A 57,369-nucleotide genomic window follows, 5' to 3' on the forward strand; every position below is an offset into this window, starting at 1 on the left:
AGCGCGGGGCCGCGAGGTGCCGCCCGCCGCGGCAGCGGCTGATGTCACAGCGGCGTCGGGAGCCCGGCATGATCCACACGACACCCCCTAGTCCGCCAGGCCGGCCAGGTCGCGGATGCGGCGGGCCTGGGCGGCGCGCTCGGCGGCGCGCTGCTCGTCGTACGTACGGTCCGCGGCGCCCCGCAGCAGCGCCTTGGTCTCGACCACCGCGTCCCGGGGGGCGGCGAGCAGGGCCGCGGCCAGGTCCTGGACCGCGCCGTCCAGCTCGGCGGCGGGCACCACGAGGTTGGCGAGGCCGGTGCGCTCGGCCTCCTCGGCGTGGACGAAGCGCCCGGTCGCGCAGATCTCCAGCGCCCGGGCGTACCCCACGAGCCCGACCAGCGGATGGGTGCCGGTCAGGTCGGGCACCAGCCCGAGGCTGGTCTCGCGCATCGCGAACTGCGCGTCCTCCGCGCACACGCGCAGGTCGCAGGCGAGGGCGAGCTGGAAGCCGGCGCCGATGGCATGGCCGTGCACCGCGGCGATGGACACGATGTCGTTGCGCCGCCACCAGGTGAACGCGTCCTGGTAGGCGGCGATGATCGCGTCCAGCTCGGGGTCCGGGCGGCGGGCCATGTCCGGGAAGGACGGCTCACCCTCGAATCCCTCAGGGGTGAACGCCTGCCGGTCGAGACCTGCCGAGAAGGACACGCCTTCGGCGCGCAGCACGACGATCCGCACGCTGCCGGGCAGCAGAGACCCCGCCTCCGCCAGCGCCCGCCACAACGCGGGCGACTGGGCGTTGCGCTTGGCCGGGTTGGTCAGGGTCACCGTGGCGATCGCGTCATCGACGGTGAGCGATACGCCGTCCTTGTCGAGCAGGGTCACAGGAAGCCTCCGGTCGGCCGCAGTCAGTACAAGTGACTGCACAGTAACCACCCGGTCGAACGGACGATCAACCGGGTGGCACTGTCCACACCTGCTGCCGGCGACGAACCACTGACGCGAGACGCGCGATCAGGCCGATGCGGCCTTCTTGCCTCGCGTCGCGCCACCGCGACCACGTAGGGACACTCCTGATTCGCTGAGCATCCGGTGGACGAATCCGTAGGAACGGCCGGTCTCCTCGGCCAGCGCCCGGATGCTCGCACCGGAGTCGTACTTCTTCTTCAGGTCTGCCGCGAGCTTTTCGCGCGCGGCGCCGGTCACCCGGCTGCCCTTCTTCAGAGTCTCGGCCACCCGTGCCTCCTCATGGGAAGTGCGCTCTGGACTCTCATGATCACCCCTACGCGGCTTCCTGGCCACCCATTCGGCAAGACCTGTGGAGGAAGGATTACGGGAAATGACGCCATCCGAGCCTTCGGAATTCAGGATTCCGGCGGCTTACGCCCTGCCACTCTTTCTTGATCCACGAAGAAACGGCAGGTCAGGGCCCATATGCCATAGGTTGGACGGAGAGCGACCGGCGCGCGGCACGTGCCGTGCGCCGGTCGTGGGCGGCGCGCCGCGATACCAGCCGTTCTCACTCAGATGACGGATCACACCTAGGCCGAATGATCTACGGGAAGTGGATCAGGCGGGAGGAAGCGGACCGGACGCCCCGAGCCTCGGTCAGGCCAGCGCGACCAGATCCGCGTAGTCCTCGCCCCACAGGTCCTCGATCCCGTCCGGCAGCAGGATGATCCGCTCCGGCTGGAGGGCGTCCACCGCGCCCTCGTCGTGGGTCACCAGCACCACGGCGCCGGTGAAGGTGCGCAGCGCGCCGAGGATCTCCTCGCGGCTGGCCGGGTCGAGGTTGTTGGTGGGCTCGTCGAGCAGCAGGACGTTGGCCGAGGAGACGACCAGGGTGGCCAGCGCCAGGCGGGTCTTCTCGCCGCCGGAGAGCACTCCGGCGGGCTTGTCGACGTCGTCGCCGGAGAACAGGAACGAGCCGAGCGTCTTGCGGATGTCGACCAGGTCGAGGTCGGGGGCGGAGGAGCGCATGTTCTCCAGGACGGTGCGGTCCGGGTCCAGCGTCTCGTGCTCCTGCGCGTAGTAGCCGAGCTTCAGCCCGTGGCCGGGCGTCACCTGGCCGGTGTCCGGCTTCTCGACCCCGGCCAGCAGCCGCAGCAGGGTGGTCTTGCCCGCGCCGTTGAGGCCCAGGATGACGACCCGGGAGCCCTTGTCGACGGCCAGGTCGACATCGGTGAAGATCTCCAGGGAGCCGTACGACTTGGACAGGCCCTCGGCGGTCAGCGGGGTCTTGCCGCACGGGGCCGGGTCCGGGAAGCGCAGCTTGGCGACCTTGTCGGACTGCCGCACCTCCTCCAGGCCGGACAGCAGCTTCTCGGCGCGGCGGGCCATGTTCTGCGCGGCGACCGTCTTGGTGGCCTTGGCACGCATCTTGTCGGCCTGGGAGTTGAGCGCGGCGGCCTTCTTCTCGGCGTTGGCGCGCTCGCGCTTGCGGCGCTTCTCGTCGGCCTCGCGCTGGGCCTGGTAGAGCTTCCAGCCCATGTTGTAGATGTCGATCTGCGAGCGGTTGGCGTCCAGGTAGAAGACCTTGTTGACGACCGTCTCGACGAGGTCGACGTCGTGGGAGATGACGATGAAGCCGCCGCTGTAGGTCTTCAGGTAGTCCCGCAGCCAGATGATGGAGTCGGCGTCGAGGTGGTTCGTCGGCTCGTCCAGCAGCAGGATGTCGGAGTCCGAGAACAGGATCCGGGCCAGCTCGACGCGGCGCCGCTGACCGCCGGAGAGGGTGTGCAGCGGCTGGCCCAGCACCCGGTCCGGCAGGCCCAGGCTGGCCGCGATGGTCGCGGCCTCCGCCTCGGCCGCGTAGCCGCCCTTGGTCAGGAACTCCGTCTCCAGGCGCTCGTACTTCTTCATCGCGCGCTCGCGGGTGGCGCCCTTGCCGTTGGCCATGCGGTCCTCGTTCTCGCGCATCTTGCGCAGCACGGAGTCGAGGTCGCGGGCGGAGAGGATGCGGTCGCGCGCGAGGACGTCGAGGTCGCCGGTGCGCGGGTCCTGCGGCAGATAGCCGACCTGGCCGGAGCGGGTGATGCTGCCCCCGGCCGGCATGCCCTCGCCCGCCAGGCACTTGGTGAGCGTGGTCTTCCCGGCGCCGTTGCGGCCGACCAGACCGATGCGGTCGCCCTTGGCGATGCGGAACGAGGCGGACTCGATCAGAACACGGGCGCCGGCACGCAGCTCGACGCCGGAGGCGGTGATCACGGGAATTACTCCTGGGCAGGGTGGACGACGGACGGGACGGACCAGCGGGCGGGGCCGACGCCGTCTAATGCACGAGGAGAATTGCCATGCGGCCAGTTTAGCGGTGCGGGCAACCGGTTTTTCCCCTGGGGTCCCGCGCTCCCCCGCCCCCGGCGGCCCCTCCCCCGCCTCCGGCGGGGCCCCTCAGACGCCGCCCGTGTGGACCTGGAAGGCCGCCCGGCGCACCGCCTTGGCGAGGGCCGGGTCGGGATGGGCGGCGGCCAGCGCCACCAGCACCTGCACCGTACGGGGGTGGCCGACGGCCCGTACCTCCTCCAGGAGCGCGGGCACGGTGCCCTGCACCGCCGACTCCAGGTGGCGCACCAGCAGCGGGCTCTCGCCGTGGTCGGAGATGGCCGCGGCGGTGTCCACCCACAGCCAGGTGGCCTCCTCGCGGGTGAGCACGTCCAGCGCGTCCTCGGGGTCGGCGCCCTCGTGCTCGGCGAGCCACAGCAGCGCGTACGGCCGCAGGCACGATTCGTCCACGACGGCCCGCACCGCGGGCTCGGCGGGCGCCCCGGCGACCCGCAGCGCCTCGAACACGAGCCCGCGCAGCAGCGCGTCGTCGCCGCGCGCGGCCTCCAGCAGTTCGGTGATGGCGCTGCCCACCGGGCGCGCGGCGAGCCAGGCCCGGTACTCGGCGCGGGCGGGCCCGGGGGTGAGCCCCGCGCAGCCGCGCAGCATGTCGGCGGCGGGGTGCTCGATGTTCCCGGCGGGGCTCTGGGCGGCCACGCAGATCTGTTCGAGCTTGACCCACACCGCCCAGTTGCCGAGCGCGGTGAGCACGGCGTCGCCTTCGAGGACGGTGAGCGCCCCGACCGAGGCGAGGGCGTCCAGGGCCCAGCCGAGCAGGCCCTCCAGCACCTCGTCGTCGTCCTCCGCGCCGTCCGGGCGCTCCCCGTGGGCGGCCGGGTCCTGGGGCGCGGCGGTCTCGGCGTCGCCCGCCGCGGCCACCCCGTACGGCACCTCGCAGCGCTCCGTGCGCAGCTCCGCGACCCGCTTGCGCAGCATGTCCAGCAGCGTGGAGATCTGCACCGGGCCCGCGGACAGCTGGAGCAGCGGGAGCAGCTGCGGTACGGCCTCGACCACCTCGGCGACGGCGGCGGGCTCGGCGGTCTCCGGCGCGGGGCTGGCCAGCGACCAGGCGTCGAGCAGCGCGACCCAGCCGCGCAGCACCGCGCTGTCGTCGCGGTCCCAGGCCTGGAGCCGCCAGCCGGGGCGGGCGGTGCCGCCGTGCAGATCGACGAGTCCGACGAGCCGGGCCCGGTCCCAGTCGGTGCGCACCTCCTCGGGGTCGCGCCCCAGCGCGGCGGCGGCCCGGGCGGCGGCCTCGTCGGAGAGGGCCCCGAGCGCGTCGTCCTCGGCCGCGGCCCAGCGCGCCACTTCCACGGCCCCCACCAGCCCGGCGCGGGCCTGCCGGGCCAGCTCCGAGCGGGGTGGTGTGCCCTCGGGCGGGCGTGGCGCCGGCCGGGAGCGGTTCGGCGCGGGCCGCGAGGCGGTGGCCATCGGCCGCTGGCGGACGAGTCGGAGCCGGGAGTCGCGCGGAGTACGGGACGTCACAGAAGCAGTCTCGCCGTTGACGGCCCGAAAGCCCAATCGGCACCCGTCCGGCGGTCGCCGCGGCCGGATTCCGGCTGCTGGCCGAAGCCCCCGGACGCCTTATATGAGGGGCGTGAGGAAGCGGCGCAGGACCTCCTCGTAGCCTTGGGGATCGGCGTTCCACATGGCGGCGTGCGGGGCGTGCCGGACCGGGTGAAGGGTGACCAGCTCGGGCCGGGCGTCGGCGAGTTCACGCGAGGCGCCCCAGGGCGCGAGAGTGTCGCCGGGGCCGTGCACGATGAGCGTGGGCACCCGCAGGCTCTCGGGGTCGGCCGCCTCCGCGAGCTTGCCGTCGTGCAGCCCGGTGCGCCCTTCCACGGCCCGGACGGCGAGCGGGAGCAGGGCGGCGGGGGTGCGGTGCGCCGCCGCGAGGGCGCGCACGGTGGCCCGCCAGTCGAGCACCGGGGAGTCCAGGACGATGCCGCTGAGCCGGTGCCGCAGCGCGGAGTTGGCGGCCGCGTGCAGGGCCATGGAGGCGCCGGTGGACCAGCCGTGCAGGACGATGCTCTCCGCCCCGTAGCGGACGGCGTAGCGGATGGCGGCGTCGAGATCGCGCCACTCCGTGTCGCCGAGGTGACCGATGCCGTCGGGCGGGCGCGGGGCGCCGGGGTCGCCGCGGTAGGCGAGGTCGAGCACCGGGATCCGCAGCCGGTTCAGCAGCGGCATGACGACCATGGGGTGTTCCCGGGTGGTGCCCAGGCCATGGGTGGTGATCACCCAGGTGGTGCGCTCGCCGGGCAGGAACCAGGCGGGCAGCGGGCCGAGTTCGCCGGGGATGTCGACATCGGCGTGCTCGATGCCGAGCGCGTCCTTCGGGTCGCCGGCGTGCACCTGCGGGGTGAGCCGGACCCGGGCGCCCGCGTCGGGGGCGCCGTGCGTCACCCGCTCCAGGCGGCGTACGACGCAGTCGGCGGGGTGCGGAACGTCCTCGTCCACCGGGCCGACGACGGCGTGGAGGTCCCGGCCGGCGAGACCGTAGGTGCCGGGGCGCAGCGAGGCGAGCGAACGGGTGAGGGTGATCCGCCCGTCCTCCACGGCGTGCACGGTGAGCGACGGCTCGTTCGGCAGCGGCCGGTCGGGGGCCGGTTTGAGCGCAGCGCCGGTGACGTACCGGCCCGCCGCCACCGCGGCCGCGCCGATACCGAGCAGAGTGGTGGCGCCGGCCACCGCCGTTGTCCGCACACGCATCCCTCCCAGTGTCGGTGGGTACCCACGCGGCGGCCAGCGGAACTGGTTACTTTGGCTGGCCGTAACCGCTGAGCTTGGCCGCGGCGCGGTCCAGCTCGGCGGGCGACAGGAGGGCGGGGCCGCGGCCGGGCACGGACGCGGCGGCCAGCCAGACCTGGCACATCCATTCGAGCTGGGCGGTGCGGTCGTATGCCTGGTCCAGCGTCGCCCCGTGGACGACGGTGCCGTGGTTGCGCAGCAGACAGCCGGAGCGGCCGCGCAGCGCGTGCAACATGTTTTCGGCCAATTCATCGGTGCCGTAGAGCGCGTAGCCGGCGACCCGGACCGGACCGCCGAGGGCGGCGGTCATGTAGTGGATCGCGGGGAGTTCGTCGACCAGCGTGGAGACGGCGGTGGCGTGAACGGCGTGGGTGTGGACGATGGCCCCGGCGTCTTCCGTGTGACGGTAGACGGCGAGGTGCATGGGCAGCTCACTGGTGGGCGCGAGCGTGCCCAGCACCTGTCGGCCGTCGAGGTCGACGCCGACCACGTCGCGGGGGCCGAGCCGGTCGTACGGGACGCCGCTCGGGGTCACCAGGACGGTGTCGCCTACCCGGGCCGACACATTGCCCGAGGTGCCGACGACGAGCCCGTCGGCGGTGGTCCTGCGGGCCGTGCGCACCACATGCGTCCAGGCCTGCCGCAGGGGCTGGGTCAGCCTCGGCCGTGGCCGTCGTGCCGATCGCGGCTCCGTCACGGGCCCTCACCTCCGGGGCGCGATCCTTCCATACGGGCGCCGGCGCGTAAGGGGGGTCCGCGCGGTCCGGTCACACCGGGTCGATGTACGGCCGTCAAACTCCCTGTGACGAACGGGAATACGGTCGATTTCCAGCCGTTTTCAGGCTCCCGCGACCGCGTCACCGTGACGCCCGCCTCAGTTCATCTCCCGTTCACCCAGTTTCCCTACGTTCACCGTGCACTGACCGCCCTCCGAACTGATTGACCGGGTGTATGGAACACATCACGCTTCTCATCGGGATCGTGATCGTCACGGCCTTGGTGTTCGACTTCACCAACGGCTTCCACGACACGGCCAACGCCATGGCCACCACCATCTCCACCGGAGCACTCGGTCCTCGGGTCGCGGTGGCGATGTCGGCAGTCCTCAACCTCGTCGGCGCGTTCCTCTCCGTGGAGGTCGCCAAGACCATCTCCGGCGGAATCATCGACGAGGGCTCAGGAATCCGGCCCGAGGTGATCTTCGCGGGGCTGGTCGGCGCGATCCTCTGGAATCTGGTGACCTGGCTGGCCGGTCTTCCGTCCAGCTCCTCACACGCCCTCTTCGGCGGCCTCATCGGCGCCACCGTGGTCTCCGTCGGCATGGACGGGGTCAACGGCGACGCGGTCGTCATGAAGGTCCTCATCCCGGCCGTGGCCGCGCCGATCGTGGCGGGCATCGCCACGGTGGCCGCCACCCGGCTCACCTACCGGCTGGCGAACGACCGGGCCGCGGAGGACACCGCGAAGGGCTACCGCGCCGGGCAGATCGCCTCGGCCGCACTGGTCTCCCTGGCCCACGGCACCAACGACGCCCAGAAGACCATGGGCGTCATCACCCTCGCGCTGGTCACCGGCGGCGTCATCGCGCCCGACTCCGACCCGCCCATGTGGGTCATCGTCTCCGCCGGACTCGCGATCGCCCTCGGCACCTACCTGGGCGGCTGGCGCATCATCCGCACCATGGGCAAGGGCATCACCGACATCCAGCCGCCGCAGGGCTTCGCCGCCCAGACCGGCGCGGCGACCGTCATCCTGGCCTCCTCGCACATCGGCTTCGCGCTGTCCACCACACAGGTCTGCTCGGGTGCCGTCATGGGCGCGGGCGTCGGCCGCAAGGGCGGTGTGGTGCGCTGGTCGACCGCGGGCCGCATGGTCGTCGCCTGGGCGCTGACCCTCCCGGCCGCCGGCCTGGTGGCCGCCGGGGCGGCGCTCCTGGCCGGCCAGGGCAACGGGGGCATCGCGGCGGTCGCCGTCCTCGCGGTGATCGGCTGCGGCGTCATCTGGGTGCTCTCGCGCCGCAAGCCGGTGGACGCGAGCAACGTCAACGCGCCGGGGGCGGAGTCCGCCGAGCCGGTCGGTGTCGTCACCGCCGCCGTGCGGTCGGTGGCCCCGCCGCCCGCCGGAAAGACCCCGGCCACCGCGTCGGCCGCCGATGGCGCCGCCGGCACGGACACCCCGGACGCCCCGCACGCGGTGTCCGCCGCGCGCGCCTCGTCCGAATCCGCCCCCACCCCCGCCGCCGCGGGGACCCGTTCCTCCAGCTGACAGGGAGCACACACCATGCACATCGACTGGGCGGCCCTCGGCCAGGTCTTCGGCGTCAGCCTCGCGGTGACGGTCGGCGTCGTCGGGGTCTTCACCCTGGGCATCATCGGCACCTCCCGTACGGCGCGGCCGCAGCCCCAGACCACCGCGGGCGGCGCGTCCCCGGTCGCGCGCACCGGCGCGTACGCCTGTTTCGCGCTGTGCGCCGCGGTGGTGGCGTACGGCATCTATCTGATCGTGGCCTGAGGCCACGGAAACGGCCGCGGGGCGGTGGGTGCCGATGGGCGCCCACCGCCCCGCGGCCGTTCCCACCGGCTGTGGGCCTCGGCACACTGCGGCATCGCAGGTCACATGCCAGTTGACGGCCATTCGCGCCCCATGGTGGACTTCCCGAGCCAAACGGCGGCAGGAGAGGAAGCCGGTGAGAATCCGGCGCGGTCCCGCCACTGTCACCGGGGAGCGCTCTTTCCCTCACCGCAAGGGGTCACGGCCGTCCGTACGCGAGGAAGGCTGGAAGACCGGGAGAGCCGCGGATCCGGGAGCCAGGAGACTCTCACCGCCGGTCACGTCGAGCCAGGGCGCGGACCCTGAGTGAGGACATACCGTCATGCCCGGCACCGCCACGCCGTCAGCCCCACCTGTTCCCGTGCTCGGCGGCGGTTCCCGCCGCAGAGGCGTGACGGCGGCCTGAGGATGCGCGCGGACCACGCCTCGTACGCGTGCGGCGCCGCTCTCGGCTTCCTCGGCGACCTCGCCACGGGCGATCCGCGCCGCCGCCATCCGGTGGCCGCGTTCGGGCGCGCCGCCGCGGCCGTCGAGCGGCGGCTGTGGCGCGACCACCGCGGTTCCGGGGCCCTGCACACCGCGCTGTGCGCGGGCGGCGCGGCCGCCGGTGCCGCGCTGCTGGCCCGTACCGTACGCACCCTCGCGGGGCGCCGCCGGGCGGCCGACGCCGCGCTGACCGCCGCCGCCACCTGGGCCGTGCTGGGCGGCACCTCGCTGGTACGGGAGGCCAGGGCCATCGGTGACGCGCTGGCCGCAGGCGACGTCGGCGCCGCGCGGGAGCGGCTGCCGCATCTGTGCGGACGCGATCCGCAGGCGCTGGACGCACAGCAGATCGCGCGGGCGGTCGTCGAGTCGGTGGCCGAGAACACCTCGGACGCGGTGGTGGGCGCGCTGGTGTGGGGGGCCGTGGCCGGGGTGCCGGGGCTCGTCGGCTTCCGGGCCGTCAACACCCTGGACGCCATGGTGGGCCACAGGTCGGCCCGCTACCGCCGGTTCGGCTGGGCGGCGGCCCGGCTGGACGATGCCGCGGGCTGGCCCGGCGCCCGTCTCACCGCCGTCCTGGCCACCCTCGCCGGGCCCGACCCGCGCGGCGCGCGGCGCGCCTGGCGCCACGACGGCGGACGCCACCCGAGCCCCAACGCGGGCCCGGTGGAGGCGTCGTTCGCGGGCGCGCTGGGGGTGCGGCTGGGCGGCACGCTGGCGTACGGGGGCCGGGTCGAGCACCGCCCGGTGCTGAATCCGGGCGGCCGTCCCGTGGCGGTGGCCGACATTCCGCGGGCGATCCGCCTCTCCCGGCGGGTTGCGGCGCTCGCCCTGCTCGCCACTGTCGCGGGCCGTTGCGCAACAGGCAGGAAAGGGGTGACCCGATGACCTCGGGGGGCGGACTGCTCATCGCGGGGACGACCTCGGACGCCGGTAAGAGCGTCGTCACGGCGGGCATCTGCCGCTGGCTGGCGCGCAAGGGGCTCCGGGTCGCGCCGTTCAAGGCGCAGAACATGTCGCTCAACTCCTTCGTCACCCGGGACGGCGCCGAGATCGGGCGGGCCCAGGCCATGCAGGCCGCCGCCGCGCGCGTCGAACCGAGCGCCCTGATGAACCCGGTCCTGCTGAAGCCGGGCAGCGACCGCAGCAGCCAGGTGGTGCTGCTCGGCAAGCCGGTGGGCGAGATGAGCGCGCGGGGGTATTACGGGGGGTCTGGGCCCGCGGCGAAGCCGCTGTCGGGTGCGGTGTCCCCCGGGGAAAAGCTGCACAGTGAACGGCGCGAAGGGCTGCTGGACACCGTCACCGCATGCCTGAGCGAGCTGCGGCGCACCCATGACGCGGTGATCTGCGAGGGCGCGGGCAGCCCCGCCGAGATCAATCTGCGCCGTACCGACATCGTCAACCTGGGGCTCGCCCGGGCCTCCGGGCTGCCCGTCGTCGTGGTCGGGGACATCGACCGCGGCGGCGTCTTCGCGTCGTTCTTCGGCACGACCGCGCTGCTGTCCCGGGAGGACCAGCGCCATGTCGCCGCCTATGTGGTGAACAAGTTCCGCGGCGACGTGACCTTGCTGGAGCCCGGTCTGGACATGCTGCGCGACCTCACCGGCCGGCCGACCGTCGGGGTGCTGCCGTACGCGCACGGCCTCGGCATCGACGAGGAGGACGGGCTACGGGTCTCGCTGCGCGGCGCGGTGCGCGAGAGCGTCGTCGCGCCGCCGCACGGCGCGGACGTGCTGCGGGTCGCGGTGGCCGCCGTACCGCTGATGTCCAACTTCACCGACGTGGACGCGCTGGCCGCCGAGCCGGGCGTCGTCGTGCGCTTCGTGGACCGCCCGGAGGAGCTGGTCGACGCCGATCTGGTGGTGCTGCCCGGCACCCGGGGCACGGTGAAGGCGCTGGAGTGGCTGCGGACACGCGGTCTCGCCGACGCGATCGTGCGGCGGGCCGCCGAGGGTCGGCCGGTGCTCGGCATCTGCGGCGGCTTCCAGGCCCTCGGCCACGCGATCGAGGACGAGGTCGAGTCGAAGGCCGGAACGGTCGCGGGGCTCGGGCTGCTGCCCGTACGGGTCCGCTTCGCCACGGACAAGACCCTGGCCCGGCCGGTGGGCGAGGCGCTGGGCGAGCGGGTGGAGGGCTACGAGATCCACCACGGGGTGGCCGAACTGCTCGCCGGGGGCGACGAACCCTTCCTGGACGGCTGCCGGGTGGGCGCGGTGTGGGGCACGCACTGGCACGGCTCGCTGGAGAGCGACGGCTTCCGCCGTGCCTTCCTGCGGCGCGTCGCGGAGGCGGCGGGCCGGGCGTTCGTGCCCGCCCCCGACACCCGCTTCGGGGAGCTGCGCGAGGAGCAGCTGGACCGGCTGGGAGATCTGATCGAGGAGCACGCGGACACGGACGCGCTGCTGAGGCTCATCGAGGACGGCGTACCGGACGGGCTGCCCTTCGTGCCGCCCGGGGCGCCGGGAGGAACGGCTTGAGCACGAGACGCGAGCCCGCACGCACCGACCGCGCACGCACCGTAGGAGGTACCCGAGCATGACCACCGCTGCCTACCCGTTCACCGCGGTCGTCGGAATGGACGACATGCGGCTCGCCCTGCTCCTCAACGCCGTCTCGCCCGCCGTGGGCGGTGTGCTGGTGCGCGGCGAGAAGGGCACGGCCAAGTCGACGGCCGTGCGCGCCCTGTCCACGCTGCTGCCGCCGGTCGAGGTCGTCCCCGGGTGCCGCTTCTCGTGCGATCCGGCCGCGCCCGACCCGGGCTGCCCGGACGGGCCGCACGAGACGAGCCCGGGGGACGCGCGCCCCGCGCGGATGGTGGAGCTGCCGGTCGGCGCCTCCGAGGACCGCCTCGTGGGGTCGCTCGACATCGAACGGGCGCTGTCGGACGGGGTCAAGGCGTTCGAGCCGGGGCTGCTCGCGGACGCGCACCGCGGCGTGCTGTACGTCGACGAGGTCAACCTGCTGCACGACCACCTGATCGACCTGCTGCTCGACGCGGCGGCCATGGGCGCCTCCTATGTGGAGCGCGAGGGCGTCTCCGTACGGCACGCCGCGCGCTTCCTGCTGGTGGGCACCATGAACCCGGAAGAGGGCGAGCTGCGGCCGCAGCTGCTGGACCGCTTCGGGCTCACCGTCGAGGTCACCGCCTCGCGGGACACCGAGGAGCGGGTCGAGGTGGTGCGCCGGAGGCTGGCGTACGACGAGGACCCGGCCGGGTTCGCCGGGCGCTGGGCGCGCCAGGAGGGCGAACTGCGGGAGCGCATAGCGGCGGCCCGCGCCCTGCTGCCCTCCGTCCTGCTGGGCGACCGCGCGCTGCGGCAGATCGCGGCGGTGTGCGCGGCGTTCGAGGTGGACGGGATGCGCGCGGACATCGTGACGGCGCGTACGGCGACGGCGCTGGCCGCCTGGGCGGGCCGGACGGACGTGAGGACCGAGGACGTACGGCAGGCGGCGCTGCTGTCGCTTCCCCACCGGCGGCGGCGGGCGCCGTTCGACGCGCCGGGGCTGGACGAGGACAAGCTGGACGAGGTGCTGCGGCAGTTCGAGGACGACGAGCCGGACCCCGAACCGGACCACTCCGGTCCGGACGACGATCCCGATAACGGCCCCGACGACCCCGACGGGCCGGGCGGGCCCTCCGGGGGCTCCGGGGAGGGCCCCGACGGTCCCGGCGGCGGCCATCCGCAGGACGGCGGGCGGCAGCAGGCGCCGCCGCCCGGCGCGCCCGGGCCGTCCGGGCCCGAGCAGCGGTCGGCCGAACCCGAGGCGTCCGCCGACGCCGCGCCCGAGGAGCCGGAGCCCCGGGCGGAGGACGGCGGGGCCGGTGGCGGCGGCGCCGAGCGGGCGGCCGTGGGCGCCGGGGAGCCGTTCCGGACCCGGCGGCTGGACGTGCCCGGGCTCGGCGAAGGCGCGGCCGGGCGGCGGTCGCGGGCCCGCACCGCGCACGGCCGCACCGCCGGTGCGCGCCGCCCGAAGGGGACGCTGACCTCGCTTCACCTGGCGGCGACGGTACGGGCCGCCGCCCCGCATCAGCACGTCCGCGGGCGGCGCGGCCCGGGGCTGCTGGTGCGCCGGGACGATCTGCGGGAGGCGGTGCGCGAGGGCCGGGAGGGCAACCTCGTGCTGTTCGTCGTGGACGCGTCGGGCTCGATGGCCGCCCGCAAGCGCATGGGCGCGATCAAGGGCGCGGTGCTGTCGCTGCTGCTGGACGCCTACCAGCGGCGGGACAAGGTCGGTCTGATCACCTTCCGGGGGACGGACGCGGAGCTGGCGCTGCCGCCCACCTCGTCGGTGGACGCGGCCGCCGCCCGGCTGGAACAGCTGCCGACCGGCGGTCGCACCCCGCTCGCGGCGGGGCTGCTGAAGGCCCGCGAGGTGCTGCGGGTGGAGCGGCTGCGGGACCCCTCGCGCCGTCCGCTGCTGGTCGTGGTGACCGACGGGCGGGCCACCGAGTCCAAGAAGGCGGCCGGTTCCGGCGGGTCCACGCCGGTGGCCCGGGCGAGCCGCGCGGCGCGGCTGCTGGCGGGCGACGGGGTCGCCTCGGTGGTCGTCGACTGCGAGTCGGGGCCGGTGCGGCTGGGCCTGGCGGGGGCGCTCGCCCGCGATCTGCGGGGCACGCCGGTCACCCTGGACGAACTGCGCGCGGACAGCGTGACCGCGCTGGTCCGCGATGTACGGACGGTACAGAACACACGGAGGGCAGCCTGATGCCGCAAGGACAACCGACCGTCGTCCCCGACGACGGGCTGACCACCCGCCAGCGCCGCAACCGGCCGCTGGTGCTCGTGCACACGGGCGTGGGGAAGGGCAAGTCGACGGCCGCGTTCGGCCTGGCGCTGCGGGCGTGGAACCAAAGCTGGCCGATCGGTGTATTCCAATTTGTGAAGAGTGCGAAATGGCGGGTCGGCGAGGAGCGCGCGCTGCGCGTCCTGGGCGATTCGGGCGAAGGGGGGACCGTCGCATGGCACAAGATGGGCGAGGGCTGGTCGTGGGTCCAGCGCGACATGGCTTCCAGCGAGGAGGCCGCACGCGAGGGCTGGGAGCAGGTCAAGCGCGATCTCGCGGCGGAGACATACCGGCTGTACGTGCTGGACGAGTTCGCGTATCCCATGCACTGGGGCTGGGTGGATCCTGAGGAAGTGGTGGCGGTCCTGCGCGACCGGCCGGGCACGCAGCACGTCGTCATCACGGGGCGCAACGCACCGGCGCCGCTGGTGGACTTCGCCGATCTGGTCACCGACATGTCCAAGGTCAAGCACCCGATGGACGCCGGTCAGAAGGGCCAGCGGGGCATCGAGTGGTGAGAGTTCCCCGGCTGGTCGTCGCCGCGCCCGCCTCCGGCAGCGGCAAGACGACCGTCACCGCGGGGCTGATGGCGGCCTTCGCGGAGCGCGGCCTGGATGTGTCCCCGCACAAGGTGGGCCCGGACTACATCGATCCTGGCTATCACGCGCTGGCCGTCTCGCCCTCCGGCGGCGGCCTGGCGAGTGGCGGCCGCGTGCCTGGTGGCGGGGTTTCCGGCGGCGGGGCACCTGGTGGCGGGGCCGGGCGGCCGGGCCGGAATCTGGACGCCTATCTGTGCGGTCCGGACCGGATCGCCCCGCTGTTCCTGCACGGCGCGGCGGGCTGCGATCTGGCCCTGGTCGAGGGCGTGATGGGGCTGTTCGACGGGGCCGCCGGGCAGGGCGAGCTGGCGTCGACGGCGCAGGTGTCCAAGCTGCTGCGGGCGCCGGTGGTGCTGGTGGTGGACGCGTCCTCGCAGTCGCGTTCGGTGGCGGCGCTGGTGCACGGCTTCGCCTCCTGGGACCCGGAGGTGCGGGTCGCCGGGGTGATCCTCAACAAGGTCGCCTCGGACCGGCACGAGGCGATGCTGAGGGAGGCGCTGGAAGGCGCCGGAGTGCCGGTGTTCGGCGCGCTGCGCCGGATGCGCGAGATCGGCACGCCGAGCCGTCACCTCGGTCTGGTGCCGGTGGCCGAGCGGCGCGCGGAGGCGTCGGATTCGGTCGCGGCGCTCGCCGCGTGGGTGCGGGAGGGCTGCGATCTCGACGGGCTGATGGCGCTGGCTCGCAGCGCGCCTCCCCTGTCCGGGCCGGTATGGGATCCGGTGGCGGAGCTGGGCCCGGCGGCGCAGGCCGCCGCGGAGCGTCCGCTGCCGGAGGAGCGGCGGCCGGTGGTCGCCGTGGCGGGCGGGGCCGCGTTCACCTTCTCCTACGCGGAGCACACCGAGCTGCTCACCGCGGCGGGCGCCCGGGTCGTGCCGTTCGACCCGCTGCGGGACGAGCGCCTCCCCGAGGGAGCCGGCGGGCTGGTGATCGGTGGCGGCTTCCCGGAGGTGTACGCACCGGAGTTGTCCGCGAACGAGCCGCTGCGCGCCGAGGTCGCCAGGCTGGCGGCGACCGGCGCGCCCATCGCCGCCGAGTGCGCCGGGCTGCTGTATCTGGCGCGCTCGCTGGACGGCCGCCCGATGTGCGCAGTGGTGGACGCCGAGGCACATATGTCGGATCGGCTGACGCTGGGCTACCGTGAGGCCGTGGCCATTTCCGACACCTCCCTCGCCGCCGCGGGGACCCGGGTGCGCGGTCATGAGTTCCACCGCACCACTGTCGAGCCGGGCGCGGGGCAGACGCCCGCCTGGGGCCTCGTCCATCCGCGGCGCCGCGCCGAAGGGTTCGCCCCCGGCGCCGTGCATGCCTCGTATCTGCATGTGCACTGGGCGGCGGCGCCCGGAGTGGCGGCCCGGTTCGTGGCCGGATGTGTGCCCGCCGCCGGGTGACGGAGGCGGTGAGCTGAGGGTGGACCAGCCACGGAAGCCGGATCTGGTCGTCGGCGTCGGTGCGGGGCGAGGGGTGTCCGTGGACGAGGTGACCGGTCTGGTGGCGGCGGCCCTCGCCGGGGCGGGCCTCGCGCCCGGCCGCGTCGCGGAGTTGGCGACCGTCGAGGCCAAGACCGGTGAGCCGGGGCTGCTGGCCGCCGCCGAGCGGTTCGGGGTGCCGCTGCGTGGGTACGGAGCGCGGATGCTGGCCGCCGTCGAGGTAACGAATCCGTCCACGGCGGCGCTCACCGCTATGGGGACACCCAGTGTGGCCGAGGCGGCCGCGCTGCTGGCCGCCGGTCCGGGAGGCGAACTGCTCGTCGCCAAGCGGACGTCGGAGCCGGGCGCCGGCAGGCCGTCGAGGGCCACCTGTGCGATCGCCCGCCGTGGCCCGCGAAACGGCCGAAGACCTGCTGTGGCGTGTCCCGACGGCGCTCAGTAACGTCGCGGGGCGAGAGATGCCACTCGCTCCCGTGAGACCCGCTTCACCTGCACCAAGGAGACCTCGTGACGACCCCGCCCGCGCTGCTCATCGCAGGCATCGGCACCCGAGACGCAAGGCGCGCCGGCGCCTTCCAGGACTTCGTACGGGAGTTGGGCGCGCGCCACCCCGACCTGCCCGTGGCGGGCGGCCTCACCAGGCCGGACGCTCCCCCGCTGGCCGACGCGGTGGCCCGGCTCGTCGGAGAGGGGGTGACGCGCTTCGCCGTCGTGCCGCTCAGCCTGAGCCCGGTGGAGCATCCCAGAGAGGGCGTCGCCGCCGCGCTGGCCCAGGAGGCGGAGCGGCACGCGGACGCCTCGTTCGTCTTCGGCCGCCCGCTGGGCCCGGACCCCCGGCTGCTGCGGGTGCTGGAGCAGCGGCTGGACGAGGCGCTGGGCGGCGGGCGGCGCTCCCCCTCGGACCGGGCGCAGACGACGGTGCTGCTGGTGGGCGACGGGTCGCCGCTGCCGGAGGGCAACGCCGAGGTGCACCGGGCCGCCCGGCTGCTGTGGGAGGGCCGTGGTTTCGCGGGCGTCGAGACGGCCTTCGCCTCGCTCGCCGCGCCGGACGTGCCCTCGGGTCTGGACCGCTGTGTGCGGCTCGGGGCGCAGCGGATCGTCGTGCTGCCCTATTTCCTGTTCGGCGGGGACGCGCTGGAGCGGGTGCGGCAGCAGGCGGAGGGCTGGGCGCTCGCGCATCCGGAGGCCGAGGTGGTGTCCGCCGATGTCATGGGCCCGACCGTGGAGTTGGCGGAGCTGGTCATGGAGCGCTACGAGGAGGTGGCCGGGGTGACCGAGCGGGCGCGGCTCGACGACGAGGCGGCCCATGCCCACGCCCACCCGGACCTCCACGCCGATGTCCGCTGACATAACCGCCGGTGGTGCGGTCCCCGGGTTCGATCTGCGGCATCACGGGGACGCGGAGGTGCGGGGCGCCGAGGCCGGGCTGACGGACCTCGCGGTCAACGTCCGGGCCGGTACGCCGCCGCGTTGGCTCAAGGACCGTATCGCCGCGTCCCTCGACGGGCTGGCCGCCTACCCGGACGGGCGGGCGGCGCGCGCCGCGGTGGCCGCGTGCCATGGGGTGCCGGAGGGGCGGGTGCTGCTGACGGCGGGGGCCGCGGAGGCGTTCGTGCTGATCGCCCGCGCCCTTCCGGCGCGGCGCCCGGTGGTGGTGCATCCGCAGTTCACCGAGCCGGAGGCCGCGCTGCGGGACGCCGGGCATCCGGTGGAGCGGGTGCTGCTCGACGAGCGGGACGGCTTCCGGCTGGATGCGGCGGCGGTGCCGGACGACGCCGATCTGGTGGTCGTCGGCAACCCCACCAACCCCACCTCCGTGCTGCACCCGGCCGCCGCCCTCGCCGAACTGGCCCGGCCCGGGCGGACGCTGGTGGTGGACGAGGCGTTCATGGACGCCGTGCCGGGCGAGCCCGCGTCGCTCGCCTCCCGCACGGATGTGCCGGGGCTGGTCGTGCTGCGCAGCCTCACCAAGACGTGGGGTCTCGCGGGGCTGCGCATCGGATACGTCCTCGCGGACCCCGGGATCGTCGCCGAGTTGGAGCGGGTGCAGCCGCTGTGGCCGGTGTCCGCCCCCGCCCTGGCGGCGGCGGAGGCGTGCTGTGCGCCCGCCGCGCTGGCCGAGGCGGCGCGGGCCGCCGAGCGGACCGCCGCCGACCGCGCCTATCTGGCCGGCCGGCTGGGCGAGTTCGGCGAGGCCGGGCTGCGGGTGTGCGGCCCGGCGGCCGGTCCGTTCCTGCTGGTCCGGCTGCCGGACGCGGCGGCGATACGGGCCCGCCTGCGCGACCTCGGCTTCGCGGTGCGCCGCGGGGACACCTTCCCGGGGCTGGGCCCGGACTGGCTGCGGCTGGCGGTCCGCGACCGCGATACGACCGACCGCCTGGTCATCGCCCTGGCCAAGGCCCTGCGGGACGGCTGAGCCTCGCCACGGGTCCCGGAAGGCCCCTTGGGGGCCTGCCCGGGCGGGGTGAGCCGCGCCGGGCAGGCCCTGGCCGGTGCCGGGGGTCGGGGTGGGTCGACCTCCGGCACCGGCTGCTGGGTGGGGTGGTGCCTACGCATCACCGCGCGTTCCGGCGGCCCGCCGGCGGCGGGCCAGGATCACCGCGCCGCCACCGGCGGCGAGCAGCACGGCGCCGCCTGCCACCAGGTACGGGGTGGCCGAACTGCCGCCGGTCTCGGCGAGGTGCTCCGGCTTGGGCTCCGGCTTGGTCTGGTTGCCGACCTGCGGCTTCTCCTGCTTGGCCGGGGCGCCGGGCGCCTCACAGGTCGCGTGGGCCAGGGTGACCTGGCCCTCGACCTCGGAGACGTTGAGCTTGAGCGGGTTCACCGAGACCTTCAGCGCGAGCGCGGTGGCCGCCGCGGTGCGCGAGGTGGTCGCGGTGCGCGACAGATCCAGGCTCACCTGGCCGAGCGAGGGCACGTCCACCTTGGTGGAGCCGCCCGCGGTCAGGGTGACCTTCTTGCCGAGCACGCTGACCGTGCCCAGCACGTTGGAGTCGGCGGTCGGCTTCTTCCCGGCCGCGCACACGGCCTTCGAGGTGACCTGCTCGACCGTGATGAGCGGCACCGAGAGCAGCCCGGGCACGTTCACCTTGGCGTTGACGAGGTTGGAGTAGCCCTCGGACCGGGACGCGTCCGTGGCGGCGCGGGCCGTGGCCACGTCGGCGCGCAGCACGCTGAAGGGGCGGTCGCCGTTGACGCCCGCCACGGTCGCGCTGAGCGCGGTCTTGCTGGCGGTCCGGGGCGCCTGGACTTCGTTCAGCGAGGTCACCAGCGGTGCGGTGACGGTCTTGTTGAGGAGCGAGACGCTCAGGTCGGTACGGAGCACGGCCGCGCTCGCCTTGCCGGCGGTGTGGCCGGTCCGGGCCTGCGCCGTGGCCGCGGGCAGGACGCCCAGGACGGAGACGGCGCAGACGCCGGAGACCGCCACCAGACGGCGGGCGGGCATGCCGAAGAAGGTATTGCGTGAAAAGGACACGTGAGTTGACCCCCACAGGAGACATGGAGCCGCCGGCGCCTGCCGCGGGGGACTCCACGGGCGCCGACGGCCTCGACGACGCCATATTTGCGCACTGAGGGTAAACAGGCAGACACATGAAGTCCGTTCATCCCAAAGGGTGTTGTTCGCCGAAGCGTTCGACCGCCTCGTACGCCCAGGCCCCCTGGGTCCCGCTCAGAACACTCAGAACACCCGGCCCCGCAGCACCACCCGGCGCGGCGCCGTCAGCACCCGTACGTCGGCCCGCGGATCGGCGTCGTACACCACGAGGTCGGCGGGGGCGCCCTCGGTGATCCCCGGCCGTCCCAGCCAGGCCCGGGCGCCCCAGGTGGCCGCCGACAGCGCGTCCCGCACCGGGATGCCCGCCTTGACCAGCTCGGCGACCTCCTGGCCGACCAGCCCGTGCGCGAGCGAACCGCCCGCGTCGGTGCCGGTGTAGACGGGGATACCCGCGTCCCAGGCGGCGCGCACCGTGTCGTAGCGCCGCGCGTGCAGCCGCCGCATGTGGTCGGCCCAGCGCGGGAACTTGGCCTCGCCGCTGTCCGCGAGCGTCGGGAAGGTGGCGATGTTGACGAGGGTCGGGACGATGGCGACGCCCCGCTCGGCGAACAGCGGAATGGTGTCCTCGGTCAGCCCGGTCGCGTGCTCGACGCAGTCGATCCCGGCCTCGACCAGCGGGGCCAGGGTCTCTTCGGCGAAGCAGTGCGCCGTGACCCGCGCCCCGAGCCGGTGGGCCTCGGCGATGGCCGCCTCGACCGCTCCGCGCGGCCAGCAGGCGGCGAGGTCGCCGCTGTCCCGGTCGATCCAGTCGCCGACGAGCTTGACCCAGCCGTCGCCGCGGCGCGCCTCGGCCGCCACGTAGGCGACCAGGTCCTCCGGTTCGATCTCGTGCGCGTAGTTGCGGATGTAGCGCTTGGTGCGGGCGATGTGGCGGCCCGCCCGGATGATGCGGGGCAGGTCCTCGCGGTCGTCGACCCAGCGGGTGTCGGACGGCGATCCGGCGTCGCGCAGCAGCAGCGCCCCGGCGTCGCGTTCGGTGAGGGCCTGCTTCTCGCTCGTCGCGTCGTCCACCGCGCCGTGGGCGTCCAGGCCGACGTGGCAGTGGGCGTCGACGAGTCCGGGCAGGACCCAGCCGTCCAGCCTCGATACGTCCCGGGCCCCGGCCGGCCGGTCGAAGGTGATCTTTCCGTCGACCACCCACAGTTCGTCCCGGCCGCCCCCGGCGTCCCCGGCGTCCCCGTCCTCCGGGCCGACCAGGATCCGCCCCTTGATGTGCAGCACCGCGCTCTCCCTCATGTCACGCACTGTACGAGACGGCGCCGGGGTGCTGACCGGCCAATTCCCGGGAAGCGAGAGAGCTCCACTCGTACAACACGGGGAGCGCTGCTACGCTCACGCAACCCACCGGACGAGGGACAGTGAGGAGGCCCGCGTGAGCGCTCCTACCGATGGCCCGGCAGACGCGGCCGCCGACTTACCGTCAGCGGACTTACGGACAGCGGACTCGGGGACGGCGGACTTACGGGCGGCCGGGGTGCGGACGGCCGACGCCCAGGCGGAGTTCCGGGAGTTCTTCGAGCGCCACCATGCCGAGCTGGCCCGCCTCGCCCATCTGCTGCTGGGCAGTTCCGACGGGGCGGACGACCTGGCGGCCGACGCGCTGGTCGCGGTCTGGCACCGGTGGGACCGGGTGCGGGTCGCCGAGCATCCGGCCGCGTACGCCCGGGGCGTGGTGGCCAACCTGGCCCGGTCCCGGATCCGCAGCATGGTGCGCGAGCGGCGGCGGGTGGCGCTGTTCTCCTCGGAGCGCTCGGACCGGGTGGACGATCCGGATGTGTCCGCGATGGTGGACGTGCAGGCCGCGCTGGTGAGACTGCCGTTCCGGAAGCGGGCGTGCGTGGTGCTGCGGCACGCCTTCGACCTGTCGGAGCGGGACACCGCCCGCACCCTCGGCATCTCGGTGGGCACGGTCAAGAGCCAGACCTCCCGTGGCATCGCCGAGCTGGAGCGGCTGCTCGGCCCTCCGGACGACGGCCCCGAGCGCCCCGCGGCGGGGACGCGGGCGCAGGCCCAGCCGCCGGCGCCGTCGGCACAGGAGACGGTACGGGGGCTCCGCCCCGGCCGCGTGGGTCACGCCGGGCACCCAGGAGGGAACGGTTGATGATCGACCATCGCGACGACCGGCGCGATGTCGCCGCCGAACTGCGCGAGGCCGCCGAGGCGCACGAGCCGGACCGGGCCCGGATGCTGGCCCGGGTCACCGCGGGCATGGCGGCGGAGAAGCGGCGAGGTGTCCGGCGCGCCCCCGGTCGGCAGTGGGCCCGGGTGGTGGGCCCGGTGGCGGGCCTGGCCGCGGCGGTGGCCGCCGCCGGGATCGCGGTGGTGACCACCGACACCGCCGACGGGCCGCAGACGGTACGGACGTCGAGCGAACCGGCCGGGCCACCCGCGGACCGGGGCGGCGACACGACGAAGCGGCCGGGCGGCGGCGCGGAGGACGAGGCTGGTCGGCACACGCCGAGCGCCTTTCCCACGGCGGTCGGTCCAAACCATCTCGCCGATCCGGCGGTGCGCTCCCGGGGGGCGATCAACCCCCATTCCAACCCGTACTGGGCGCAGAGTGACATCACCCTCACGACGAGCAAGCCGCTGACGTCGCTGACGGTGGAGCTGCGGGTCGCGGAGAACGGCGGGGTGCGCACCACCGGCTCCTTCAGCACCGTGCATACGGGCGACCTGGCCACCTCGGTGCGCTCCGAGGACGGGGTGCTGGTCTACCGCTGGACGCTCCGGAAGGGGGCTACGGTACCGGCGGGCCGCTACGTCTTCGCGGGGCAGTACAACCACGCGGAGGGCAGCCGGGACGCCGGGCGGGACGGTTACTCCGCCACCGGCCATGGCCCGTCCGGGGCATTCGCCGTCCGCGGCGACTTTCGGCGGTAAGTTCCCGAAGCCCCGCCGGAATGAATTCGGGAAGGCCATAAGATAAATTCGGGGCGTTTTTCAAGCACCTCTTCCCATCTCGTCTTCCCCGGCTTCCGATCTCTAAACGCACTTTTTTTAGTGGCCCAGGACACGGTAATTCGGCGGCATCACGACCCCGTTACTCATATGTGACACACTCCACACCCGGTCCGTTTCACCCCACTAACTCCCCCTCAAATCACCGCTTTTCAGCGATCCGCCGCGCGCATGCGCGCCCTCGCGTGTTACCACATCGACCCCCCTCTACGTAACCCCTCTCCTCGATGCATTTTTAGATCGCGCTGGGTAAATTGAATTTGTATGACCGCCGCACAAGCAGACCGAGTAGGCGCCCGTAGCGAATTTGATTTGCCAGAGGGGCTGACCCTCGACACACCACGCGTCGAGGATGGAGCCGCGATCTGGCGAATCGCCCGCGACTCCAAGACTCTGGACCTCAACTCCTCCTACAGCTACCTCCTGTGGTGCCGCGACTTCGCGGCGACCTCCGTGGTGGCGCGCGACGCCGAAGGCGGACCGGTGGGCTTCATCACCGGCTACGTCCGCCCCGAGCTGCCCGAGACCCTGGTGGTCTGGCAGGTCGCCGTCGACCAGGCATGGCGCGGCCGCGGACTGGCCGCCACGCTGCTGGACGGGCTGACCGCCCGCGTCGCCGCGACGGGCATCCGGGGCATCGAGACCACGATCACCCCGGACAACACAGCGTCGAACCGGCTGTTCACGTCCTTCGCGGAGCGGCACGGGGCGCCCGTCGAGCGCGAGGTGCTCTTCGACGGCGGCCTGTTCCCCGACGGAGGACACGAGCCCGAGGTGCTCTACCGCATCGGCCCGCTCGCGGACCGTGGCTGAGCCCCGGATCCCCTGAGGTCATCCCCGATTCCTGCCCCCGACCCCCTGTATCCCCGAGGGCGCACGCCCTTCACCCCCTCACCCCTCGCACTCATCTCCCAGGAGAATGCTGTGACCATCACCCCGCCCGCCCTGAGCGTCTTCGAGGCCCTGGAGTCGGAGGTGCGCAGCTACTGCCGCGGTTGGCCTGCTGTCTTCGACCGCGCGCAGGGCAGCCACATGTACGACGAGGACGGCCACACCTACCTCGACTTCTTCGCCGGAGCCGGGTCGCTCAACTACGGCCACAACAACCCGGTCCTGAAACGGGCGCTGATCGACTACATCGAGCGTGACGGCGTCACGCACGGTCTGGACATGTCGACCACGGCCAAGCGCGCGTTCCTGGAGTCGTTCCAGAACAACATCCTGCGCCCGCGTGACCTGCCGTACAAGGTCATGTTCCCGGGCCCGACGGGCACCAACGCGGTCGAGGCCGCGCTGAAGCTGGCCCGTAAGGTCAAGGGGCGCGAGTCGATCGTCTCGTTCACCAACGCCTTCCACGGCATGTCGCTGGGCTCGCTCGCCGTCACCGGCAACGCCTTCAAGCGGGCCGGCGCGGGCATCCCGCTGGTCCACGGCACCCCGATGCCGTTCGACAACTACTTCGACGGCGCGGTCGAGGACTTCCTGTGGTTCGAGCGACTGCTCGAGGACCAGGGCTCCGGCCTCAACAAGCCCGCCGCCGTGATCGTCGAGACCGTGCAGGGCGAGGGCGGCATCAACGTCGCGCGCGCCGAGTGGCTGCGCGCCCTGGCCGAGCTGTGCGAGCGCCAGGACATGCTGCTGATCGTCGACGACATCCAGATGGGCTGCGGCCGCACCGGTGCCTTCTTCTCCTTCGAGGAGGCGGGCATCACCCCGGACATCGTCACGGTCTCCAAGTCGATCAGCGGTTACGGCCTGCCGCTGGCGCTCACCCTCTTCAAGCCGGAGCTGGACATCTGGGAGCCCGGCGAGCACAACGGCACGTTCCGCGGCAACAACCCCGCGTTCGTGACCGCCGCCGCGACCCTGGACACCTACTGGGCCGACGGCCAGATGGAGAAGCAGACGCTGGCCCGCGGCGAGCAGGTCGAGCAGGGCCTGCGCGCCATCTGCGAGGAGAACTCCGGCGTCTCCTTCCGCGGCCGCGGCCTGGTGTGGGGCATGGAGTTCGAGGACAAGCCGCGCGCCTCGGCCGTCTGCAAGCGCGCCTTCGAGCTGGGCCTGCTGGTCGAGACCTCCGGTCCGGAGAGCGAGGTCGTCAAGCTGCTGCCCGCGCTGACGATGACGCCCGAAGAGCTGGACGAGGGTCTGCGGATCCTCGCCCGGGCGGTTCGCGAAACCGCCTGAACACCCTCCGTAAAGCAATAACAGAAAGGCAGCGACTCACCGTGATCGTCCGATCCTTCAAGGACATCGAGGGCACCGAGAGGCATGTAAAGGCCAAATCGGGTACCTGGGAGAGCAAGCGCATCGTGCTCGCGCGGGAGAAGGTCGGCTTCTCCCTGCACGAGACCACGCTCTACGCGGGCACCGAGACGTCCATGTGGTACGCCAACCACATCGAAGCGGTCCTCTGCGTCGAGGGGGAGGCCGAGCTCACCAACGACGAGAACGGTGAGAAGCACACCATCACGCCCGGCACCATGTATCTGCTGGACGGACACGAGAAGCACACCATGCGCATCAAAAAGGACTTCCGGTGCGTTTGCGTTTTCAACCCGCCGATCACCGGACGGGAGGACCATGATGAGAACGGGGTTTACCCCCTGATCACCGAGACCGAGGAGGCATGATCCGATGACCACGGTCACTGACCTGTACCCGACCCGCGGATCCATCGAGGTGGCCACGCCCCGCGTGGACCCCGTCGTGTGGTCCGAGCCCGGGGCCGAGGGTCCGATGCAGCCGTCCGAGCTGAGCGATTTCGATCGCGATGGCTTTCTGGCGATCGATCAGCTCATCACTCCGGACGAGGTCGCGGTCTACCGCGCCGAGCTGGACCGGCTGATCGTCGACCCGGACGTGCGCGCCGACGAGCGCTCGATCATCGAGCCGAAGTCGAAGGACGTACGGTCGGTGTTCGAGGTGCACCGGATCAGCGAGGTCTTCGCGAACCTGGTGCGCGACCCGCGAGTGGTGGGCCGCGCACGGCAGATCCTCGGTTCGGACGTCTACGTCCACCAGAGCCGGATCAACGTCAAGCCGGGTTTCGGGGCCTCGGGCTTCTACTGGCACTCGGACTTCGAGACCTGGCACGCCGAGGACGGCCTGCCGAACATGCGGACCGTGTCGGTCTCGATCGCGCTCACCGAGAACTACGACACCAACGGCAGCCTCATGATCATGCCGGGGTCGCACCGTACGTTCCTCGGTTGTGCGGGTGAGACGCCGAAGGACAACTACAAGAAGTCGCTGCAGATGCAGGACGCGGGCACTCCGTCCGACGAGGCGCTGGCCGGCTTCGCCGACAAGCACGGCATCAAGCTGTTCACCGGCAAGGCCGGTTCGGCGACCTGGTTCGACTGCAACTGCATGCACGGCTCGGGTGACAACATCACGCCCTACTCGCGCAGCAACGTCTTCATCGTGTTCAACAGCGTGGAGAACACGGCGGTGGAGCCGTTCGCGGCGCCGGTGCGGCGGCCCGAATTCATCGGGGCCCGGGACTTCACCCCGGTGCGGTGAGCCACTGGTCTCCGTGACCGTGGATGGCCAGGGGGAGGGCGGTACGACGCCCTCCCCCTGGCCACCTGCGTTTCCGCGGTGGACCCGGCGCTACGCGTCGCCGCTCAGCGCCGCCTTGAGCCGCCGGGCCTGCTTGATCAGCTGTGACGAGCCCGTGCGCGCCGCCAGCGCGTCGATCTCCGGTATCGCGCCACGGGCGCCGGACCGCTCCGCGCATTCGGTCGCGAGCGTGAGCAGGGCCGCGTTACCGGCCGCCGCCTCACCCGTCAGGAGCCCGGGGAGGGCGCCCGAGAGCACCGTCCACACCGTGGCGTACGCACCGGTGCGCGCCGCCTCCCGCAGCGCCTCCGTGAACCGCTTCGGCTTGAGCCGGCGCAAGTCCGTCAGCTCGGCGAGGTCCCGGCCGAGCCCCTCCCCGTCGAGCTGGCCGCGCGCGGCCAGGACGAGCATCGCGTCCACCGCGAAGAGCTGCTCGTCGAAGCGCCGCGCCCCGAGCCCGTACGCCAGGAGCAGATGGGTCGCGGGCCCGGCCGGACCGCCCGACTCGGCCAGCGCGGGCAGCACGGGCGTCCTCTTGCCGATGTGGTCGAACTCGGCCATGGCACCGAAGGACGGCAGCATCCGCGCCGCGATGATCTCCCGGTGCTGGGGCAGCAGGGCCAGGGCCCGCGGGGAGCACTCCCCGCCATCCCCGCACGCGCACGGACTGCCGATCGGGTCGTGCGCGCCGAGCAGCGAGCGGAACGGCTCGGCGTAGTCCTCGTGCCCGGGGAGGGCCTCGGTGCGCACCAGCACACCGGGGCGGGGAGTCCGGAGCCTCACCGGCTCCGTTTCCCTGGAGATGACGGGATCGGGCAGCCCGCCCGAGGCGAGCCAGGCGGCGAGCCGCCGCCCCGCGGGCGAGGTGAGCCCGTCCGCCGCCGCCCGCGCCTCGGGCGGCACCTGCCGGTCCAGCCGCAGCAGGGCCTGGTCGAGGTCCGCCGGGCCGGGCTCGATGTCCGACCGCTCGTACGCGGCGAGCCGGGCCACCAGCTCCGACGGGTCGATGGTCCCCGTCGGCCACGTGGGCGTGGCCAGCAGGAACGGCAAGGGGTCCCCGAGCTCCAGCCGCGCCCCGATCTCGGCCGCGCGGCTGAGGCAGACGGACCAGATCGCCGTGTGCGGGCACTGGTACTCCTGGAACCGGAAACGGAGGGCTCCCAGGCCGGACTGGATGCGGAGGGTGCGCGTCTTCTCCTCCGCGGCCTCGCCCATGACGAACATGACGACGGCCTCGAGCGCCTGTGCGAAGACGTTTTCGCTCAGCGCGAAGGCAGGCTGCCGGTGCGCTGCGACGACCGGTTCCAGGGCCGCGCGGAGCCCCGCCAAGTCGGCGTGGGCGTGGACCACGAGGCTGTTCAGCGCCCGCTCCTCCTGCGCCGGGGTGCCCTTGCCGCGCAGCAGCGCGACGACCTCCTCGGCGAGCTCGGCAGGGGCGAGCGGTGCGGGGTCCAGCCGCTCGGGGTCCGACGCGGGCGGCAGGACGTCACCCTCCTCGGCGGGCGACTCGGCCGCCTCGGCCGCCAAGGCGCCGCCGAACGCCTCGGCCGCGCGTTTGCGCAGGTCGGAGGGGAGCAGCTCGGCGCTCGCTGCCAGTTCGGCGAGAGCCTCGTCGCCCGCGTGCCTGCGATGGCGGACGGCCAGCGCGAGGGCCTTCTCCTGAAGGCTGTGCTCCTCGTGGCCGAAGGCCTCGGCGGCCACCGGCAGCAGCTCGTCCGTGCGCGCCCGGTCCCGCTTCATCGCCTTGTCCAGCATCGTGAGCTGGGCCCGCACGATCTTCTTCTCCGGCCGGAACAGGGCCGCCCGCGACGCCTCGGCCAGGTGCTCGGTCTCCAGCCGGCCCGCCTCGTCCAGCTCCGCCAGCACCTCCTGGGCGCGGGCCGCCACCAGCGCGTGGCCGTCGGGCAGCATCCGCACCCAGGTGAGGGTGTGGGCCGCCCGCTCGTCCTCGGTAAGGTCCAGGTCGTTCAGCAGGGCGAGGAAGCCCTTCACGACGCCGGGCCGGCCACCGCGCAGCAGCCGCGCCAGACAGCCGTCGATCATCATCCCCCGGCCAAGCAGCCCTTCCTCGGTGAGCCCGGCGAGCGCGGCGGCCCAGCCGGACTCGCCCGGCCAGTGGTCCTGGAAGCCCGAACCGACGTCCGGCACCTCGAAGAGCCGGGGGACGACCGCCGTCAGGAACGGGTCCTCCCGCAGCCTGTCCCTGATCGTCCTGCCCCGGGCCGGGATGCCCCGCAGCCAGCCGCGGACGAAGCCGTCCGTCGTGGGCGGCGCGCAGCCCGCGGCCAGGACCAGCCCCGCGATCACCGGATAGTCCTCCTCCGCCGAGCGGCGGTCGGCCAGCCGCCGCGCCACCTCGGCCAGCCATTCGGGGTCACGGCCGTCCAGCGCTTCGAGGACCAGCGAGATATCGCGGTCCTCCCGCCACAGGACGCTGCCCGCGAGCCACCCGGCCGCGGCCGCCGCGCCCGTGCAGCAGCTGGCCCCGGCGGGCAGCAGCGCCCGGAGCACGGCCAGGTGCCGTTCGCTCCGCCAGGTGAAATTGTCCCGGGTCTCCTTGCGCCACGCCTTGAGCACCGGCAGGCACTTCCGCCGCTCGGCGCCGGTGAGCGCGCCGGCCAGCCCGGGGACGTCCTCGGCACGGCCCTCGCGCACGGCGTGCAGCAGCCCGCGCACGTCCTCGGTGGCCCCGTCGGGGATGTCGTACGCGATCTCGTACGCGTCGTGCGTGGTGGTGTCGCTCATCGGGTGGCTCCGGTGGAGGTCTCGGTCGTGCCGTGCGTGCCGGTCGTATCAGTCGTGCCGTGCGTGTCAGTCATGCCGTGCGTGTCAGTCGTATCGGTCGTGTCCTGGGCGGTGGCCGCCGTACGGTGCGCGGCCGTGCGGCGGACGATGCGGACGGCGAGGGCGTGCTTGCACGGGCCGCGGCCGCCGCGGTATTCGGCCCACCAGCGGCAGGTGCAGGTCAGCCGCCCTTCGGCGGATCTGACCCGGTGGATGTGGTCGTCGACGGTGACGGTGGCCGGCTCGCAGTCGAGGCGCACCGCGCCCGCCGCGACGAGGGCGCGGGCGGCCCGCAGCCGGGGGTTGTCGCGCTCGGCGCGCCCCGTGTCGTAGGGCAGCTCCCGGTGGAAGTACGCGGCCTCCGCCGTGTCGTAGCCGATGCGCCCGGCCGTGCCCAGGCGGGTGAGCGCCGCCCGTACGCGGCCCGGGGTGAGCCCGGACTGTGCGGCCAGGTCGGCGATGTCTACGGCGGGGTCCCAGGCCAGCAGCACCGACACCAGGTCGGCGTCCTCGGCGGACTCCTCCGACGCCAGGGCGTCGAGCACGCCGCCTTCCCCGGAGAAGCCCCGCGCCGCGTCCGGGGACAGGGTGAGGGTCAGGCGCGCCCCCGGCAGCGCCACCTCCCAGGCGCTGGCCACCGGCCCGCTGCCCGCCCTCACGGCCGGGCCGTGGATGCGCAGGCCCGTCGCGAACCGCAGCACCCGTGTCAGCGCGGCGAGCCGCTCCGGCCCCGGCAGACAGACCGCTCCGGGGACCGGCCGGGAGGTGGCGCGAAGCGAACGGCCCGCCGGGACGACCCAGAGCGCTCCGCGCGAGGCGCCCGCGCGGGCTCCGGCACGCGGCAGCGACCGGAGGAAGCGCACGGCCTCGGCGGCGGGGAGTTCGGCGCGCAGGTCGAACCCCGGGGCGACCACCTGCGTCTCGGCGAAACCGCGCAGCCAGCGGTCGGGCAGCGGCACCTTCTTCTCCACCATGTGCCCGTCGAAGGTGGTCACGGCCAGTTCGTCGCGCCCGACCTCCAGCCGCAGCGGATCGGCCGCGCCCACGCGGGTCAGGGCATCCCGGAGCGGGTTGTTCACATCGACGTTGGTCGTGCCGTGCCCGATCTCGCCGCCGTCGAGGCCGTCGCCCAGCAGGTCGAACCGCGCGTACACCCCGCAGCAGCCGGAGAACGACTCGAAGCGCAGCCGGTCCCCGTTCCCGGTGACGACCGGGTCGAGCGAGAACGGGGGCAGCGGCTGGTAGTAGCGGGCGGCGGCGACGTCCGCGACGCACAGCAGCCCGGCGGCGGCCACCTGGGGGTGGGTCAGGAAGCCGCGGAAGAAGCGCGGATGGTCCTCCCGCCCGGCCGGGGTGGTGCCGCCGGAAGTCTCCAGGCCGATGCTGCCGCCCTCCGCTGTGCGGCGCACGGCGGAGGGGCGGAGGTAGGCGTACGTCTGTGCCGTTCGTGTCATGGGCGAAACGCTAGATCCCGCCACTGACAACGCCTCGGAAACGGCGCCTCGGAGGCGTATCCCTCGCCCCGGTCAGGCGCCGGGCAGCAGCTCCAGCAGGCGGTCCACGTCGGCGGGGGTGTTGTAGAGGTGGAAGGCGGCGCGCAGGTTTCCGGCGCGCGCCGACACCTGCACGTCCGCCTTGGCCAGCCGGGGCGCGGCCTCGTCGAGCCCCGGTACGGAGACGATCGCCGAGCCGGGCGCGGGCAGGCAGGTGTGCCCCAGGCCGGTGGCCCCGGCCCGGAAGCGGTCGGCGAGGGCGCTGTTGTGGGCGTGCACGGCTCCGGTGCCCAGTTCGTGGAGCAGGGCGAGCGAATGGTGGGCCGCGACGTACGCGAACAGGGCCGGAGCCTCGTCGTAGCGCCGCGCCGAATGGGCCAGGTCGGCCACCGGCCCGTAGCAGCTGTCCCATGGTTCCTCCCCCGCGACCCAGCCCGCGAAGACCGGGGTGAGGCCGCCCAGGTCGTCGGGCACGGTGAGGAAGGCGGTGCCGTGCGGGCCCATGAGCCACTTGAAGCCGATGGCCACGGTGAAGTCGTCGGCCCCGGCGCTCACCGGCAGCCATCCGGCGGCCTGGCTGAGGTCGACCAGGGTGCGCGCCCCGTGCGCGCGGGCGGCGTCCCGGATGGCGTCGAGGTCGGCGATCCGGCCGTCCGCCGACTGGACGGCGCTCACCGCGACCAGCGCGGTGTCCGGCCGTACCGCGTCCGCCAGCTCCTCCAGCGGCGCGCTGCGCAGCACGAGGTCGCGGCGTACGGCGAAGGGGTTGACCAGGGAGCTGAAGTCGCCCTCGGCGGTGAGGACTTCGGCGCCGGGGGGCAGCGAGGTGGCGATGAGTCCGGCGTATACGGCGACCGAGGCGCCCGTCGCGACCCGCCGCGCCGGTACGCCGACCAGCCGGGCGTAGGCGGCGCGGGTCTCCTCGACCGATGCGAAGGCCGCGTCGGTGACGCGGCCGCCGGCGGCCGCGTCGTCGAGGGCCGCCTTCATGGCGGCCACGGAGCGTGCGGGGATCAGACCGCTGGAGGCGGTGTTGAGGTACGTCGTCTGTGGCGCGAACTCGGCGCCCGCCAGGCTCTCCATGTCCATCCACTATGGGCGGGGCCCGCCCCGGCGTCCATCGCACATCTCTGCAGGGTGCCCCCGAGGGATGCTTATGCGTCCTCGCTGACCTGCGACGATTCCCATGCCTGGGTGAGCGCCCGGGTGAAGACCTCGGCCGGCTGTCCGCCGGAGACCCCGAAGCGGCGGTCGAGGACGAAGAAGGGCACGGCGTTCGCTCCCAGCTCCGCGGCCTCGCGCTCGTCGGCCCGTACGGCGTCGGCGTAACGGCTCTCGTCGGCGAGCACCGCGCGCGCCTCCTCGGCGTCGAGCCCGGCGTCGGTGGCGAGGGCGACCAGCGTGGCGGGGTCGAAGACGGAGCGCTCCTCGGCGAAGTGGGCCGTGAGGAGCAGGTCGAGCAGGCGGCCCTGGCGGCCGCGGTCCTTGGCGAGGTGCAGCAGCCGGTGGAGGTCGAAGGTGTTGCCGTGGTCGCGGCCGGGGTGCCAGCCCAGCCCGGCGTCGGCGGCGGCCCGGGCCACGCGGGCCTCCATGGCCTCGGCCTGCTCGCGCGGGACGCCGTACTTCGAAGCGAGCATGTCGAGGACCGGGGAGGTCTCGCCGCGGGGGCTGTCCGGGGCCAGCTCGAACGAGCGGTGCACCACTTCGACCGCGTCCCGGTGCTCGAAGGCGGCGAGGCCCTGTTCGAAGTGGGCCTTGCCGATGTAGCACCACGGGCAGGCGATGTCGGACCAGATTTCTACGCGCATGCGGGAATCAACCACCGGAGCGGCGGATTCCTTCCCGCCCTGGCTCTCTTCCGGCCCCGGAACGCGCGGCGGCCGCCGGGCGCGCCGACAGGTCCGCGCGCCCGACGGCCGTGCCGTCACCGGAGGGGGTCAGCCCTGCTGTTCCCGGATGCCGTTGACCCGGCGGGGCAGCCCGAGCGGGTTGTCGTCGCGCAGCTCCGGCGGGAGCAGCGCGGGCGGGGTGTCCTGGTAGCTGACCGGCCGCAGCCAGCGCTCGATGGCGGTGCCGCCGACCGAGGTGGAGGTGGAGGTCGTCGCCGGGTACGGGCCGCCGTGGTGCTGGGCGGGGGCGACGGCGACGCCGGTCGGCCAGCCGTTGACCAGGACCCGGCCCGCGAGCGGGGTCAGCTCGGCGATCAGCTCACCGGCCCGGCCCTCGGTGCCCTCGGCCTCGGCGGCGGAGATCTGGACGGTGGCGGTCAGGTTGCCCTGGAGGCGGCCGAGGACGGCGGTGATCTCGGCGTCGTTCTCGTACCGGGCGACGACGGTCACCGGGCCGAAGCACTCCTCCAGCAGCACGTCGTGCGGGCCCTGCTCGGCCAGGCGCGCGGCCGGGACGGTGAGGAAGCCGGGGCTGACGCTGTGCTCGCCGCCGGAGCCCGGGGTCACCGGGGCCTCGACGTCCGCCAGCCCGGCGCGCTCCTTGACCCCGGCGACGAAGTTGTCGCGCATGCGGTGGTCCAGGAGCACCCCGGCGTCGGTGTTGCTGACGGCCTCGGTGAGCGACTTGACCAGCGCGTCACCGGCCGCGCCCGCGGGCGCCAGCACGAAGCCGGGCTTGGTGCAGAACTGGCCCACGCCCATCGTCATCGAACCGCCGAGCCCGGCGCCGATCTGGTCGCCGCGCTCGGCGGCGGCCGCCTCGGTGACCACGACCGGGTTGAGGCTGCCCAGTTCCCCGTGGAAGGGGATCGGTACAGGGCGGGCGGCCGCGGCGTCGTACAGGGCGCGGCCGCCGCGGATCGAGCCGGTGAAGCCCGCGGCGGCGATCAGCGGGTGCTTGATGAGTTCGATACCCGCGTCGAAGCCGTGCACCACGGAGATCACGTCGGCGGGCAGGCCGTGCTGCTCGGCGGCGCGGCGCAGCGCGGAGGCGGCCACCTCGGAGGTCGCGGGGTGGTCGGGGTGCGCCTTGACGACGACCGGGCAGCCCGCGGCCAGCGCGCTGGCGGTGTCGCCGCCGGGCACGGAGAAGGCCAGCGGGAAGTTGCTGGCGGCGTAGACGGCGACGACGCCCAGCGGCAGCTTGTAGCGGCGCAGATCGGGCCACGGCGGGGTCTGGGTGGCGTCGGCGTGGTCCACGTGGACGTCGAGGAAGGCGCCCTCGTCCACGATCTTCGCGAAGGACCGGAGCTGGTAGCTGGTCCGGGCCAGCTCGCCGGTGAGCCGGGCCGGGCCGAGCGCGGTCTCGGCGTCGGCGGCCTCGACGATCGTGTCACGGGCCTCGTCGAGCAGGTCGGCGGCGGTGCGCAGGAAGGCGGCGCGCACCGTACGGTCGGCGAGGGAGCCGCGTGCGGCGTCGGCCGCCCGCACCACCTTGTCGACCTCCTCCGCCGTGGCTTCGACCGCTACCTGCTCACGCTGCTTTCCGGTTCGGGGGTCGACGCTCCACACTGGTGCTGACACCGCGGATTCCTCCTGCTGTGTTACCGCTGCTTGCGTCTCGCACATCGACTGTTGTTCGATATGCTGAACGCTGTCCCGGTTGATGAATTCCATCGGGACTCTATGGCTGGTCGAACAGAGGGGTCAAGGCGATGACAGCTGCCGAGACGGGTGGGGCCCAGGTCAAGTCGGCGGTCCGCACGGTCGAACTGCTGGAGTTCTTCGCCGGACGGCCGGGCATGCACAGTCTGGCATCCGTGCAGGAGGCCGTGGGCTACCCCAAGTCGAGCCTCTACATGCTGCTGCGCACCCTGGTCGAGCTGGGCTGGGTGGAGACGGACGCGACCGGCACCCGGTACGGCATCGGGGTGCGGGCGCTGCTCGTCGGCACGTCGTACATCGACGGCGACGAGGTCGTGGCCGCGGCCCGGCCCACCCTGGACCGGCTCTCGGACGACACCACCGAGACCATCCACCTCGCCCGGCTCGACGGCACCAACGTGGTCTACCTCGCCACCCGCCAGTCCCAGCACTATCTGCGCCCCTTCACCCGCGTCGGCCGCCGCCTCCCGGCCCACTCCACCTCGCTGGGCAAGGCGCTGCTGGCCACGTACACCGACGAGCAGGTGCGCAAGCTGCTCCCGGAGACGCTGAGCCCGCTCACCGAGCACACGCTGACCGACCGCGAGCAGCTGATCGAGGAGCTGCACCTCATCCGCGAGCAGGGGTACGCGGTGGACCGCGAGGAGAACACCCTGGGCCTGCGCTGCTTCGGCATCGCCATCCCGTACCGCACGCCGTCCCGGGACGCCATCAGCTGCTCGGTGCCGGTGGCCCGGCTCACCGCGACCCATGAGCAGATGATCAAGGACGCGCTGTTCGACGCCCGCGACCGCCTCACCCTCGCCACCCGCCGCCTCTGACCCGCCTGCCCCGAGGGGCTGACATCGGGCGTGCGTCAGTGGTCTCCTGTGACCGGCCGAAGCCAGGGCCGAAGCTGTGAGGGCCGGGAGAGGAGACCGCCGTGGAGTACGCGCGACTGGGCATGTCGGGGATCAAGGTGTCGCGGATCTGTCTGGGCATGATGAGCTACGGCGACCCCTCGTACCGGGCGTGGCAGCTGGACCTCGACGCGTCCCGGCCGATCGTGCGGCGGGCGGTGGAGAGCGGGGTGACGTTCTTCGACACCGCCGACATGTACGCGGTCGGCCGCAGCGAGGAGATCACCGGCGAGCTGCTGGCCGAGTGCTTCCCGCGGCGCGACGACTATGTGCTGGCCACCAAGGTCTACAACCCGATGGGCCCGGGCCCCAACGACCGGGGGCTGTCGCGCAAGCACATCCTGGCCGGGATCGACGCCTCGCTGCGGCGTCTTGGCACCGACCACGTGGACCTGTACCAGATCCACCGCTACGACCATGAGACGCCGATCGAGGAGACGATGGAGGCGCTGCACGACGTGGTGCGCGCCGGGAAGGCCCGTTACATCGGCGCGTCCTCGATGTACGCGTGGCAGTTCGCCAAGGCCCAGCACACGGCCGACACGCACGGCTGGACGCGGTTCGTCTCCATGCAGAACCACTACAACCTGCTGTACCGGGAGGAGGAGCGGGAGATGAACCCGCTCTGCCTGGACCAGGGCGTCGGCGTCATCCCGTGGAGCCCGCTCGCGCGCGGCCTGCTGGCCGGGACCCGCGACCGGGACCGCACCGGCTCCACGACCCGGGCCGCCAACGACCCCCTGGTCGAGCGGTGGTACGCGGACGCCGACTTCGACATCGTCGACGCGGTGCGCGCGGTCGCCGGGGAGCGCGGCGTCTCCCCCGCCCAGGTCGCCCTGGCCTGGCTGCTCGGCCGCCCCGCCGTGACGGCGCCGATCGTCGGCGCCACGAAGCTGTCCCATCTGGAGGACGCGGTGGCGGCGGTGGACCTGACCCTCGACGACGAGGAGATCGCCCGCCTGGAGGCCCCCTACCGCCCCCGGGCCATCATGGGCCACTCCTGAACCCCTTTGAGCCGCTTCACGGCCCGCCGGGCCTTCATCGGCCCGGCGGCGGCGCTCAGTTCATGGTCGAGCCGACCTCCGTACCACCGGCGACCACGAGGAAGCTGGTGACGGGCAGCGAGCCGTCCTGCCGCCGGGCGCCGTACGCCGTGCCCGGATCGGTGGTCACGAACGGCGGGGTGATCGAGGCGTCGGGGTTCCAGTTGTTGCCCCGGGAGACCGCCGACTCCCCGGTGTCGGCCTTGCCGCGCTCGTTGGCGACGGCGAGGTTCTGCTGGAGGAGCACGCGGGAGTCGGGGAAGGAGTAGCCCCGGCCCTGGTTGGCGTAGGCGGTGGTGCGCAGCAGCCGCAGGGCGCCGGTGTTGCCGCCCGCCGCGAAGCCGTTCTTGGAGTTCTTCCAGGCGGCGGACGCCCGGACGACATGGGCGGGGGTGGGTGCCGCGTCGGTGTCGGCGCCGAGCTGGAATCCGCTGCCGTCGCCCTCGAAGTCGCGGATGCCCCAGCGGTTGATGCCGTTGCCCCAGGCCCAGGAGTGGTCGATGGCGACGGGGCTCGCCCACATCCACAGGTCGAGGCCGTCGTCGCTGTTGTCGAAGAAGCGCGACCCGGTGATCACGTTCCCGGAGCCGGAGCCATGGGTGATCGCGATGCCGTCGGCCCTCTTGCCGCCGGTGGCGTCGTCGTGGTTGCCGTAGGAGTCCAGGTTCCGGATGAGGTTGCCGTCGGTGTTGTCGCCGCGGAGGGTGAACCCGGTGTCGCCGTTGCCGCGCGTGGTGAGGTTGCTGAAGACTCCGCGCGAACAGGAGGTGCAGACCAGGCCGCTGCCGGGGGCGTTGCGCAGTTCGAGGCCGGAGACGGTCCAGTAATCGCCGCTCAGGGAGAGCAGGGAGGCGCCCTCGCGGAGCCGGGAGCCGTCGATCCTGACCTTCTCGCCCCGGTAGGGCCGCAGCTGGACGCGGTCCCCCGCGGTGCCGCTCACGGAGCTGCGCAGGGTCCGGGTCGGGTAGTACGTACCGCCGCGCACCTCGATGGTGGTGCCGGGCCTGGCCACGGCGAAGGCCTTCTCCAGCGTGCGGTACGGAGCTGCCGGGGTGCCCGCCTGGCTGTCGTCGCCGCCGGGCGCCACGTAGATGGTGGTCGGAACGGCGCTCGCGCCCTCGGGGGAGGCGGTCAGGTACACCCCGGCCACGGCGGAGGCCACGATCACGGCGCTCCCGAGCGACAGGGTGCGGTCCTTGCGACGGCGGTGGCGACCGCGGCTTCGCCTCACTCTCATGGCAACTCCTGTTCTGCGTCGAGAGAGCGGGCCGTGGGATCCTGAACGACCCGCTCCGTGGCGTAGTTGCCGCCGGTCCAGATTAGGTTGCCGCCGTCTGGAGGATTCTCAGATTACGGAATCGCGATCGTCCAGCGATAGGCCATGACCACCCTTGATCATTCTGCGACCTGTGTTGCCCGGCAGTCCAATTGGAGTTGACCAGAACTTCGGGAGGGGAAGGTGAGGCCGGGCGGGGCCAGTTGACGCCCGGCCTCCCCTGCTCAGGGTGCCGGCCCGGCGTCAGAGGCGGCCCGCGCCCGCGTCCTTGCCGACGATGCCGGGCACCGCGCGGGGCGCGTCGACGCGCGTGCGCAAGCTCGGGGTCCAGCCCGCGTCGCCGCCCAGCCGCTCATCGGGGACGCCCGCGTTGTGGAGGGCGAGGAGATCGGCCGGCTTGCCGCCCACCTCGTTGTTCTTGGCGGTCAGCGCCGTGCCCTTCCACTTCTTGATGATCTTCGCGGGATCGACGGACGACGGCACCGTGAAGGCGTTGGCCTCGGCGAAGAGCTGGGATTCGACGCCGACGCCCCAGCTGTACGCGTAGCCGCTCCGGGGCGCGACGAAGTGGTTGTTGTACGCGTCGACCTTGCCGAACCGCACGCGCGGCGCGCGCTCCACGATGTTCTTGAACAGGTTGTGGTGGAGCGTGACGCGGAGCTTGCCCCGGTCCGTGGCGCCCGCGCTGTCGCTGTTGCCGATCATCAGCGTCTTGTCGTGGTCGGCGAACACGTTCCAGGAGGCGGTGACGAGGTCGGCGCCGCGCACCACGTCCAGTTCACCGTCGTGCTGCTGGTAGAGGCGGCCGTAGTAGCTGGGCTGGGCGCTGTCGGGGCGGCGGCCGTCGGTGAACGTGTTGTGGTCGACCCAGACGTGGGTGGAGCCGTAGACGACCAGGTTGTCGTACTCGGAGTTCCAGTTGCCGTCGTCGCCGTCGGTCGGGTCCCAGGCGGGGAAGCAGTCGAAGGCGTCCTCGAAGGTGAGGTTGCGGACGATGACGTTGTCCACGCCCCGGACCTGGAGGCTCGCGCCCAGCAGCCTGGCGTTCCGGCCGACGCCGAGGACGGTCGTGTTCGAGCCCACCTTCAGCTCGACGCGCTCGTACTGCCGGGCGGCGGACGCGGCGCGGGCGTCCTCCTGCGGGCCGGACGGGGCGGCCTTGCCCCAGGTGGCCGGGTCGTACGCGGCCAGGTACGCGTCCAGGGAGTAGCCGTCGGTCGCGTAGTCGGCGCAGGACAGCGGCTTCCCGGCGTCGTCGGTGTTGGCGTCGATCGTTCCCTTGACGTAGATCAGCCTCGGGGTCGAGTCGCCGTCGCCGAGGGCCTTCACCAGCTCGGCCCGGTTGGTGACCGTGAAGGTGTGCGCCTTGTCGGCCTGGGCGCCGCCGGTCGTGCCGCCGTCGGCGGAGGCCCAGCCGTCACCGGCCGGGAGGGCGCCGCTCCGGGGTGTCTGGGCGGCCGCCGACGGGCCCTGGGCCACGCCGAGGGCGAGCGCGGCGCAGCCGAGCACGGCGGCCACGCGGGCATGACGTCTGAACATGATGGCTCCTGGAGACGGGGGACGGGGAAGGTGGTGGCTACCAGGTGATCCAGCTGTCCGGGATCGCGGCGTCGAGCCGCCGGACATCGCGCGGCCGCAGCACCCGCCGGGCCGCCAGCTCGCGCGCGACGAGCCGGGCCACCTCGATCGCGCCGTGCGGCTGGAAGTGGGTGTTGTCCTGGACCCCGGCCGGGTAGTTGGGCGACTCCCCCGGCTGCAGCCAGTTGAAGCAGCCCTGGGTGGCCACGGGTCCCAGCCGCTGCCACAGCGCGATGCTGGACGCCTGGATGTCAAGGAGCGGCACGCCTTCGGCGCGGGCGAGGCGGCGTACGGCGTCGGGGTAGGCGCCGTGGGTGGGCAGGGCGTTGCCCGCCGCGTCGAACTTGCGGCGTTCCACGGAGGTCAGCAGCACGGGGTGCGCGCCGCGCTCGCGCGCGCCGTCGAGGTAGAGCCGCAGATACCGCGGATACGTGGTCTGCGGATCGGTGCCGCGCGCCGGGTCCTCGGTCTTCTCGTCGTTGTGGCCGAACTGGACGAGGAGGAGGTCGCCGGGGCGGAGGGCGGCCAGGATGGGGGTGAGCCGCCCCTCGTCGTAGAAGCTCTTGGAGCTGCGGCCGTTGACGGCGTGGTTGGCGACCGTGAAGCGGTCGTCGGCCAGGAAGAACGGCAGGGCCATGCCCCAGCCGGTCTCGGGCGCGGCGGTGGGCTGCTTGGCCGCGGCGGTGGAGTCGCCCGCGAGGTAGACGGTGGTGCGGGCCTTGGTGGCGGCGGCCGCCGCCGTGCCGGGGGCGGCGAGGGCGAGCGGCAGCGCGGCGAGGGACGCGGCAGCGCGTCTTCGGGGCAGGGACATGACGAGACCTTTCGTACGAGGCGGGGCCGGGGCGGCCGCCGGTGCGGTGCGGCCGCCCCGTACGCGCGCGGGAACCGCTATTTCTGGTGCTTCTTCCAGTCGGCCTGGGCCTTGTTCAGCTCCCCGGCGACCTTGTCGCAGAAGGCCTTGGCGGTCATCTGGCCGAGCAGCACCTTCTGGAAGGCGGGCTCGTTGTCGGCCTTGCTGATGTTGTTCCAGTCCGGGAGGTAGTACGGCAGCTGGACGACCTTCGTCTTCGGGTCGTTCAGCGACTCCAGGGCGGCCTTGGTCGGCGGCGCCTGGTTGATCCAGGCGTCGTCGGCGGCGCCGACGTTGGCGGGGATCGCGCCGACGTCCTCGTTCCAGAGGCTGTTCATCTCCGGGGAGGCGGCGAACTCGATGAACTTCCAGGCGGCCGCCTTGTTCTTGCTCGCCTTGAACAGGCCGAGGCCGTCGACCGGGTTGGAGACGATCGTGCGCGCCGACCCGGCCCGGGACGGCGGCAGCGGTATGCCGGCGATCTTGTCCTTGCCGAGCTGCTTCACGTGGTCGACGTAACTGCCCAGGTTGTGCTGGAGCATGCCGATGTCGCCCTGGTCGAACTGGGCGACCATCTTGGCGAAGTCGTTGTTCAGGTCGGCGGCGGGGGTGACCTTCTTGAACAGGGCGACGTACTTCTCCAGCGCCGCGACGTTCCTGGGGTCGTTCAGCGTCGTCTTGTCGCCGTCCCAGAACGAGGAGATCCCCGACTGGGCGTACATCATGTCCAGCGCCTGGGCGATCGAGCCCGCGCCGCCGCGCAGGGTGAAGCCGAACCTGTTCTTGCCCTTGTCGGTCAGCTTCTCGGCGGCCTTGTAGAAGGCGTCCCAGGTCGTCGGGGCGGGGAGGTTCGCCGACGTGAACAGGTCGGTGCGGTACCAGAGGGTGCCCTGGTTGGCCGAGGTCGGGACGGAGAACAGCTCCTCGTCGTCCCCGCCGGCCGCGCGGACGCTGTCCACCATGTTCTTGATCAGCTTGCCCTTGAGGGGGCTGTCCTCGATGCGGTCGGTGACCGGGTCCAGGGCGCCCTGGGCGGCGATGTTCGCCAGGTACGCGGTGCCGACGCCGCCGACGTCGGGGAGGCTGTCACCACCGCTCTGGATGGCCGTGTCGTACTTCGACTGCACGTTCGTGATCGGGATCGGAACATACTTGACCTTGATGTCCGGGTTCTTGGCCTCGAACTTGGCGATGATCTTCTTCCAGACCGCCGTCCGGGGGCCGCCGTTGTTGTCCCAGAACGTGATCGTGCCCTTGCCGGACCCCTCCTCCCCGGTGGTCGACCCGTCGTCACCGCACGCGGTGGCGGTGAACGCGAGGCTGAGGACGACGGCGACGGCCGCGGCGGCTCTGTGGTGCGGGGATGGTTGTTTCATGATGCGCATCTCCTGGTGTGTTGGGGTGCCCAGCCGTCCGTCCCCGCGAGGTAGTCGGCGACCTCGTGGTGCGCGGCGTCGGCCTCGTTCATCTGCGGCCGTCCGGCGGCGGGGACCGGCCCCGCCGCGCCCGGTCCGGTGTTGCGGTACTCGGTGAAGCGGGCCTCCTGCCACGGGAATCCGCTCATGTCCGTCCAGGGGGCGGACGTGACCGCGGCGGGGAGGTACGTATCGCGGATGAGCACCTGCGCGACCGCGTCCGGCTCCCCGCCGGGGTGCCACGGGCGCCCGAGGTGGAAGGTCTGATCGGGCGCGTCGCTGACGATGCGGCTGCGGGTGATCAGGAAGCCGTAGGGATTGCCCTTCCAGGTGCTCGCGGCGGTGATGTAGCCGTTGTTGGTGTCGCTGCCGCGGGAGAGTGCCCTGATGGTGGAGTGCTCGATGACGGTGGTGGCGCGTCCGTAGATGAAGTCGACGTCGCCCTCGATGGAGGAGTTTCGGATGTACACCCGGCTCTTCGTCGTCAGCTTCGGGCTGTCCGTCATCAGGGTGTCCTGATTGCCCTTGAAGGCCGTGTCCCGGAAGACGATCCGGTCGCCGGTCGTCTTCATGGCCAGCGCCTGTTCGCCCTTCAGGTCGTGGGCCGCCTCGTCGAAGTCGTTGACGAAGGTGAGGTGGCGGGCCGTGACGTCGCTCGCCGCGATGAGCACGGTGGCGCTGCCGGTGGATCCGCCGTACTCGGCGGGGGTGTCGTGGACGATGGTCGTGTCCGCGCGGTGCCTGCCGGTGCCGAGGAGGGTGAGGTGGGGCTTGTCGGCGGGGATGCGGACCTGTTCGCGGTAGGTGCCGGGGGCGATGGCGAGCGTGACGGGCCGGTCGTTCCCGGCCGGTACGGCGTCGACGGCGGCCTGGACGGTGCGGAAGTCGGCGGAGCCGTCGGCGGCGACGTGCAGAATGCGCGCATGCCGCGCGTCGGCGCTTGCGCTGGGCGCGCCGAGTGCGAGCAGCCCGGCGGCCACCAGCCCAAGCGCCGTCGCGGCGGCGGTGCGTGGCCGGGCGAGGCCCGGCGGCCACCAGGGTGAGCGCCATCGTGGCCGGGGTGCGTGGCCGAGTGCGGGCCGGGTTGTGCCCACCCGTTCCGCCCTGCGGAACGACTGCCCACAACCCGGGCGGCATGCCGCCGCCCATGCGGAGTCCCGGGCACAGTCCCGTGGGGGGTCTGAACGCAGGTCCGTGAGCGTCCGGGACGCAGCTCCGCGGGGGCCCGGGGGCACAGGTTCGTGGGGGTCCGGGGCGGAGCCCACGGTTTCGGGGAGGGGTGGGGCCGGGGACATCTCCATCATTCGGCTCCGTCCGTCACTCGGAAGTCGGCGAAGGTGGCGTGGCCCGCCGTGCCGCGCCCCGGCGGGGCGGTGGCGAACAGGCCCAGCAGGGCGCCCACCCACCGCCACGGCGTGGCGGCGAAGACGGGCCCCGACGGGCGGAAGCCGTCGCCCGTGTCGGCGAAGAAGCGGCAACGCGCGCCGGGCGCGACCTCGATACGGAGGCGGGCCCGGGCGCCGGGGGCCGGGCGGGGGTGTTCCGCGTCCCGTTCGCGCTCCATGCTCACACCGGCGAAGCGGTGGACCAGGCGGACGCCGTCCGCCGCCCGCTCCAGGCCGATCCAGCCGAACGCGTCGCCCAGCACCGCCAGCCCGGCCTTGGCGCCCTCGGCCTCGCTCTCCAGCGCCAGGTCGGCCGTGACCGTGAAGGACTCGGCGGGCAGCCGCTGGACCAGGACGTTCGGCAGCTTCCGCACGTCCTCGGCCGCATCGGTCCGGTGGCAGGTCAGCCACAGCCCGGAGCCGTCGTGCACGGTCGTCCAGCCCGCCACCGGGTTGGCCGTCCAGGACCACTGGGGGCCGTACCGGCCATGGGCGAAGAGGTCGTCCACGGCCGGGGCCTGGATCTCCGCCGTGGTCCCCTTCGGCTTGCGGTACCACGCCACCGGCTCGCCCTCGTCGCCCGCCACCGGCCAGCCCGCGTCGTCCCATCGCATCGGCTGGAGGTGCACCACGCGCCCGTAGGCGCCGCGCTGCTGGAAGTGGAGGAACCAGTCCTCGCCCTCCGGGGTGTCGACCCAGGCGCCCTGGTGCGGGCCGTTGACGTCGGTGCGGCCCTGGGCCAGGATCGTCCGCTCCTCGTACGGGCCGAAGAAGTCCCGCGAGCGGAAGGCGCCCTGCCAGCCGGTTTCGACGCCACCGGCCGGGGCGAAGATCCAGAACCAGCCGTCGCGCCGGTAGAGCTTGGGCCCCTCCAGGGTGAACCACCCCGGGATGGTGTCCCCGTCCACGATGACGCGGCCGTCGTCGAGGAGTTCCCGGCCGTCCGGGCTCATGCGGTGTCCGGTGAGCCGGTTGTTGACGCCGGAGCGGGACTTGGCCCAGGCGTGGACGAGGAAGGCGTTGCCGTGTTCGTCCCACAGCGGGCAGGGGTCGATCAGTCCCTTGCCCGGCTTGATCAGGTGCGGGGCGCTCCACGGCCCGCGCGGGTCGCGGGCGTTGATCTGGTGGACGCCGGTGTCGGGGTCGCCCCAGAAGATCCAGAAGCGGCCGTCGTGGTGGCGGATGCTGGGCGCCCAGACCCCGCAGTCGTGGCGCGGGAGGGCGAAGGCACCCGCGGGTTCGAGCCGTTCCAGGGCGTGTCCGAGGATGCGCCAGTTGACGAGGTCCCGGGAGTGCAGGACGGGCAGCCCGGGGGCGCGTCCGAAGCTGGAGGCGGTGAGGTAGTAGTCCTCGCCGACGCGGACGACGTCGGGGTCGGACCAGTCGGCGTCGAGGATCGGGTTGCGGTACGTACCGTCGCCGAGGTCGGCCCGCCACACGGGTCCGCTCATACGGCCGCTCCCTTGTCCGACAGCTGCCCCGCGATCCGCGCCGCCTCGTCCCGCTCCAGGCATCCGTCGGCGACGGCGGTGACGATGCGCCGGGTCACGGTGTCGGCGGGGGCGATGGCCAGACCTCCGTCCCGGGCGAGGGCCGAGCCGACGCCGGGGTGGTCTCCGGTGCGCACGTGCCAGGGGGCGGAGCGGGTGTCGCCGGTGGCCCCGGCGAAGACGAGCGTCCAGTCCTCGGCGGCGAGCGCGACCCAGTCCGCGCACCGCCCGTCCACGGCGGCCTCGCCCTCGCCGCCCGCGCTGAGGACCCGCGGCGGCTGCGGTCGTCGCGGCGCGCTCCAGTGGAAGCCCCCGGAGCCCGCGCCCCCGATGGCGATCTCCTGCCCGGTCACGTTGGTGAGCGCGGTGGTGAAGTCCAGCGCCCAGCACCCCGCCGCTATGGGCCGCACCGCGACCGTGCGCCGCTCCAGCAGCACCTGCCGTCCGTCCGCGCCGCCCCAGGACAGCTCCTCCACGAAGCCGTCCGGGTCGCGCAGCAGCCAGCCGAGGTGGCGCTGGCCGCCGTAGGCGTCGGGTACGGCCAGGGACACGCCCGGCCGTTCGGTGACGGTGGTGCCGCCGAGGGTCCGTACCGGGTGCAGATACGGGCGCGGGGCGAGCGTTTCGGCGAGCTGCGGCCGGTGGACGTACGTACCGACGGGCCGGTTCTCGTGGCGCAGCACGGTGCAGGGGGGACGGTTGGTGAACGATGCCCTCATAGGCGCGTTCATGCGTGCGTTGATGCGTGCGTTCATGGGTGCGGGACCTCCGCGGGGGGTGCGGCCCAGGGGGCGCGCAGTTCGGAGTACAGAGCGAGGCGCTCCGCTCCGGCGGCGACCAGCTGGTCGATGCCGGTGACGACGCGCCGCTTCGCGCCCGCCGACGCGCCCGCACCGGGTTCGGTGCGCCAGGCGTCCGCGGGCAGCGGGACCGGTGCGGGGGCGGTACGGACCGCCTCGACGACGCGCATGAACGCGCCGGTGCGGTCCGGTGGGACGAGCAGTTCGGTGCCGTCGCGCACATGGGCCACCAGGTTCTCCAGCAGGTCGGTGCGCGCGTAGTGGGTGGTCTCGGGGGGCGCTCCCGCGCGCTCGACCCGGACCCGGTCCTGCTTGTACCAGAAGGTGATGCGGCCCTGGTCGCCGTGGACGACGACGTACGGCTCGCCGGGTTCCTCCGCGCACAGGGTGACGGCGGCGGTGACGGTGGTGCCCCAGCAGGTCCGCACGCGCAGGCAGGAGGTGTCGTCGGCCTCGATGTCGTTGGCCCGGTACAGCTCCAGTTCCAGGGCGGTGATGTCCTCGGCGCGGTCGGCGCCGTCGATGCGCAGGGCGGTGGCGACGGCGTGCGCGAGGGGGTTGGTGAGGACGCCGTCGATGACATCGCGGCCGCCCAGGGTGCGGTGCCCGGCCCAGGGGGCGCGGGTGTAGTAGTCCTCGTCGCGCGCCCAGGCCCCGGCGGCGCCGATGCCCCGTACGGTGCCGATGGCGCCGTCGGCCATGAGCTTCCGGATCGCGGGCAGGGCGTGGGAGCCGAGGGACTGGAAGCCGATCTGGCAGGCGGTGCCGAGGTCGGCGAGCCCATCGCCGAGCCGGGTGAACTCGGCGTAGGAGGGCGCCGGCGGCTTCTCCAGCAGCAGCCGCGCGCCGTGCGCGGCGGCGGTGAGGGCGAGGTCGGCGTGGGTGTGGATGGGGGTGCAGATGACGGCGATCCGGGCGCCGGTACGGGCCACCAGCGCGCCGAGGTCGCCGGACTGCTCGGGTCCGGGCTCGCCGAAGCCGTCGCCCAGCTCCGCCGCGTCGAGCGGCCGGAGTTCGCACACCCCGGCCAGCCGCACCAGCCCCTCCCCCGCCAGCCGCCGGATGTTCTCCAGGTGCCAGCGGCCGTGTCCCCGCGCGCCCGCGAGGACGACGGGTACGGGGGCGTACCCCTGATGCGTCGTGCGCATGGTTCGGACCTCCTTGCCCGCGAAACAGTGACCTGGGTCAGCCCTTGACGGCGCCCGCGCTGAAGCCGGTGATCAGCCACTTCTGGATGAAGGCGAAGACGATGACGACCGGCACCGCCGCGATCACGCCACCGGCCGCGAGGGCGCCCAGGTCGACGCTGTCGGCGCCGATGAGGGTGTTGAGGCCGACCGGGATGGTCTGCGTGTCCTGCGAGCTGAGGAACATCAGCGCGAACAGGAAGTGGTTCCAGCTGTGGACGAAGGCGAAGGAGCCGACCGCGATCAGGCCCGGCCGCAGCAGCGGCAGCACCACCGCGCAGAAGGCCCGCAGCCTCCCGCAGCCGTCCACCCAGGCCTGTTCCTCCAGGGAGACCGGCACGTTCTTGATGAAGCCGCTGATGAGGATGATGGACAGGGGCAGCTGGAAGACGGTCTCCGCGATGATCACGCTGCCCAGCGAGTTGATCATCTGGAGGTTCTTGAAGATCTCGAAGAGCGGTACGAGCATCAGCGCGCCCGGGATGAACTGCGAGGCGAGCAGGGCCAGCATGAAGCCCTTCTTGACGCGGAAGTCGAAGCGGGCGAGCGCGTAGCCGCCCGCGAGCGCGACCACGGTCGTCATCACCAGGGACGCGACGCCGACGATCATGCTGTTCTGGAAGAAGGTCCCGAAGGCGCGCTCGTTCCAGACCTTCGCGAAGTGCTCCCCGGTGACCGGCCACGGCACCAGCGAGGTCGAGCCCGCCGGGCGGAGCGCGAAGAGCAGCATCCAGTAGAAGGGGACGAGGGTGAACAGCAGATACAGGCCCAGCGGTGCGTAGATCTGCCAGCGCGGTACGCCGTCGTCGAGCGGGCGTCCGCGCCGCCTGCCGGAGGCGGCGGGCGGGACGGGGGCTGCGGGGGCGGCCTCGGACCGGTGGTCCTGTTCCGCAGTCACGGCGGTCACTTGGTGTCGCCTCCGAACTTGCTCAGGCGCAGATAGAGGATCGAGCAGAAGAGGAGGATCACGAAGGCGACGGTGGTCAGCGCGGAGGCGTAGCCGAAGTCGTGGCCGTTGATCCCGGTGTTGGCGACATACAGCGGCAGCGTGGTGGTCTGCCCGGCCGGGCCGCCGCCGGTGAGGGTGTAGAGCAGGTCGACGTTGTTGAACTCCCACACCCCGCGCAGCAGCGTCGACAGCACGATGGCGTCCTTCAGGTGCGGCAGCGTGATGTGGAAGAACTGCCGCGCCCGCCCGGCGCCGTCGACCGAGGCCGCCTCGTACAGGTCCTTGGGGATGGACTGCAGGTCGGCGAGGATGAGGATGGCGAAGAAGGGCACGCCGCGCCAGAGTTCGGCCAGGACGGCGGCCCAGAAGACGGTGCCGGTGTCGGAGAGCACGGAGGTGCCGTACGTACCGATCCCGGCGTCCGCGAGGTAGCGGCTGATGCCGGTCGACGGGTTGTACAGCAGCATCCAGATGGTGGTGGTCAGCACCCCGGAGACGGCCCACGGCGAGAAGACCAGGGCGCGGGCGATGCCGCGTCCGATGAAGGTCTGGTTGACCAGCAGCGCGAGCGCGACGCCGAGGACGAGTTGCAGCAGCACCTCGGTGACGACCCATTTGCCGCTGAAGGTCAGCGCGTCCCAGAACTGCGGGTCGTCGGTGAAGATGCGGGTGAAGTTCTCGAAGCCCGCGTAGCCGTTCCGCCAGGGCTTGGTGACGTTGTAGTTCTGCAGGCTGTAGTAGAGGACGCTGAGCATCGGATAGGCGATGAAGCCCAGCATCAGCAGCCCGGCGGGGGCGATCAGCAGGTACGGGAGGCGGCGTGGTGTCGCCCCCGTACGGCGCCGGGTGCCCCGGGGGGCGACCCGGGGTTGTTTCGCCACGGCGTCGGCCATGACTGCTACTCCGTTCTCAGGGGGAAGCGCGGAATGGAAGCGCTTTCCGTACGTCGTTCGAGATACCGTGCAAAAATTTTCCGGTCGAAAGTCGCGGGGCGCTCAGCCCGCGTACGGTTCCGGCACCGCGCCGTCCCGGGCCAGGAAGCGGAAGTCGCAGCCGGTGTCGGCCTGGGTCATCTGATCCTGGTAGAGCGCCCCGTAGCCGCGCCCGTAGCGGGGCGGCGGTGCCGTCCATTCCGCTCGGCGCCGCTCCAGCTCGGCGTCGTCCACCTCCAGCCGCAGCATCCGCGCCGCGACGTCCAGCGTGATCAGGTCGCCGTCGCGGACGAGGGCGAGGGGCCCGCCGATGTACGACTCGGGGGCGATGTGCAGCGCGCAGGCGCCGTAACTGGTGCCGCTCATCCGGGCGTCGGAGATCCGCACCATGTCCCGCACCCCCTTCTTCAGCAGGTGGTCGGGGATGGGCAGCATGCCGTACTCGGGCATGCCGGGCCCGCCGAGCGGACCGGCGTTGCGCAGCACCAGCACGGTGTCCTCGGTGATGCCGAGGCCGGGGTCGTTGATGGTGGCCTGCATCGTCTTGTAGTCGTCGAAGACGACGGCGGGCCCGGTGTGCTTCAGCAGGTGCTGATCGGCGGCGATGTGCTTGATGACCGCGCCGTCCGGGCACAGGTTGCCGCGCAGCACCGCCACCCCGCCCTCCTCGGCGAGCGGATTGTCGCGCGGCCGGATGACGTCCGGGTTGTGCACGAGGGCGCCGTCGAGCTGTTCGCGCAGGGTGGCGTGGGCGGCGGTGGGCCGGTCCAGGTGCAGCCGGTCGGTGAGCCGGGAGAGGAAGCCGGGCAGTCCCCCGGCGAAGTGGAAGTCCTCCATCAGATACCGGCCGCCGGGCCGCAGATTGGCGAGGACGGGCACGGTGCGGGCGATCCGGTCGAAGTCGTCCAGGGTGAGCCGCACCCCCGAGCGCCCGGCCATGGCGATCAGGTGGATGACCGCGTTGGTGGAGCCGCCGAGCGCGAGCACGGTGGTGACCGCGTCCTCGTACGCCTCCCGGGTCAGGATCTCCGACAGCTTGAGGTCCTGCCACACCAGCTCGACGATGCGCAGCCCGGAGGCCGCGGCCATCCGCTCGTGCCCGGAGTCGACGGCCGGGATGGACGAGGCGCCCGGCAGGGTCACGCCCAGCGCCTCGGCGGCGGCCGTCAGCGTGGAGGCGGTGCCCATGGTCATGCAGTGGCCGGGCGAGCGGGCGATGCCCTGCTCCAGCTCGGCGATCTCGCAGTCGCCGATGAGCCCGGCCCGCTTGTCGTCCCAGTACTTCCACATGTCGGTGCCCGAGCCCAGCACCTCGTTGCGCCAGTGCCCCGGCAGCATCGGCCCGGCGGGCACGAAGACGGTCGGCAGATCGGCGGTGGCGGCGCCCATGAGCAGCGCCGGGGTGGACTTGTCGCAGCCGCCGAGCAGCACGGCGCCGTCCACCGGGTAGGAGCGCAGCAGCTCCTCGGTCTCCATGGACAGCAGATTCCGGTACAGCATCGGAGTCGGCTTCTGGAAGGTCTCGGAGAGGGTGGAGACCGGGAATTCGAGGGGGAAGCCGCCCGCCTGCCAGACCCCGCGCTTGACCGCCTGGGCGCGGTCGCGCAGGTGGACGTGGCAGGGGTTGATGTCGCTCCAGGTGTTGAGGATCGCGATGACCGGCTTGCCGAGGTGTTCCTCGGGCAGATAGCCGAGCTGGCGGGTGCGGGCCCGGTGGCTGAAGGTGCGTAACCCCTCGGCGCCGTACCACCGGTGGCTGCGCAGCTCCTCCGGTCTCCTGCGCGGGCGGCCTCCGGTTGCGTGGGGGCCGCTCACAGCGCCCACCCCTGTATCAGCGCGGCCACCTCGGCTCGGTGCGGCTCCGGCAGCAGCCGGCTCGGCGGACGGACGTCGCGGCGGCACAGGCCGAGCGCGGCCAGCGCCTCCTTCACCACGGTCACGTTGTTGGCCGACTGCCGGGCGGCCCGCAGATCCTCGAACGGCCGGATCTGCTCCCACACCTTCATCGCCGCCGCGTAGTCCCCGGCGCGCAACGCGCCCAGCATGTCCAGCGACAGCTTCGGGGCGACGTTGACCAGCCCGGAGGTGAAGCCGGTGGCGCCGACGGACCAGTACGAGGGCGCGTACAGCTCGGCCAGCCCGGCCACCCAGACGAACCGGTCGAACCCCGCGTCCCGCGCGAAGGCCGCGAAGCGGGCCGCGTCCGGGACCGCGTACTTCACGCCGATCACGTTCGGGCACGCCTCGCCGAGCCCCGCCAGCGCCGCGCCCTCGATCAGCGGGTTGCGCAGGTACGGCACCACGCCCAGCTCCGGAACCGCCTCCGCGATCTCGCGGTGGTAGTCGACCCAGCCGTCCTGGGACACGTACGGATGCACCGGCTGGTGCACCATCACCATCCGGGCCCCGGCCTCCCGGGCGTGCCGCGCGGCGGCCACCGCCGTCGCCACGTCCTGCCCGACTCCCACCACCACGGCGGCCCGGTCGCCCGCCTCCTCGACGCTCAGCTCGGTGCACAGCCGGCGCTCCTCCAGCGTGAGGGCGTAGAACTCCCCGGTGTTGCCGCCCGGGGTGACGGCCCGTACGCCGCCGTCGAGAAGCCGGCGCAGCAGGGCGCGGTAGGTGTCCCGGTCGACGGCGCCCGTGGCGTCGTACGGGGTCACCGGGATCGCCACGACGTCCGCCAGCGCGGTTCTCAGCGGTGTGAAGTCCATGCGGGGCCTCTCTAGTTCTTGTTCGCGTCGGTGTCCGGGTCCGGGAAGGCCCGCTCGACGAAGGAGGAGATGTGGTGGTGCAGCGCGCGGGCGGCCCCGTCGGCATCGCCGTCGAGCGCGCGGGCCAGGATCTCCCGGTGCTCCCGCGCCTCCCGGTCCCAGGACGGCACCGCCTGCCAGGCGACGGCCGACACCAGCGCGGCCTGGTCGCGCAGTTCGTCGAGCATCCGGGTCAGCAGCGGGTTGCCGCACGGGAGGTAGAGCGAGCGGTGGAAGTCCCGGTTGGCCAGCGACCGGCCGGCCGGGTCGGCCGCCGCGTCCGACCGCTCCAGCGCGGCCCCCGCCGCCGCCAGGCTCGCCCGCGCGGTGACGGTCCGCCGCAGCGCCTCGGGCTCCAGCAGCAGCCGTACGTCGTACACGGCCCGCGCCATCGCGGTGTCGACGGTCCGCACGGTCGCGCCCTTGTACTCGCTCATCACCACCAGCCCCCGGCCCGCCAGGGTCTTCAGCGCCTCCCGCACCGGCGTCTTCGACACCCCGAACTGAGCCGCCAGCTCGGTCTCGACGAGCGGCTGCCCCGGCCGCAGCCGTCCCGTGAGGATGGCGTGCTTGACCGCTTCCAGCACGTACTGGGTACGGGACGGAATCGGGCTGGGGGCGATGTCCATGGTGTCTCTCAGATCTCACGTATCGCGTCTCATATATGACGTACGAAGTACGACGCGATGAAGTTAGGGCGGCCCCGGGGATTCGTCAACGGTCCTGACGAAACTTCACGTTCCATTGCCGGTAACGTGATCGAGGTGCTAACGGGATCCCCGACGACACGCCTGATCCTGCTGCGGGGCAACTCCGCCTCCGGCAAGTCCTCCATCGCCGCCGGGCTGCGTGCCCGCCACGGACGGGGCCTCGCGCTGGTCGGCCAGGACGCGCTGCGCCGCGACGTCCTGCGCGAGCGGGACGTCGCGGGCGGCGCGAACATCGGCCTGATCGACACGGTCGCCCGCTACGCCCTCGACCACGGCTACCACGTGGTGGTCGAGGGCATCCTGCACGCCGCCCACTATGGCCCGATGCTCGACGTCCTGCGCGAGGACCACCGGGGCCGAACCCACGCGTACTACCTCGACGTGCCGTTCGACGAGACGGTGCGCCGCCACGCCACGAAGCCGCAGGCGGCCGAGTACGGCGAGGCGGAGCTGCGCGGCTGGTACCGCCCGTTGGACCTGCTGCCGGGCGGCACCGAATCCGTGATCCCGGCGGCAAGCGGGCTCGACGAGACGGTGGACCGGATCTTGCGGGACGCGGGGCTGGGCGACCCACGGCGAACGGACTAGTCGCGCGCGCGCAACGCCCGCGAGAGCGCGTCAACGGTCACGTCCACGATGGCCAGGAGCTGTGCCGGGTTCGCCCCGGCTCTGCTCATGACGGCGAGAGACTGGTTCACGGCCGCCGCGTGTACGGCGAAGGTCTCGGCGTCCTGGTCGGTCAGCCGGCCGGCCTTCAGCGCGGCGCGCAGGCGCAGGCGCTGGAAGCCGAGGGCCTGCCTGGCGTGCGTCGCGACGGCCGGGCTCAGCACCGGAATCGCCATGGCCGACTGGGCGATCAGGCATCCATCGGGCAGTTCGGGATCGGCGATGCGCTCGAGGGTGACGTCGAAGAACGCGCGGACAGCCGCAAGGGGCTCGGAGGCCGCACACGACAGGGCGGCGTCGTACTTGTCGCCGTAGCGCGCGGCGTAGCGCTCCAGGCAGCGCAGGAACAGCGCGTCCTTGTCGCCGAGCGAGGAGTAGATCGAGCTGCGGTTCAGGCCGGTCGCCCGGGACAAGTCGTCGAGTGAGGTGTCGGCGTAGCCGGCGCGCCAGAACTGGATCATCGCGGCGTCGAGCGCCGCGTCCATGTCGAACTGCTTCTTGCCTGCCACGTGGCACTTCCTTGCCGGTGCGTCGGTGTTCCGGATGCTGCCCGTCACCCTATCTTGAACTGATTGGTTCAAGATGTGCTAGCCTTTGGGCGTGATCATGACCCGGCGTCCCTCGCACAAGGAGACAGCGCGGCAGGTCAGCACCCTCGGATTCGCGCTCGCCGACGGCCTGGCCGTCCTCCGCGCCGCAGCCGCCGGGACCTCAGGCCGGAGGACTCTCGCCCCTGGCCGCCGCCGGGACGGACCAGCACACCCCGACCCCCGATGGAGGACCCCATGACCGTCTCCGGAAGCAACCCCGTCCGCGACCTGCCCCTGCACGACCTGGCCGGATTCACCCACCGCTGGGTCGACGCGGACGGCGTCCGCCTTCATGCCGTCGAAGGCGGGCAGCCCGCCGGCCCGGCCGTCGTCCTGCTCGCCGGGTTCCCGCAAACCTGGCGGGCCTGGCGAAAGGTCATGCCCATCCTCGCCGGCCGGTTCCGCGTCATCGCGATCGACCTACCGGGCCAGGGCCACTCCGAGCGCCCGGAGCGCAGCTACGACACCCACACGGTCGCCGCCCACGTCCACGCCGCGGTCACGGCACTCGGAGTGCCGGCCTACTGGCTGGCCGCCCACGACATCGGCGCCTGGGTCGCGTTCTCCCTCGCCCTCGACCACGAAAGCCACCTGCGCGGGGTCGCCCTGCTCGACGCCGGGATTCCCGGCATCACCCTCCCGGAAACGATTCCCACCGACCCGGCCCGGGCGTGGAAGACCTGGCATTTCGCGTTCCACCTCGTGCCCGATCTGCCCGAGACCCTGCTCGCCGGCCGCGAACGGGAGTACGTCGGCTGGTTCCTGAAGACGAAGGCCCTCGATCCCGGCACATTCGACGACGCCGACCTCGACCACTACGCGGCGGCCCTCGCCGCCGACGGCGGCCTCCGCGCCTCCCTCGCCTACTACCGAGACGCCGCCGAGTCGGCGCGCAAGAACCACCAGGCGCTCAACCGGCGGCACCTGACCGTGCCCATCCTCGGAATATCCAGCAGCCACGGCTCCATCCCGGACATGGCGGCCTCCATCAGCCCGTGGGCGGACAACACCACCGGGGTCGGCGTGCCCGGCGCCGGGCACTTCATCCCCGACGAGCAGCCCGAAGCCGTCGCTGCCGCGATAGCCGACTTCATCGCCAACGGCGACTGACGCCACCCAGGGGCACGGCGGCCACGACGCCCTCGCAGCCGCCGGCCCTGGGATCGATCGCCTAGGACAGGGTGTCGGCGACCACGGACGCCGCCTTCGCGATCAGCTTGTCGTCGTGCGCGTCGTCCTCCTCGTCGCGGTTGGTCAGGACCGCCATGACGATGGGCGCGGCGCCGGGGCGCCACACCACGGCGATGTCGTTGCGGGCGCCGTAGCCGAAGCCGCTCCCCGTCTTGTCGCCGACCACCCAGCCCCCCGGCACCCCGGCCCTGATGACGTCGTCCCCGGTGGTGTTGGTCCGCAGCCACGTCGCCAGCTGGGCGCGTTCGGGCTTGCGGAGGACGTCGCCGAGGACGAAGGCGCGCAGGTCCTTGGCCAGTGCCCGCGGGGTGGTGGTGTCCCGCGTCTCGTCCGGGGTCCACCGGCTCAGGTCGGGCTCGACGCGGTCCATCCGGGTGATGTCGTCGCCGAGCCTCCTGACCTCGCGCTGGAGGGCCTTGGGCCCGCCGATGGCGTCGAACAGCAGGTTGGCCGCGGTGTTGTCGCTGTAGCGGACGGCGGCGTCGCACAGCTCGCGCAGGGTCATGCCGGTGTCGACGTGCTTCTCGGTGATGGGCGAGTTGTCGATCAGGTCGTCACGGGAGTACGTGATCACCTTGTCCATCCCGCCGAGCGAGTACCGGCGCAGCACGGCCCCGGCGGAGAGCGCCTTGTGCGTGGAGTGGAAGCCGAAGCGCTCACCGTCCCGGTAGGCCACCTCGCGTCCGGTGCCGGTGTCGATGGCGTAGAGGCCGAGCCGGGCGTCGAACTCGCGCTCCAGGTCCTTGAGTTCGCCGGTGTACGTCTTCGTGGCGGTGGCGGACGCCGCGGTGGGCGACGAGGCCGTGGCGGTGCCCTGCCCGCAGGCCACGAGCGGGACGAGGGCGAGCGCTGCGAGAGCGCCGAGTGCGGTGCGGCGGGCACGGGTGAACCGCATGGGGGACCTCCAAGGGCCGTTGTCGGGCGGTGAGTTGCGAACACCTTCGTGGCCGGGCACTCATGCGGTCCAATACCCTCACGCGCCACTTCATGCCGATCTGGCATAGGGTTCCGGGTTGTGGATCTCGTCGGGGCATGCCGTGCGTTCGTCAGCGTGAGCGAGTACGGCAGTTTCACCGTGGGGGCGGCGGCTGCCGGGATGTCCCAGCCGGTGGCCAGCCGTCGCGTCGCCGCCCTGGAGGAGCGCTTCGGTGAGCCGCTGTTCGAGCGCACGTCGCGGCGTGCCGTGCTCACCCCGTTCGGGCGGGACATGCTGCCGACGGCCCGGCAGCTCGTCCAGGCGGCGGACGTGCTGCTCCACGAGGCCGAGGCCGTCAAGCGCAAGCCGTGGCGGCTCGCGGTGCCCGGCATCTGCACCACGGCCGGTCTCGCCCGGCTCGTCGCCGAGGCGCGGGGGCTCGGCGTCACCCTGGACCTCCGGGTCGCGGCACCGGCGCGGCGCGCGGAGCTGATCCACACCCAGCACGTACATGCCGCCCTGCTCACGGTGGTGCCGGACGACGCCGCGTGGTCCGTGCCGCTCGGGCTGGCCGGTGCCGCGGATCCCGGGGTGCGGCGCGTCTACCTGGAGACGCTGCGGGTCGGCCGGGCCTCCTCCGGCCCGGCCCGGCGCGTCTGGATACAGCCGGAGGACGACGTGCCGCACATCCGCGATCCGCTGACCCGGCTGCGCGACGCGGTGGGCCTGTGGCCCGCCCAGCTCGTCACCGCGACCGACCTGACCACCGCCGTGGCGGAGGCCCTGCGCACCCACGACGTGCTGCTGTGCTCGCCCGCGCAGGCCGCGGAACTCGGCCTGCACTGGAGGCCCGTGGGCGAACTGGCCGGCCTCACCCGCGGCTACGCCCTCGTCTCCGCGGAGGGCAGTCCCCAGCACATCGAAGCACGCCTGGGCGAGGCCATAGCCCGCTGCCTGGGCACCGAGACCCGGCGGGTGGCCACGTGAACACCGAAGCACTGCTCCACGACGTACGGCAGCGGCTGCACGACGGCGGCCTGCGCGGCTGCCTGCTCGTACGGGACCTGCACACGGGCGAGGAGCTGGGCATCGACCCGGACACCCAGCTGCCCTCGGCCTCCCTGGTCAAGGTCCCGCTGGCGCTGGCGACGGCGGAGCGGGTCCGGCGCGGCGAGCTGGACGGGGCGACGCGGCTGGACGTGCCGCCCGGGCGCGTCACCACGCCCGGCCCCACCGGGCTGAGCCGCTTCCGCCACCCGGCGCGGATCGCGGTCGACGACCTGCTGTACCTGAGCACCTGCCTGAGCGACGGGGCGGCCGCCGACGCGCTGTTCGGGCTCACCCCACCCGCCCAGGTCGCCGACATCCTCCACGAGCTGGGACTGCGCGGCATCACCGTCCGGCACACCGTGGACGAACTGTCCGACACCCCCGTGGAACGCTTCGACACCGCCCAGGTCCACCTGGCCCACGCCCTGGCCATCGGCGCCGGTACGGGCGGCCGCGGCCACCGGGTGCCACAGCTCGACACGACCCGCGCCAACACGGGCAGCGCCCGCTCCTACGTCGACCTGCTCCAGGCCCTGTGGACCCCGTCGAAGATCCACCCCGAGGTGGCGGAGCGCGTACGAGACCTCATGGCCCACAACGTCCTGCGGCACCGCCTGGCCCCGGACTTCAGCTCGGACGCCACGAAGTGGTCCTCCAAGACCGGCACCCTGCTGAACCTCCGCCACGAGGTGGGCGTGGTCGAGCACGCCGACGGCCAGTCCTTCGCCATCGCGGTCCTGACGGAGTCCGAGGTACCGGCCGCCGTCCAGCCCGGCGCGGAGGCCCTGATGGCCCAGGCGGCCCGCACCCTGCGCGACCACTTGAGGCAGCTCTAAGACTTATCCCGTATGTGTGTACGGGAGCGGCCGGTGTGCGGTCGTGTCGTTCCGGCGTGGGCCTTGGGCCGCTGTGGTGCGGGTCGGGTCTCATCCGGGGTTGCCACGGTGCGGGGTCCGGCATTTCGCCGAGCAGAGGCCGTCCGTTGCCGGGGAAGGGTGTTCCCGCGGGGTTCGGCTGCCGCGCGGGTCCAGCCCAAGGGCGCGGACTTCGGTGCGGTTGACTCGGTCAGGGCTTCTTGCAGCCCTTGGGTGAAGAGGATCTGGGCGGTGCGGGCGCGGGTGTGGTCCAGGCGTGCGGTTGTGGGGACGTCGGGGTCGGTGAGGGTGGTGAAGGCAGCCAGGGCAGCGGAGACCAGGTCACGGTCGCCTTTCAGCCCGCAGCCGCCTTCGGCCGGGTCACAGTGATGGGTACGTTGCCGCAGGGACTTGGGTACGCGTCGGCCGCACAGGCAATGCTGGGACAGGGCAGTGGTGAAGGTCGAGACGCGCAGGAGCCGTCCGCCGGCGTGCGTGCACTCGGCGGCGAGTGCGGTGATCAGCCGTCCGGGAGTGGTGGCGGAGCAGGCGCGGCCCCACAGGCTGAACCAGGTGCGGATGTCGCAGTCCTCGATGGTCAGGTTCGGGCCGTGGGCGGCGACCAGAGCAGCGGCGATCTTCTTCGCGCGGTGATGGGAGGCCTCGGCCGCGCTCGCGGCCGCGGTACTGTGCCGCGCCCGCAGATTGCGGTAGCTGGTGCTGAGCGTGTCACGGCGGTAGGCCTGTTGGGGTTTTCCGGTCGTGGTGGTGCGCCGGGGTCCGGTCGGGACGGTGACGGCCTTGGGGGGCAGACCTGCTGCCTGCCGGTGTTCGTCGCGGGCCTTTTGACGCCGGGAGCGCTGGTACTGCTGGGGGTTGGTGGCGCGGCGCGAGCGGTCAAGGGCGCGCTGGCGCCTCCGGGCCTTGGTGCGCCCTGCAGCCAGGGCGTGTTGCTCCTGCTCGGTCAGGGTGATCCGGTCGGAGCACACGCCGCCGTCATCGGGGTTGAGCGTGGTGGGGAGGGA

General features: G+C 73.0%; 49 protein-coding genes, 2 pseudogenes and 1 riboswitch (1 of these 52 only partly in view). Of the genes and pseudogenes, 22 read left to right on the forward strand and 29 right to left on the reverse strand.

What is annotated here, in order from left to right:
- Positions 1–87: 87 nt before the first annotated feature.
- The 6 genes from ABZ562_RS23770 to ABZ562_RS23795 form a co-directional block, all read right to left on the reverse strand.
- Entirely contained in the window at positions 88–894 is an 807-nt protein-coding gene (locus ABZ562_RS23770; RefSeq protein ID WP_361483431.1) for an enoyl-CoA hydratase/isomerase family protein, read from the reverse strand.
- Between the two features lie 102 nt (positions 895–996).
- Positions 997–1,218, reverse strand: coding sequence for a helix-turn-helix domain-containing protein (locus ABZ562_RS23775; protein WP_009718933.1), 222 nt, complete (start codon positions 1,216–1,218; stop codon positions 997–999).
- Positions 1,219–1,590: 372 nt separating this feature from the next.
- Positions 1,591–3,189: an ABC-F family ATP-binding cassette domain-containing protein gene (locus ABZ562_RS23780; protein ID WP_361483101.1), complete on the reverse strand. Its 1,599-nt coding sequence runs from the start codon at positions 3,187–3,189 to the stop codon at positions 1,591–1,593.
- 183 nt (positions 3,190–3,372) lie between these two features.
- On the reverse strand, positions 3,373–4,788 hold the full coding sequence (locus tag ABZ562_RS23785) for a hypothetical protein (RefSeq protein WP_361483104.1): 1,416 nt from the start codon (positions 4,786–4,788) through the stop codon (positions 3,373–3,375).
- A gap of 99 nt (positions 4,789–4,887) precedes the next feature.
- Positions 4,888–6,015: a hypothetical protein gene (locus ABZ562_RS23790; protein ID WP_361483107.1), complete on the reverse strand. Its 1,128-nt coding sequence runs from the start codon at positions 6,013–6,015 to the stop codon at positions 4,888–4,890.
- Between the two features lie 46 nt (positions 6,016–6,061).
- A complete protein-coding gene (locus tag ABZ562_RS23795) occupies positions 6,062–6,751 on the reverse strand; it encodes a class II aldolase/adducin family protein (RefSeq protein WP_361483110.1) in 690 nt (229 codons plus the stop codon).
- Positions 6,752–7,005: 254 nt separating this feature from the next.
- Between ABZ562_RS23795 and ABZ562_RS23800 the strand changes: the two genes are divergently transcribed.
- From ABZ562_RS23800 to cobC, 10 genes and pseudogenes are all read left to right on the forward strand, one after another.
- Positions 7,006–8,319: an inorganic phosphate transporter gene (locus ABZ562_RS23800; protein WP_361483113.1), complete on the forward strand. Its 1,314-nt coding sequence runs from the start codon at positions 7,006–7,008 to the stop codon at positions 8,317–8,319.
- A 15-nt stretch (positions 8,320–8,334) separates the two neighbouring features.
- On the forward strand, positions 8,335–8,565 hold the full coding sequence (locus ABZ562_RS23805; protein WP_361483116.1) for a hypothetical protein: 231 nt from the start codon (positions 8,335–8,337) through the stop codon (positions 8,563–8,565).
- 164 nt (positions 8,566–8,729) lie between these two features.
- A riboswitch (cobalamin riboswitch) is annotated at positions 8,730–8,872 on the forward strand.
- Between the two features lie 140 nt (positions 8,873–9,012).
- Positions 9,013–9,975, forward strand: a complete 963-nt coding sequence (locus tag ABZ562_RS23810) for a cobalamin biosynthesis protein (RefSeq protein WP_361483119.1) — start codon at positions 9,013–9,015, stop codon at positions 9,973–9,975.
- Positions 9,972–11,564 carry a cobyric acid synthase gene (locus ABZ562_RS23815; RefSeq protein WP_361483122.1) on the forward strand — a complete coding sequence of 531 codons (1,593 nt, stop codon included), beginning with the start codon at positions 9,972–9,974 and terminating at the stop codon, positions 11,562–11,564. Before ABZ562_RS23810 ends, ABZ562_RS23815 begins: the two co-directional genes overlap by 4 nt.
- A gap of 58 nt (positions 11,565–11,622) precedes the next feature.
- Positions 11,623–13,794: a putative cobaltochelatase gene (locus tag ABZ562_RS23820; protein WP_361483125.1), complete on the forward strand. Its 2,172-nt coding sequence runs from the start codon at positions 11,623–11,625 to the stop codon at positions 13,792–13,794.
- Positions 13,794–14,390: a cob(I)yrinic acid a,c-diamide adenosyltransferase gene (gene cobO, locus ABZ562_RS23825; protein WP_361483128.1), complete on the forward strand. Its 597-nt coding sequence runs from the start codon at positions 13,794–13,796 to the stop codon at positions 14,388–14,390. Before ABZ562_RS23820 ends, cobO begins: the two co-directional genes overlap by 1 nt.
- On the forward strand, positions 14,384–15,859 hold the full coding sequence (locus ABZ562_RS23830) for a cobyrinate a,c-diamide synthase (RefSeq protein ID WP_361483131.1): 1,476 nt from the start codon (positions 14,384–14,386) through the stop codon (positions 15,857–15,859). The genes cobO and ABZ562_RS23830 overlap by 7 nt, the downstream gene beginning before the upstream one ends.
- 31 nt (positions 15,860–15,890) lie before the next feature.
- Positions 15,891–16,304: pseudogene (locus ABZ562_RS23835) on the forward strand (cobalamin biosynthesis protein); the annotation flags it as partial.
- 101 nt (positions 16,305–16,405) lie between these two features.
- The gene (locus ABZ562_RS23840) at positions 16,406–17,245 is read left to right on the forward strand and encodes a sirohydrochlorin chelatase (protein ID WP_361483134.1); all 840 of its coding nucleotides are present in this window, start codon (positions 16,406–16,408) and stop codon (positions 17,243–17,245) included.
- On the forward strand, positions 17,235–18,314 hold the full coding sequence (gene cobC / locus ABZ562_RS23845; protein WP_361483137.1) for an Rv2231c family pyridoxal phosphate-dependent protein CobC: 1,080 nt from the start codon (positions 17,235–17,237) through the stop codon (positions 18,312–18,314). The genes ABZ562_RS23840 and cobC overlap by 11 nt, the downstream gene beginning before the upstream one ends.
- 132 nt (positions 18,315–18,446) lie before the next feature.
- Here cobC and ABZ562_RS23850 read toward each other — a convergent pair whose 3' ends face one another.
- Positions 18,447–19,343: an SCO1860 family LAETG-anchored protein gene (locus tag ABZ562_RS23850; RefSeq protein ID WP_361483140.1), complete on the reverse strand. Its 897-nt coding sequence runs from the start codon at positions 19,341–19,343 to the stop codon at positions 18,447–18,449.
- Positions 19,344–19,577: 234 nt separating this feature from the next.
- Positions 19,578–20,690: an amidohydrolase family protein gene (locus ABZ562_RS23855; RefSeq protein WP_361483143.1), complete on the reverse strand. Its 1,113-nt coding sequence runs from the start codon at positions 20,688–20,690 to the stop codon at positions 19,578–19,580.
- A 238-nt stretch (positions 20,691–20,928) separates the two neighbouring features.
- On the opposite strand from ABZ562_RS23855, the gene ABZ562_RS23860 reads away from it, so the two are divergent.
- From ABZ562_RS23860 to thpD, 6 genes are all read left to right on the forward strand, one after another.
- Complete coding sequence (locus ABZ562_RS23860; protein ID WP_361483434.1) at positions 20,929–21,555, forward strand: SigE family RNA polymerase sigma factor; 627 nt, start codon at positions 20,929–20,931, stop codon at positions 21,553–21,555.
- Positions 21,555–22,337: a hypothetical protein gene (locus ABZ562_RS23865; RefSeq protein WP_361483146.1), complete on the forward strand. Its 783-nt coding sequence runs from the start codon at positions 21,555–21,557 to the stop codon at positions 22,335–22,337. Before ABZ562_RS23860 ends, ABZ562_RS23865 begins: the two co-directional genes overlap by 1 nt.
- 342 nt (positions 22,338–22,679) lie before the next feature.
- Positions 22,680–23,228, forward strand: coding sequence for a diaminobutyrate acetyltransferase (ectA, locus tag ABZ562_RS23870; protein WP_361483148.1), 549 nt, complete (start codon positions 22,680–22,682; stop codon positions 23,226–23,228).
- 111 nt (positions 23,229–23,339) lie between these two features.
- Positions 23,340–24,602 carry a diaminobutyrate--2-oxoglutarate transaminase gene (ectB, locus tag ABZ562_RS23875; protein WP_361483151.1) on the forward strand — a complete coding sequence of 421 codons (1,263 nt, stop codon included), beginning with the start codon at positions 23,340–23,342 and terminating at the stop codon, positions 24,600–24,602.
- Positions 24,603–24,643: 41 nt separating this feature from the next.
- Positions 24,644–25,048, forward strand: a complete 405-nt coding sequence (locus ABZ562_RS23880; protein ID WP_055554132.1) for an ectoine synthase — start codon at positions 24,644–24,646, stop codon at positions 25,046–25,048.
- Positions 25,049–25,052: 4 nt separating this feature from the next.
- On the forward strand, positions 25,053–25,940 hold the full coding sequence (gene thpD / locus ABZ562_RS23885; RefSeq protein WP_361483154.1) for an ectoine hydroxylase: 888 nt from the start codon (positions 25,053–25,055) through the stop codon (positions 25,938–25,940).
- 90 nt (positions 25,941–26,030) lie between these two features.
- Here thpD and ABZ562_RS23890 read toward each other — a convergent pair whose 3' ends face one another.
- The 5 genes from ABZ562_RS23890 to ABZ562_RS23910 form a co-directional block, all read right to left on the reverse strand.
- Positions 26,031–28,724 (reverse strand): DUF6493 family protein, encoded by a 2,694-nt coding sequence (locus ABZ562_RS23890; RefSeq protein WP_361483157.1) that lies wholly within the window; start codon positions 28,722–28,724, stop codon positions 26,031–26,033.
- The gene (locus ABZ562_RS23895) at positions 28,721–30,217 is read right to left on the reverse strand and encodes an SWIM zinc finger family protein (RefSeq protein ID WP_361483160.1); all 1,497 of its coding nucleotides are present in this window, start codon (positions 30,215–30,217) and stop codon (positions 28,721–28,723) included. Before ABZ562_RS23895 ends, ABZ562_RS23890 begins: the two co-directional genes overlap by 4 nt.
- Positions 30,218–30,289: 72 nt before the next feature.
- Positions 30,290–31,339, reverse strand: a complete 1,050-nt coding sequence (locus tag ABZ562_RS23900) for an aminotransferase class V-fold PLP-dependent enzyme (protein WP_361483163.1) — start codon at positions 31,337–31,339, stop codon at positions 30,290–30,292.
- Positions 31,340–31,410: 71 nt separating this feature from the next.
- Positions 31,411–32,064 (reverse strand): DsbA family oxidoreductase, encoded by a 654-nt coding sequence (locus tag ABZ562_RS23905; protein ID WP_361483166.1) that lies wholly within the window; start codon positions 32,062–32,064, stop codon positions 31,411–31,413.
- Between the two features lie 129 nt (positions 32,065–32,193).
- Positions 32,194–33,729 (reverse strand): aldehyde dehydrogenase (NADP(+)), encoded by a 1,536-nt coding sequence (locus ABZ562_RS23910; protein ID WP_361483169.1) that lies wholly within the window; start codon positions 33,727–33,729, stop codon positions 32,194–32,196.
- A 131-nt stretch (positions 33,730–33,860) separates the two neighbouring features.
- On the opposite strand from ABZ562_RS23910, the gene ABZ562_RS23915 reads away from it, so the two are divergent.
- On the forward strand, positions 33,861–34,631 hold the full coding sequence (locus ABZ562_RS23915; RefSeq protein ID WP_055554143.1) for an IclR family transcriptional regulator: 771 nt from the start codon (positions 33,861–33,863) through the stop codon (positions 34,629–34,631).
- Positions 34,632–34,732: 101 nt separating this feature from the next.
- Entirely contained in the window at positions 34,733–35,713 is a 981-nt protein-coding gene (locus tag ABZ562_RS23920) for an aldo/keto reductase (protein ID WP_361483173.1), read from the forward strand.
- 55 nt (positions 35,714–35,768) lie between these two features.
- On the opposite strand, the gene ABZ562_RS23925 is transcribed toward ABZ562_RS23920, so the two are convergent.
- The 13 genes and pseudogenes from ABZ562_RS23925 to ABZ562_RS23985 all read right to left on the reverse strand — a co-directional run bounded on the left by ABZ562_RS23925 (position 35,769) and on the right by ABZ562_RS23985 (position 50,996).
- Positions 35,769–36,989: a right-handed parallel beta-helix repeat-containing protein gene (locus ABZ562_RS23925; RefSeq protein ID WP_361483176.1), complete on the reverse strand. Its 1,221-nt coding sequence runs from the start codon at positions 36,987–36,989 to the stop codon at positions 35,769–35,771.
- A gap of 282 nt (positions 36,990–37,271) precedes the next feature.
- A complete protein-coding gene (locus tag ABZ562_RS23930) occupies positions 37,272–38,567 on the reverse strand; it encodes a pectate lyase (RefSeq protein ID WP_361483179.1) in 1,296 nt (431 codons plus the stop codon).
- 37 nt (positions 38,568–38,604) lie between these two features.
- Positions 38,605–39,417 carry a rhamnogalacturonan acetylesterase gene (locus tag ABZ562_RS23935; protein ID WP_361483182.1) on the reverse strand — a complete coding sequence of 271 codons (813 nt, stop codon included), beginning with the start codon at positions 39,415–39,417 and terminating at the stop codon, positions 38,605–38,607.
- A 77-nt stretch (positions 39,418–39,494) separates the two neighbouring features.
- Positions 39,495–40,841: a sugar ABC transporter substrate-binding protein gene (locus ABZ562_RS23940; protein WP_361483185.1), complete on the reverse strand. Its 1,347-nt coding sequence runs from the start codon at positions 40,839–40,841 to the stop codon at positions 39,495–39,497.
- A pseudogene (locus tag ABZ562_RS23945) lies at positions 40,829–41,788 on the reverse strand (pectinesterase family protein); the annotation flags it as partial. The pseudogene ABZ562_RS23945 and the gene ABZ562_RS23940, both read right to left, overlap by 13 nt.
- 383 nt (positions 41,789–42,171) lie before the next feature.
- Entirely contained in the window at positions 42,172–43,707 is a 1,536-nt protein-coding gene (locus ABZ562_RS23950; protein ID WP_361483188.1) for a glycoside hydrolase 43 family protein, read from the reverse strand.
- Positions 43,704–44,465 (reverse strand): DUF6807 family protein, encoded by a 762-nt coding sequence (locus tag ABZ562_RS23955; RefSeq protein WP_361483191.1) that lies wholly within the window; start codon positions 44,463–44,465, stop codon positions 43,704–43,706. The genes ABZ562_RS23950 and ABZ562_RS23955 overlap by 4 nt, the downstream gene beginning before the upstream one ends.
- Before the next feature lie 32 nt (positions 44,466–44,497).
- On the reverse strand, positions 44,498–45,694 hold the full coding sequence (locus ABZ562_RS23960; RefSeq protein ID WP_361483194.1) for a Gfo/Idh/MocA family oxidoreductase: 1,197 nt from the start codon (positions 45,692–45,694) through the stop codon (positions 44,498–44,500).
- A 37-nt stretch (positions 45,695–45,731) separates the two neighbouring features.
- Complete coding sequence (locus tag ABZ562_RS23965; RefSeq protein WP_361483197.1) at positions 45,732–46,640, reverse strand: carbohydrate ABC transporter permease; 909 nt, start codon at positions 46,638–46,640, stop codon at positions 45,732–45,734.
- Positions 46,637–47,575 (reverse strand): sugar ABC transporter permease, encoded by a 939-nt coding sequence (locus ABZ562_RS23970; protein WP_361483200.1) that lies wholly within the window; start codon positions 47,573–47,575, stop codon positions 46,637–46,639. The genes ABZ562_RS23965 and ABZ562_RS23970 overlap by 4 nt, the downstream gene beginning before the upstream one ends.
- A gap of 102 nt (positions 47,576–47,677) precedes the next feature.
- Entirely contained in the window at positions 47,678–49,429 is a 1,752-nt protein-coding gene (gene araD / locus ABZ562_RS23975) for an L-arabinonate dehydratase (protein WP_361483203.1), read from the reverse strand.
- A complete protein-coding gene (locus tag ABZ562_RS23980) occupies positions 49,426–50,328 on the reverse strand; it encodes a dihydrodipicolinate synthase family protein (protein ID WP_361483206.1) in 903 nt (300 codons plus the stop codon). The genes araD and ABZ562_RS23980 overlap by 4 nt, the downstream gene beginning before the upstream one ends.
- 11 nt (positions 50,329–50,339) lie before the next feature.
- On the reverse strand, positions 50,340–50,996 hold the full coding sequence (locus ABZ562_RS23985; protein WP_361483209.1) for a GntR family transcriptional regulator: 657 nt from the start codon (positions 50,994–50,996) through the stop codon (positions 50,340–50,342).
- Between the two features lie 135 nt (positions 50,997–51,131).
- Between ABZ562_RS23985 and ABZ562_RS23990 the strand changes: the two genes are divergently transcribed.
- Positions 51,132–51,665: a kinase gene (locus tag ABZ562_RS23990; RefSeq protein WP_361483212.1), complete on the forward strand. Its 534-nt coding sequence runs from the start codon at positions 51,132–51,134 to the stop codon at positions 51,663–51,665.
- Here ABZ562_RS23990 and ABZ562_RS23995 read toward each other — a convergent pair.
- Positions 51,662–52,252 carry a TetR/AcrR family transcriptional regulator gene (locus tag ABZ562_RS23995; RefSeq protein ID WP_361483215.1) on the reverse strand — a complete coding sequence of 197 codons (591 nt, stop codon included), beginning with the start codon at positions 52,250–52,252 and terminating at the stop codon, positions 51,662–51,664. The two genes, ABZ562_RS23990 and ABZ562_RS23995, sit on opposite strands and share 4 nt — an antisense overlap.
- 276 nt (positions 52,253–52,528) lie before the next feature.
- Between ABZ562_RS23995 and ABZ562_RS24000 the strand changes: the two genes are divergently transcribed.
- Entirely contained in the window at positions 52,529–53,443 is a 915-nt protein-coding gene (locus ABZ562_RS24000) for an alpha/beta hydrolase (RefSeq protein WP_361483218.1), read from the forward strand.
- A gap of 61 nt (positions 53,444–53,504) precedes the next feature.
- On the opposite strand, the gene bla is transcribed toward ABZ562_RS24000, so the two are convergent.
- Positions 53,505–54,419: a class A beta-lactamase gene (bla, locus tag ABZ562_RS24005; protein WP_361483221.1), complete on the reverse strand. Its 915-nt coding sequence runs from the start codon at positions 54,417–54,419 to the stop codon at positions 53,505–53,507.
- A gap of 120 nt (positions 54,420–54,539) precedes the next feature.
- Here bla and ABZ562_RS24010 point away from each other — a divergent pair, with 120 nt between their 5' ends.
- Both ABZ562_RS24010 and ABZ562_RS24015 read left to right on the forward strand, forming a co-directional pair.
- Entirely contained in the window at positions 54,540–55,427 is an 888-nt protein-coding gene (locus ABZ562_RS24010) for a LysR family transcriptional regulator (protein ID WP_361483224.1), read from the forward strand.
- Positions 55,424–56,326, forward strand: coding sequence for a serine hydrolase (locus tag ABZ562_RS24015; RefSeq protein ID WP_361483227.1), 903 nt, complete (start codon positions 55,424–55,426; stop codon positions 56,324–56,326). Before ABZ562_RS24010 ends, ABZ562_RS24015 begins: the two co-directional genes overlap by 4 nt.
- On the opposite strand, the gene ABZ562_RS24020 is transcribed toward ABZ562_RS24015, so the two are convergent.
- Positions 56,323–57,369, reverse strand: partial view of a transposase gene (locus ABZ562_RS24020; protein ID WP_361483229.1) — the 3' portion only. It continues 978 nt past the right edge of the window; 1,047 of the gene's 2,025 nt are visible here — the last part of the coding sequence; the start codon falls outside the window, past its right edge — the gene reads right to left on this strand; its stop codon occupies positions 56,323–56,325. The genes ABZ562_RS24015 and ABZ562_RS24020 overlap by 4 nt on opposite strands.

Source organism: Streptomyces sp. NPDC019937 (genome assembly GCF_040631655.1).
Classification (GTDB): domain Bacteria; phylum Actinomycetota; class Actinomycetes; order Streptomycetales; family Streptomycetaceae; genus Streptomyces.

Excerpts from the sequence above, each read along its gene's own strand:
- ABZ562_RS23790 (WP_361483107.1), bottom strand. The coding sequence starts at position 6,015 with ATGCGTGTGCGGACAACGGCGGTGGCCGGCGCCACCACTCTGCTCGGT.
- ABZ562_RS23800 (WP_361483113.1), top strand. The coding sequence starts at position 7,006 with ATGGAACACATCACGCTTCTCATCGGGATCGTGATCGTCACGGCCTTG.
- ABZ562_RS23805 (WP_361483116.1), top strand. The coding sequence starts at position 8,335 with ATGCACATCGACTGGGCGGCCCTCGGCCAGGTCTTCGGCGTCAGCCTC.
- ABZ562_RS23810 (WP_361483119.1), top strand. The coding sequence starts at position 9,013 with ATGCGCGCGGACCACGCCTCGTACGCGTGCGGCGCCGCTCTCGGCTTC.
- ABZ562_RS23815 (WP_361483122.1), top strand. The coding sequence starts at position 9,972 with ATGACCTCGGGGGGCGGACTGCTCATCGCGGGGACGACCTCGGACGCC.
- ABZ562_RS23820 (WP_361483125.1), top strand. The coding sequence starts at position 11,623 with ATGACCACCGCTGCCTACCCGTTCACCGCGGTCGTCGGAATGGACGAC.
- cobO (WP_361483128.1), top strand. The coding sequence starts at position 13,794 with ATGCCGCAAGGACAACCGACCGTCGTCCCCGACGACGGGCTGACCACC.
- cobC (WP_361483137.1), top strand. The coding sequence starts at position 17,235 with ATGTCCGCTGACATAACCGCCGGTGGTGCGGTCCCCGGGTTCGATCTG.
- ABZ562_RS23850 (WP_361483140.1), bottom strand. The coding sequence starts at position 19,343 with ATGCCCGCCCGCCGTCTGGTGGCGGTCTCCGGCGTCTGCGCCGTCTCC.
- ABZ562_RS23855 (WP_361483143.1), bottom strand. The coding sequence starts at position 20,690 with ATGAGGGAGAGCGCGGTGCTGCACATCAAGGGGCGGATCCTGGTCGGC.
- ABZ562_RS23865 (WP_361483146.1), top strand. The coding sequence starts at position 21,555 with ATGATCGACCATCGCGACGACCGGCGCGATGTCGCCGCCGAACTGCGC.
- ectA (WP_361483148.1), top strand. The coding sequence starts at position 22,680 with ATGACCGCCGCACAAGCAGACCGAGTAGGCGCCCGTAGCGAATTTGAT.
- thpD (WP_361483154.1), top strand. The coding sequence starts at position 25,053 with ATGACCACGGTCACTGACCTGTACCCGACCCGCGGATCCATCGAGGTG.
- ABZ562_RS23890 (WP_361483157.1), bottom strand. The coding sequence starts at position 28,724 with ATGAGCGACACCACCACGCACGACGCGTACGAGATCGCGTACGACATC.
- ABZ562_RS23895 (WP_361483160.1), bottom strand. The coding sequence starts at position 30,217 with ATGACACGAACGGCACAGACGTACGCCTACCTCCGCCCCTCCGCCGTG.
- ABZ562_RS23900 (WP_361483163.1), bottom strand. The coding sequence starts at position 31,339 with ATGGAGAGCCTGGCGGGCGCCGAGTTCGCGCCACAGACGACGTACCTC.
- ABZ562_RS23905 (WP_361483166.1), bottom strand. The coding sequence starts at position 32,064 with ATGCGCGTAGAAATCTGGTCCGACATCGCCTGCCCGTGGTGCTACATC.
- ABZ562_RS23915 (WP_055554143.1), top strand. The coding sequence starts at position 33,861 with ATGACAGCTGCCGAGACGGGTGGGGCCCAGGTCAAGTCGGCGGTCCGC.
- ABZ562_RS23925 (WP_361483176.1), bottom strand. The coding sequence starts at position 36,989 with ATGAGAGTGAGGCGAAGCCGCGGTCGCCACCGCCGTCGCAAGGACCGC.
- ABZ562_RS23930 (WP_361483179.1), bottom strand. The coding sequence starts at position 38,567 with ATGTTCAGACGTCATGCCCGCGTGGCCGCCGTGCTCGGCTGCGCCGCG.
- ABZ562_RS23935 (WP_361483182.1), bottom strand. The coding sequence starts at position 39,417 with ATGTCCCTGCCCCGAAGACGCGCTGCCGCGTCCCTCGCCGCGCTGCCG.
- ABZ562_RS23940 (WP_361483185.1), bottom strand. The coding sequence starts at position 40,841 with ATGCGCATCATGAAACAACCATCCCCGCACCACAGAGCCGCCGCGGCC.
- ABZ562_RS23950 (WP_361483188.1), bottom strand. The coding sequence starts at position 43,707 with ATGAGCGGACCCGTGTGGCGGGCCGACCTCGGCGACGGTACGTACCGC.
- ABZ562_RS23955 (WP_361483191.1), bottom strand. The coding sequence starts at position 44,465 with ATGAGGGCATCGTTCACCAACCGTCCCCCCTGCACCGTGCTGCGCCAC.
- ABZ562_RS23960 (WP_361483194.1), bottom strand. The coding sequence starts at position 45,694 with ATGCGCACGACGCATCAGGGGTACGCCCCCGTACCCGTCGTCCTCGCG.
- ABZ562_RS23970 (WP_361483200.1), bottom strand. The coding sequence starts at position 47,575 with ATGGCCGACGCCGTGGCGAAACAACCCCGGGTCGCCCCCCGGGGCACC.
- ABZ562_RS23980 (WP_361483206.1), bottom strand. The coding sequence starts at position 50,328 with ATGGACTTCACACCGCTGAGAACCGCGCTGGCGGACGTCGTGGCGATC.
- ABZ562_RS23985 (WP_361483209.1), bottom strand. The coding sequence starts at position 50,996 with ATGGACATCGCCCCCAGCCCGATTCCGTCCCGTACCCAGTACGTGCTG.
- ABZ562_RS24000 (WP_361483218.1), top strand. The coding sequence starts at position 52,529 with ATGACCGTCTCCGGAAGCAACCCCGTCCGCGACCTGCCCCTGCACGAC.
- bla (WP_361483221.1), bottom strand. The coding sequence starts at position 54,419 with ATGCGGTTCACCCGTGCCCGCCGCACCGCACTCGGCGCTCTCGCAGCG.